Source organism: Pseudoduganella sp. GW821-FHT11H04 (assembly GCF_058807935.1).
Map to the genome: position 1 here is coordinate 65,153 of NZ_JBXARE010000007.1, position 54,342 is coordinate 119,494.

Annotated in this window: 55 protein-coding genes, 1 tRNA gene and 2 pseudogenes (1 of these 58 running past the window's edge); 32 read left to right on the forward strand and 26 right to left on the reverse strand. The window is 61.6% G+C overall.

Features of this window, described 5'->3' with window-relative positions:
* Positions 1 to 316 precede the first annotated feature (316 nt).
* Positions 317 to 1,021 (forward strand): annotated as a pseudogene (locus tag AC1RTP_RS16760) (cache domain-containing protein); the annotation flags it as partial.
* 309 nt (positions 1,022 to 1,330) lie between these two features.
* On the forward strand, positions 1,331 to 1,870 hold the full coding sequence (locus AC1RTP_RS16765) for a GGDEF domain-containing protein (protein WP_498609089.1): 540 nt from the start codon (positions 1,331 to 1,333) through the stop codon (positions 1,868 to 1,870).
* Between the two features lie 40 nt (positions 1,871 to 1,910).
* Here the strand turns inward: AC1RTP_RS16765 and AC1RTP_RS16770 are convergent, their stop codons facing one another.
* On the reverse strand, positions 1,911 to 2,915 hold the full coding sequence (locus tag AC1RTP_RS16770; protein WP_498608771.1) for a diguanylate cyclase domain-containing protein: 1,005 nt from the start codon (positions 2,913 to 2,915) through the stop codon (positions 1,911 to 1,913).
* Between the two features lie 20 nt (positions 2,916 to 2,935).
* Complete coding sequence (locus AC1RTP_RS16775) at positions 2,936 to 4,171, reverse strand: PepSY-associated TM helix domain-containing protein (RefSeq protein ID WP_498608772.1); 1,236 nt, start codon at positions 4,169 to 4,171, stop codon at positions 2,936 to 2,938.
* A 97-nt stretch (positions 4,172 to 4,268) separates the two neighbouring features.
* Here AC1RTP_RS16775 and AC1RTP_RS16780 point away from each other — a divergent pair, with 97 nt between their 5' ends.
* Positions 4,269 to 6,395: a TonB-dependent receptor gene (locus tag AC1RTP_RS16780; protein WP_498608773.1), complete on the forward strand. Its 2,127-nt coding sequence runs from the start codon at positions 4,269 to 4,271 to the stop codon at positions 6,393 to 6,395.
* Here the strand turns inward: AC1RTP_RS16780 and AC1RTP_RS16785 are convergent.
* On the reverse strand, positions 6,373 to 7,719 hold the full coding sequence (locus AC1RTP_RS16785) for an MFS transporter (protein WP_498608774.1): 1,347 nt from the start codon (positions 7,717 to 7,719) through the stop codon (positions 6,373 to 6,375). The two genes, AC1RTP_RS16780 and AC1RTP_RS16785, sit on opposite strands and share 23 nt — an antisense overlap.
* Before the next feature lie 133 nt (positions 7,720 to 7,852).
* On the opposite strand from AC1RTP_RS16785, the gene AC1RTP_RS16790 reads away from it, so the two are divergent.
* From AC1RTP_RS16790 to AC1RTP_RS16860, 15 genes are all read left to right on the forward strand, one after another.
* Positions 7,853 to 8,788, forward strand: a complete 936-nt coding sequence (locus AC1RTP_RS16790; RefSeq protein WP_498608775.1) for a chitosanase — start codon at positions 7,853 to 7,855, stop codon at positions 8,786 to 8,788.
* Between the two features lie 94 nt (positions 8,789 to 8,882).
* On the forward strand, positions 8,883 to 9,503 hold the full coding sequence (ccmA, locus tag AC1RTP_RS16795; protein ID WP_498608776.1) for a cytochrome c biogenesis heme-transporting ATPase CcmA: 621 nt from the start codon (positions 8,883 to 8,885) through the stop codon (positions 9,501 to 9,503).
* The gene (gene ccmB, locus AC1RTP_RS16800; protein WP_498608777.1) at positions 9,497 to 10,165 is read left to right on the forward strand and encodes a heme exporter protein CcmB; all 669 of its coding nucleotides are present in this window, start codon (positions 9,497 to 9,499) and stop codon (positions 10,163 to 10,165) included. Before ccmA ends, ccmB begins: the two co-directional genes overlap by 7 nt.
* A 15-nt stretch (positions 10,166 to 10,180) precedes the next feature.
* Positions 10,181 to 10,948 (forward strand): heme ABC transporter permease CcmC, encoded by a 768-nt coding sequence (ccmC, locus tag AC1RTP_RS16805; RefSeq protein ID WP_498608778.1) that lies wholly within the window; start codon positions 10,181 to 10,183, stop codon positions 10,946 to 10,948.
* Positions 10,945 to 11,118, forward strand: coding sequence for a heme exporter protein CcmD (gene ccmD, locus AC1RTP_RS16810; protein WP_498608779.1), 174 nt, complete (start codon positions 10,945 to 10,947; stop codon positions 11,116 to 11,118). The genes ccmC and ccmD overlap by 4 nt, the downstream gene beginning before the upstream one ends.
* Positions 11,115 to 11,564, forward strand: coding sequence for a cytochrome c maturation protein CcmE (gene ccmE, locus AC1RTP_RS16815; protein ID WP_498608780.1), 450 nt, complete (start codon positions 11,115 to 11,117; stop codon positions 11,562 to 11,564). The genes ccmD and ccmE overlap by 4 nt, the downstream gene beginning before the upstream one ends.
* Positions 11,561 to 13,522, forward strand: coding sequence for a heme lyase CcmF/NrfE family subunit (locus tag AC1RTP_RS16820; protein ID WP_498608781.1), 1,962 nt, complete (start codon positions 11,561 to 11,563; stop codon positions 13,520 to 13,522). Before ccmE ends, AC1RTP_RS16820 begins: the two co-directional genes overlap by 4 nt.
* Positions 13,519 to 14,046, forward strand: coding sequence for a DsbE family thiol:disulfide interchange protein (locus AC1RTP_RS16825; RefSeq protein WP_498608782.1), 528 nt, complete (start codon positions 13,519 to 13,521; stop codon positions 14,044 to 14,046). The genes AC1RTP_RS16820 and AC1RTP_RS16825 overlap by 4 nt, the downstream gene beginning before the upstream one ends.
* Positions 14,039 to 14,362, forward strand: a complete 324-nt coding sequence (locus tag AC1RTP_RS16830) for a cytochrome c-type biogenesis protein (protein ID WP_498608783.1) — start codon at positions 14,039 to 14,041, stop codon at positions 14,360 to 14,362. The genes AC1RTP_RS16825 and AC1RTP_RS16830 overlap by 8 nt, the downstream gene beginning before the upstream one ends.
* A complete protein-coding gene (locus AC1RTP_RS16835) occupies positions 14,359 to 15,432 on the forward strand; it encodes a tetratricopeptide repeat protein (protein WP_498608784.1) in 1,074 nt (357 codons plus the stop codon). Before AC1RTP_RS16830 ends, AC1RTP_RS16835 begins: the two co-directional genes overlap by 4 nt.
* 68 nt (positions 15,433 to 15,500) lie before the next feature.
* A complete protein-coding gene (locus tag AC1RTP_RS16840; protein WP_498608785.1) occupies positions 15,501 to 15,665 on the forward strand; it encodes a periplasmic nitrate reductase, NapE protein in 165 nt (54 codons plus the stop codon).
* Positions 15,662 to 15,937 (forward strand): chaperone NapD, encoded by a 276-nt coding sequence (locus tag AC1RTP_RS16845; protein ID WP_498608786.1) that lies wholly within the window; start codon positions 15,662 to 15,664, stop codon positions 15,935 to 15,937. Before AC1RTP_RS16840 ends, AC1RTP_RS16845 begins: the two co-directional genes overlap by 4 nt.
* The gene (gene napA / locus AC1RTP_RS16850) at positions 15,934 to 18,429 is read left to right on the forward strand and encodes a periplasmic nitrate reductase subunit alpha (protein ID WP_498608787.1); all 2,496 of its coding nucleotides are present in this window, start codon (positions 15,934 to 15,936) and stop codon (positions 18,427 to 18,429) included. Before AC1RTP_RS16845 ends, napA begins: the two co-directional genes overlap by 4 nt.
* Positions 18,430 to 18,440: 11 nt before the next feature.
* On the forward strand, positions 18,441 to 18,914 hold the full coding sequence (locus tag AC1RTP_RS16855) for a nitrate reductase cytochrome c-type subunit (protein WP_498608788.1): 474 nt from the start codon (positions 18,441 to 18,443) through the stop codon (positions 18,912 to 18,914).
* 10 nt (positions 18,915 to 18,924) lie between these two features.
* A complete protein-coding gene (locus tag AC1RTP_RS16860; protein WP_498608789.1) occupies positions 18,925 to 19,506 on the forward strand; it encodes a NapC/NirT family cytochrome c in 582 nt (193 codons plus the stop codon).
* Here the strand turns inward: AC1RTP_RS16860 and AC1RTP_RS16865 are convergent.
* Positions 19,492 to 20,433, reverse strand: a complete 942-nt coding sequence (locus AC1RTP_RS16865; protein WP_498608790.1) for a GlxA family transcriptional regulator — start codon at positions 20,431 to 20,433, stop codon at positions 19,492 to 19,494. The genes AC1RTP_RS16860 and AC1RTP_RS16865 overlap by 15 nt on opposite strands.
* Positions 20,434 to 20,531: 98 nt before the next feature.
* Between AC1RTP_RS16865 and AC1RTP_RS16870 the strand changes: the two genes are divergently transcribed.
* Complete coding sequence (locus tag AC1RTP_RS16870; protein WP_498608791.1) at positions 20,532 to 21,164, forward strand: cysteine hydrolase family protein; 633 nt, start codon at positions 20,532 to 20,534, stop codon at positions 21,162 to 21,164.
* A gap of 122 nt (positions 21,165 to 21,286) precedes the next feature.
* Here AC1RTP_RS16870 and AC1RTP_RS16875 read toward each other — a convergent pair whose 3' ends face one another.
* Both AC1RTP_RS16875 and AC1RTP_RS16880 read right to left on the reverse strand, forming a co-directional pair.
* Positions 21,287 to 22,213 (reverse strand): Gfo/Idh/MocA family protein, encoded by a 927-nt coding sequence (locus tag AC1RTP_RS16875; protein ID WP_498608792.1) that lies wholly within the window; start codon positions 22,211 to 22,213, stop codon positions 21,287 to 21,289.
* A 12-nt stretch (positions 22,214 to 22,225) separates the two neighbouring features.
* Positions 22,226 to 23,893 (reverse strand): sodium:solute symporter family transporter, encoded by a 1,668-nt coding sequence (locus AC1RTP_RS16880; RefSeq protein ID WP_498608793.1) that lies wholly within the window; start codon positions 23,891 to 23,893, stop codon positions 22,226 to 22,228.
* A 196-nt stretch (positions 23,894 to 24,089) separates the two neighbouring features.
* Here AC1RTP_RS16880 and AC1RTP_RS16885 point away from each other — a divergent pair, with 196 nt between their 5' ends.
* Together AC1RTP_RS16885 and AC1RTP_RS16890 are read left to right on the forward strand one after the other, a co-directional pair.
* Complete coding sequence (locus AC1RTP_RS16885) at positions 24,090 to 25,259, forward strand: MFS transporter (protein WP_498608794.1); 1,170 nt, start codon at positions 24,090 to 24,092, stop codon at positions 25,257 to 25,259.
* Between the two features lie 14 nt (positions 25,260 to 25,273).
* Positions 25,274 to 26,203, forward strand: coding sequence for a TIGR03571 family LLM class oxidoreductase (locus AC1RTP_RS16890; protein WP_498608795.1), 930 nt, complete (start codon positions 25,274 to 25,276; stop codon positions 26,201 to 26,203).
* Here the strand turns inward: AC1RTP_RS16890 and AC1RTP_RS16895 are convergent.
* Positions 26,200 to 26,691: a hypothetical protein gene (locus tag AC1RTP_RS16895; RefSeq protein WP_498608797.1), complete on the reverse strand. Its 492-nt coding sequence runs from the start codon at positions 26,689 to 26,691 to the stop codon at positions 26,200 to 26,202. The two genes, AC1RTP_RS16890 and AC1RTP_RS16895, sit on opposite strands and share 4 nt — an antisense overlap.
* 215 nt (positions 26,692 to 26,906) lie before the next feature.
* Here AC1RTP_RS16895 and AC1RTP_RS16900 point away from each other — a divergent pair, with 215 nt between their 5' ends.
* On the forward strand, positions 26,907 to 27,746 hold the full coding sequence (locus tag AC1RTP_RS16900; protein ID WP_498608799.1) for a transposase: 840 nt from the start codon (positions 26,907 to 26,909) through the stop codon (positions 27,744 to 27,746).
* Positions 27,747 to 27,827: 81 nt separating this feature from the next.
* Here the strand turns inward: AC1RTP_RS16900 and AC1RTP_RS16905 are convergent, their stop codons facing one another.
* From AC1RTP_RS16905 to AC1RTP_RS16925, 5 genes are all read right to left on the reverse strand, one after another.
* Positions 27,828 to 28,187 (reverse strand): hypothetical protein, encoded by a 360-nt coding sequence (locus tag AC1RTP_RS16905; protein WP_498608801.1) that lies wholly within the window; start codon positions 28,185 to 28,187, stop codon positions 27,828 to 27,830.
* 107 nt (positions 28,188 to 28,294) lie between these two features.
* Positions 28,295 to 28,804 carry a DUF2059 domain-containing protein gene (locus AC1RTP_RS16910; protein WP_498608802.1) on the reverse strand — a complete coding sequence of 170 codons (510 nt, stop codon included), beginning with the start codon at positions 28,802 to 28,804 and terminating at the stop codon, positions 28,295 to 28,297.
* Between the two features lie 193 nt (positions 28,805 to 28,997).
* Positions 28,998 to 30,017 (reverse strand): NADP-dependent oxidoreductase, encoded by a 1,020-nt coding sequence (locus AC1RTP_RS16915; protein ID WP_498608804.1) that lies wholly within the window; start codon positions 30,015 to 30,017, stop codon positions 28,998 to 29,000.
* Between the two features lie 11 nt (positions 30,018 to 30,028).
* Positions 30,029 to 30,832: an oxidoreductase gene (locus AC1RTP_RS16920; RefSeq protein WP_498608806.1), complete on the reverse strand. Its 804-nt coding sequence runs from the start codon at positions 30,830 to 30,832 to the stop codon at positions 30,029 to 30,031.
* 84 nt (positions 30,833 to 30,916) lie between these two features.
* Positions 30,917 to 31,525: a TetR/AcrR family transcriptional regulator gene (locus AC1RTP_RS16925; RefSeq protein ID WP_498608808.1), complete on the reverse strand. Its 609-nt coding sequence runs from the start codon at positions 31,523 to 31,525 to the stop codon at positions 30,917 to 30,919.
* Between the two features lie 51 nt (positions 31,526 to 31,576).
* On the opposite strand from AC1RTP_RS16925, the gene AC1RTP_RS16930 reads away from it, so the two are divergent.
* Entirely contained in the window at positions 31,577 to 32,329 is a 753-nt protein-coding gene (locus AC1RTP_RS16930) for a hypothetical protein (protein WP_498608809.1), read from the forward strand.
* Between the two features lie 76 nt (positions 32,330 to 32,405).
* On the opposite strand, the gene AC1RTP_RS16935 is transcribed toward AC1RTP_RS16930, so the two are convergent.
* The 6 genes from AC1RTP_RS16935 to cysS all read right to left on the reverse strand — a co-directional run bounded on the left by AC1RTP_RS16935 (position 32,406) and on the right by cysS (position 38,507).
* Positions 32,406 to 32,498, reverse strand: a tRNA-Ser gene (locus tag AC1RTP_RS16935).
* Between the two features lie 89 nt (positions 32,499 to 32,587).
* Positions 32,588 to 33,835, reverse strand: a complete 1,248-nt coding sequence (locus AC1RTP_RS16940; RefSeq protein WP_498608811.1) for an aspartate kinase — start codon at positions 33,833 to 33,835, stop codon at positions 32,588 to 32,590.
* Between the two features lie 136 nt (positions 33,836 to 33,971).
* A complete protein-coding gene (gene tilS / locus AC1RTP_RS16945; RefSeq protein WP_498608812.1) occupies positions 33,972 to 35,312 on the reverse strand; it encodes a tRNA lysidine(34) synthetase TilS in 1,341 nt (446 codons plus the stop codon).
* Between the two features lie 109 nt (positions 35,313 to 35,421).
* The gene (locus AC1RTP_RS16950) at positions 35,422 to 36,396 is read right to left on the reverse strand and encodes an acetyl-CoA carboxylase carboxyltransferase subunit alpha (RefSeq protein ID WP_498608814.1); all 975 of its coding nucleotides are present in this window, start codon (positions 36,394 to 36,396) and stop codon (positions 35,422 to 35,424) included.
* Between the two features lie 66 nt (positions 36,397 to 36,462).
* A complete protein-coding gene (locus AC1RTP_RS16955; protein ID WP_498608816.1) occupies positions 36,463 to 37,038 on the reverse strand; it encodes a DNA-3-methyladenine glycosylase family protein in 576 nt (191 codons plus the stop codon).
* A 71-nt stretch (positions 37,039 to 37,109) separates the two neighbouring features.
* On the reverse strand, positions 37,110 to 38,507 hold the full coding sequence (gene cysS / locus AC1RTP_RS16960; protein ID WP_498608817.1) for a cysteine--tRNA ligase: 1,398 nt from the start codon (positions 38,505 to 38,507) through the stop codon (positions 37,110 to 37,112).
* Between the two features lie 157 nt (positions 38,508 to 38,664).
* On the opposite strand from cysS, the gene AC1RTP_RS16965 reads away from it, so the two are divergent.
* From AC1RTP_RS16965 to AC1RTP_RS16975, 3 genes are read left to right on the forward strand one after another with little or no spacing between them, the layout of a single operon-like run.
* On the forward strand, positions 38,665 to 39,345 hold the full coding sequence (locus AC1RTP_RS16965) for a peptidylprolyl isomerase (RefSeq protein WP_498608819.1): 681 nt from the start codon (positions 38,665 to 38,667) through the stop codon (positions 39,343 to 39,345).
* 31 nt (positions 39,346 to 39,376) lie between these two features.
* Entirely contained in the window at positions 39,377 to 39,868 is a 492-nt protein-coding gene (locus tag AC1RTP_RS16970) for a peptidylprolyl isomerase (RefSeq protein WP_498608820.1), read from the forward strand.
* 1 nt (position 39,869) lies between these two features.
* Entirely contained in the window at positions 39,870 to 40,607 is a 738-nt protein-coding gene (locus AC1RTP_RS16975) for a UDP-2,3-diacylglucosamine diphosphatase (RefSeq protein ID WP_498608822.1), read from the forward strand.
* On the opposite strand, the gene AC1RTP_RS16980 is transcribed toward AC1RTP_RS16975, so the two are convergent.
* Together AC1RTP_RS16980 and AC1RTP_RS16985 are read right to left on the reverse strand one after the other, a co-directional pair.
* Positions 40,604 to 41,236, reverse strand: a complete 633-nt coding sequence (locus AC1RTP_RS16980; protein ID WP_498608824.1) for a DUF6928 family protein — start codon at positions 41,234 to 41,236, stop codon at positions 40,604 to 40,606. The genes AC1RTP_RS16975 and AC1RTP_RS16980 overlap by 4 nt on opposite strands.
* 39 nt (positions 41,237 to 41,275) lie before the next feature.
* Positions 41,276 to 42,223 carry a bifunctional helix-turn-helix transcriptional regulator/GNAT family N-acetyltransferase gene (locus tag AC1RTP_RS16985; protein WP_498608826.1) on the reverse strand — a complete coding sequence of 316 codons (948 nt, stop codon included), beginning with the start codon at positions 42,221 to 42,223 and terminating at the stop codon, positions 41,276 to 41,278.
* 107 nt (positions 42,224 to 42,330) lie between these two features.
* Here AC1RTP_RS16985 and AC1RTP_RS16990 point away from each other — a divergent pair, with 107 nt between their 5' ends.
* From AC1RTP_RS16990 to AC1RTP_RS17015, 6 genes and pseudogenes are all read left to right on the forward strand, one after another.
* Positions 42,331 to 42,711 carry a BlaI/MecI/CopY family transcriptional regulator gene (locus tag AC1RTP_RS16990; RefSeq protein WP_498608828.1) on the forward strand — a complete coding sequence of 127 codons (381 nt, stop codon included), beginning with the start codon at positions 42,331 to 42,333 and terminating at the stop codon, positions 42,709 to 42,711.
* A gap of 20 nt (positions 42,712 to 42,731) precedes the next feature.
* Positions 42,732 to 43,589 (forward strand): annotated as a pseudogene (locus tag AC1RTP_RS16995) (M56 family metallopeptidase); the annotation flags it as partial.
* Positions 43,590 to 43,628: 39 nt separating this feature from the next.
* Positions 43,629 to 44,477, forward strand: coding sequence for a class D beta-lactamase (blaOXA, locus tag AC1RTP_RS17000; protein ID WP_498609090.1), 849 nt, complete (start codon positions 43,629 to 43,631; stop codon positions 44,475 to 44,477).
* A 12-nt stretch (positions 44,478 to 44,489) separates the two neighbouring features.
* Positions 44,490 to 45,224, forward strand: coding sequence for a class D beta-lactamase (gene blaOXA, locus AC1RTP_RS17005; RefSeq protein ID WP_498608830.1), 735 nt, complete (start codon positions 44,490 to 44,492; stop codon positions 45,222 to 45,224).
* Between the two features lie 177 nt (positions 45,225 to 45,401).
* Complete coding sequence (gene nirK / locus AC1RTP_RS17010) at positions 45,402 to 46,802, forward strand: copper-containing nitrite reductase (protein WP_498608831.1); 1,401 nt, start codon at positions 45,402 to 45,404, stop codon at positions 46,800 to 46,802.
* A gap of 77 nt (positions 46,803 to 46,879) precedes the next feature.
* Entirely contained in the window at positions 46,880 to 47,560 is a 681-nt protein-coding gene (locus AC1RTP_RS17015) for a Crp/Fnr family transcriptional regulator (RefSeq protein WP_498608833.1), read from the forward strand.
* Here AC1RTP_RS17015 and AC1RTP_RS17020 read toward each other — a convergent pair.
* The 6 genes from AC1RTP_RS17020 to AC1RTP_RS17045 form a co-directional block, all read right to left on the reverse strand.
* Positions 47,517 to 48,776, reverse strand: a complete 1,260-nt coding sequence (locus AC1RTP_RS17020) for a permease (RefSeq protein ID WP_498608835.1) — start codon at positions 48,774 to 48,776, stop codon at positions 47,517 to 47,519. The genes AC1RTP_RS17015 and AC1RTP_RS17020 overlap by 44 nt on opposite strands.
* The gene (locus AC1RTP_RS17025; protein ID WP_498608836.1) at positions 48,776 to 49,003 is read right to left on the reverse strand and encodes a DUF2249 domain-containing protein; all 228 of its coding nucleotides are present in this window, start codon (positions 49,001 to 49,003) and stop codon (positions 48,776 to 48,778) included. The genes AC1RTP_RS17020 and AC1RTP_RS17025 overlap by 1 nt, the downstream gene beginning before the upstream one ends.
* A gap of 10 nt (positions 49,004 to 49,013) precedes the next feature.
* Positions 49,014 to 49,409, reverse strand: coding sequence for an RrF2 family transcriptional regulator (locus tag AC1RTP_RS17030; RefSeq protein WP_498608838.1), 396 nt, complete (start codon positions 49,407 to 49,409; stop codon positions 49,014 to 49,016).
* Between the two features lie 2 nt (positions 49,410 to 49,411).
* Positions 49,412 to 51,682 (reverse strand): nitric-oxide reductase large subunit, encoded by a 2,271-nt coding sequence (locus AC1RTP_RS17035; protein WP_498608840.1) that lies wholly within the window; start codon positions 51,680 to 51,682, stop codon positions 49,412 to 49,414.
* A 91-nt stretch (positions 51,683 to 51,773) separates the two neighbouring features.
* Complete coding sequence (locus AC1RTP_RS17040) at positions 51,774 to 52,019, reverse strand: hypothetical protein (RefSeq protein ID WP_498608841.1); 246 nt, start codon at positions 52,017 to 52,019, stop codon at positions 51,774 to 51,776.
* A gap of 264 nt (positions 52,020 to 52,283) precedes the next feature.
* Positions 52,284 to 54,342: the 3' portion of an adenosylcobalamin-dependent ribonucleoside-diphosphate reductase gene (locus AC1RTP_RS17045; RefSeq protein ID WP_498608843.1), read on the reverse strand. 398 nt of this gene lie beyond the right edge of the window; 2,059 of the gene's 2,457 nt are visible here — the last part of the coding sequence; its start codon lies off the right edge, out of view; its stop codon occupies positions 52,284 to 52,286.

Sequence of the window (54,342 nt, forward strand, 5' to 3'; positions counted from 1 at the left end):
ACAAATTGCGCAGCAATTTGTCCATTTGCTCGACCTGACCCCGACTTGCATTGTTGAGTTGCCATATGACAACGCGCGGTACGGGGCGATAGCTGTGGCGGCTTTATTGCTTTATACTTCGTTTGCGCCTTACACCCGCGCAACGTTTCCTACTGGCCAAACCCTCGCCTGGCATTCTCCTCTTCGGGAGATCGTCGTGCGCCGCATTCCTAAACTCCAGACTTTCAAGTTCAAGATTTCAGCCCTGCTGGTGCTGATGGTCATGCTCGCCACCGTTTTGGTCGGCGGTGCTTCTCTGCTGGTCGCAGAACATGAAATGCGCAAGGTCATTGCTGCGCAGGAAATGTCGATGCTGTCGAGCGCTGCGGCCTATCTTGACCGTGACCTCACTTCCAAGCAGCAAGTTTTGCGGGTGGTGGCCGAAAGTTTGCAGGCCGAGCCGGTCGCTGCGTCCAGGATCCAGGGCCAACTCGAATTGCGCGGCGCCTTGCGCGATGAGTTCTTCAACGTCACTGCTTATTCGGCGGACGGCAAGCTGGTCGCCAACCTGCAAGACCGCCGCCTGATCGGTAAGCTCAACAGTAAGAACCGCCAGTATTTCCGCGACACCCTGGCGGCGCAGGAGGGCATCGTGTCTGCCCCTTTCCGCAGCGTACTGTCGGGCCGCCCTGTGGTGGCGATCACCCAGCCGGTTCTGGGGCGCGACGGCAGTATCGATTACATTTTGGTCGGCACCATCGACTTGCAGCGGCCTGCGTTTGCCGGGCAACTGAACGCCTTGCGCGGCCATGCCGAAGGCTACCTGTTCATCGTCACCGCCGATGGCACAACGTTGTACCACCCGGACGCCAGCCGCGTACTGACCCAATCCAACCTTCCCGGCACCCTGGCGCATTCCGTGCTGTCCGAACCCGATGGCTGGCGCGATGACGCAGTCGACAATGGCGAGCCCGCGCTGCTGGCCCACAAGCGCCTGCAAAAGGCCGATTGGACGCTGGCCGTGTCCTTCCCAATCCGCGATGCCTTCGCGACCATGACCAAGCTGCGCTGGAGCGCCTTGGCCGCGGCTTCGCTGGTGGCACTGGTGGCCGGTGGCCTGGCCTGGCTGCTGATGCGCGCCCTCCTCGCTCCGCTCTACCGCCTGTATGGCCAGGTGCGTGCTTTCGGCCGGGATGAAATGGAGATCGAATTGTTCAACACCAGCAATCCCGATGAATTCGGCCACCTGAGCCGCGCCTTCTACCAGGTGGCGCGCCAGCAGCAGATGGCGGAGCGCAACCTGCAGCGCCTGGCCACCACCGATGCGCTGACGGGAGCCCACAACCGCCGCATGTTCGATGAATTCTTCCCGCAGGCTTTGAAGCGCGCCATCCGCGCCGGCCAGCAGATTGGCCTGGCGGTGCTGGACATCGACTACTTCAAAGGCATCAACGATAACTTCGGCCACCAGGCCGGCGACGCTGTGCTGGTGCAGTTTGCCGACCGCCTGCGCAATGCCGTGCGCAGCACCGATACCGTGGCGCGCATCGCGGGCGATGAATTCGTGATCGTGTTCGAGCACCTTGAAGCGGGCCAGGACATCAACCTGCTCGGCGAGAAAATCGTGGCCGCGATGCAGGCGCCATTCGAGGTGAATGGCCGTCCGCTGAACGTGACCGCCAGCATCGGCATCGCGCTCACCACCGAGCTGCCTGCCGATGTCGACAAGGTGATGCTGGCAGCCGACCAGGCGCTCTACTGCGTGAAGGCAGCCGGCCGCAACGGCTTTGCGGTGAATACCGTCGGTGCGGAGCGCATGCTGGCCGTGCGCGACTTCGCGCCATCCAAGCTGGAGAAGGAAAAGAAGACCTGGCCTTCCAGCCGCTTCTGATCAGTGAGGGGCCGGGATCGCCACGCGGGGCGCGCACCTCTTAAGCCGCGACAGCCTTGCGCGAATGCTTGACGCGGTACATGGCCTGGTCGGCCAGTTCGATCAATTGGTCCATGTCCTGACCATCGTCAGGGCTGATGGCGTAGCCGATGCTGGCGCCCAGCCGCAGTGCGCGGCCTTCGAATTCAAACGGTGCGCTGATGGCGTTGGTGATGCCGTTGCACTTGGTGCCGACCACTTCGCGGTCGCGCACTCCGCACAGGATGACGCCGAATTCATCGCCGCCCAGGCGGGCCGCAAGATCGTCCTGGCGCAGCTCGCGCGCGATACGTTCGGCTACCTGGCAGATGGCGGCATCGCCGGCACGGTGGCCGAGGTTGTCGTTGATCGCTTTCAGGCCATCCATGTCGATGTTGACCACAGCGATGCTGCTGGCTGCCCGGCAGGAGCGCGCCAACTGCTGGCGCAGGCGGTCGTAGAACAAGGCGCGGTTGGCCAGGCGGGTCAAAGCGTCATGGGTGGCGCGGTAATACAGGTCGCTCGATTCGTATTGCACGGCGTGGTAGATGGCGGCGCCGATCAGCTCCGACAGCAGGCCGAGGATCTGCGCGTGATAGGCGTCAAAGGCGTTGGTGTGCGGGGCGCCGACTTTCAGTACGCCGACAGTCTCCCCTTCGTGGCGCAGCGGCACCACCAGCATCGAGCGCAAGCCGACTTTGCGGCAGGCTTCGCGATCGACGCGCGGATCGGTTTCGGAATCGTCGCATTGAAGGATCTGGTCCTCGGCCACGCACAGGCCGGACAGGCTGCCGTCCCGTTTCAAGCGCAGGCCAAGCGCGCTTTCGGCCACGCCGGCGGCGGCGCGGTAGACCATCTCGCTGCCTTCGGCCAGTTCCACCACGGCTGCAGTAGCGCCGCACAGGGCGCCGGCACGCTGGCAGACCAGCTGCATGACACCGCCCAGGTCCAAGCCCTGACGAGCGATATCGGTTTGCAGCTTGATAATCTCCAGCAATACTGCTGGGTTAAGGTTCAGTGCATTCATGGTGCCGCTGTCGCAAAATCTCACACATTCTCACAGCTTTCAGTGTGGACCATTTGTGACCGTTTAGCAACTTTTTTAGCTTGTTTGATGCTAGCTTGACGATGCATTGTGCGCCTGCCCAGCCACAACAGCAGGCCGGTGATCATGAAGGCCAGCGGCGCCAGGCCGCTGAAGGAAACCAGCACCCGGCCCGCCAGCCCAAACGCTTCGCCGGTATGCAGCGGGAACTGCCAGTTAAAGAAGGTGTCGCCCGCCGCAGCCTTGAGCGGATCGCGCACGCGCAGCACGGCGCCGCTGAAGGCATCGACGCTCACGCGCGTCAGACCGTCGCCTTCGCGGATTTCGCCCGGCTGGCGCATGCGGATCTCGTACGGCGCCTTCGCCGAGCCGATGGCAACCCGTGTCAGCCGGCCTTGCGGGACTTGCTGCTGGGCGGCTTCCAGCGCGGCCGCTACGCTGACCGGCTTGCGTCCTTCAGCGGGGCCGTTGGCCAGCTTGCCGTTCGGCTCCATCGTCGCCACAGCGCCTACCGCCGGACGCACCCAGTCCGGCAGGTTCATCGCCATGCCGGTAAAGCCAAGTACCGCCAGCAAGGGCGTCATGAAGAAGCCGGCCGTGCGGTGGAAGCTGTATTGAAACTGGCGCGAGCTGACGGCGCCGCGCACGGTGAGCGCCTTGCGCAGGCCTGACAGCGTATGTTTGGGCCACCACAGCACGAGGCCAAGCAGCGAAGTCAGCGTCAGCAACAGGCCGCTGATGCCGGTCACAGTCTTGCCGACTTCGCCGGCAAACAGGTAGCGGTGCACATGGAACAAGGATGACATGATCAGCTCGCGCGACAGGCCGAATTCGCCGTAGTTGCGCTCACCGAGGATGGCCAGGGTATAGCGGTCCAGCATGACCTGGCGCGCCACGTCGGTATCGAAACTACCCTTTTCCTTGTTTGGCTTGCGGTACCAGGCGACGTACACGTCGTCGGCCTCATACGGCAGCATCAACTGTGTCGGCTTGCCGTAACCCGGCTCGGCGAGCAGGCGCTCATAGGCGGCCTGAACCTGGGCCGGTGTCGGCGCCACGTCGGGCGCGCCGCGTACCACGTGCGAATGCAGCAGCCCTGGATTCAGCGCCCCATCCAGTTCATGCGTCCACGCAATAGCCACGCCGGTCAGGCCGGCAACGACAAAGATCGCCCCGAAGACAAGGGACACGTACAAGTGAATATCGCGCAGCCGCGCACGCAGCAAACCAGTCAGCATTTCTTTTGCATCACAAATAAATTGTTTGAAATTATAAATGAGAATGATTATCATTGCCATTCCGTTTTTTTGTACCTTACCGTTTAGGAGTTAATGCATGACCACGCTGAATCCTCTCTCCCGCGCCGTAGCACTGGCCTGCCTCGCCCTTTCCACCGAGGCGGCAATGGCGCAAAGCCAGGAGGAGCCGATGAAGGAAGTCGTGGTTACCGCAACCCGCAACAGCAAGAGCGTGGACAAGATCCCCGGCGCCGTCAGCGTGATTTCGCAGAAGGAGCTCGAGGCCCAGTACCTGCTGGCGGATGATCCGAGCGCCGCCCTGGCAACCTACATCCCCGGCTACGCGCCAAGCCGCCAGAAAATGAGCTCCACCGGCGAATCCCTGCGCGGCCGCAATACCCTGATCCTGCTGGACGGCGTCCCGCAAACGAATCCCCTGCGCGGCGGCATGCGCGAAGGCTATGTGGCCGATACCGCCATCATCGAACGCGTGGAAGTGATCAACGGCGCCTCCGCCATGCAGGGCATGGGCGCCACCGGCGGCATCGTCAACTACATCACCAGGTCGCCTAAAACCGAAGGCACCACTCAGTCCATCAACGTGCGCCTGTCGTCCCAGCTGCGCCACGACAGCCTGGACTGGAAAACCGGCTACACGCTGCAACACAAGTCCGGCGGCTTCGACCTGCTGGCCTTTGGCAGCATCCAGCAGCGCGGCCTGGGCTACGACGGCCAGGGCCGCCCGCTCGGCATCGAGGCGGTGCAAGGCGACACCATGGATTCCCAGGGCACGGACCTGTTCTTCAAGATCGGCAAGAACTTCGGCGACCAGCGCCTGCAGCTGACGATCAATCGCTTCCGCATGGAAGGCGATGGAGACTACAAGCCGGTCAACGCCGACTTCACGAAAGGCATCCCGACCAGCTCCACGCCAGGCACGCCGCCTGGCGCGCCGCCGCGCAACAAGGTCGAAACCAGCAGCCTGGAATACCGCCACAATGACCTGCTGGGCGGCAGCTTCAACGCGCAAATCTTCAAGCAGGACTTCGCCTCGCTGTACGGCGCGACCAACACCTCGACCTTCCAGGATGTGGCGATTGCGCCGAAAGGCACGCTGTACGACCAGTCCGAAGTGGTGGCCGACAAATACGGCGCCAAGCTGACCTTCGTGCGCCCGAACACCGTGATCAACGGCCTGGAATTCACCGCCGGCCTGGATTACCTGCGCGACCGCACCAAGCAATGGCTGGCCGGCACCGGCCGCACCTGGGTGCCGACGCTGGACTTCACTTCGCTGGCGCCCTTTACCCAGCTTGAATACGAACTCGGCCCGCTGACCATCCGCGGCGGCATCCGCCATGAAGATGCAAAGCTGGACGTCGATTCCTACACCACCCTCGCCGCCTACGGCAGCCGCCTGGTGCAAGGCGGCCAGCGTTCGTTCACCAAGAACGTGAAGAATATCGGCGCCGTCTGGCGCTTTAACAAGAACTGGTCGGCCTTCGTTGCCAGCGCCGAAGGTTTTGGTTTGCCGGACGTCGGCCTGGTGCTGCGCGCCGTGAACAAGCCAGGCCAGTCGGTCGAAAAGCTGTTCGACATGGAGCCGGTCATCACCCGCAACAACGAGATCGGCGTGAACTGGCGCGGCGCCATGGGCAGCCTTGGCGCATCGTTCTACGATTCGCGCTCCAAGCTCGGCACCGCGCTGCGCGTGAATTCCGCCGGCATCGGCCAGCTCGATCGCGTGCCGACCACCGTGCGAGGCTGGGAAGTTTCAGGCGAGCTGCGCGCGTCGAAAGAACTGTCGGCCTTCGGCTCCTTCGCCCGCACCATGGGCAAGACCGCCACCGCAGCCGGCGCGCCAATGGACGTGGAACTGGGCGCGCGCTCGCAAGGCCCTGGCAAGCTGGTGGCAGGCGCCAACTGGCAGTTCATGCCGAAGGCGAACCTGCGACTGCAATCGACCACCCTGTTCGACCGCGACATCAATATCGGCCGAACCGTCGGCACCACCAATCTCGAAGAGCACTTCAACGGCTACACCCTGGTGGACCTGGCGGCCAGCTATGACTCCCCATGGGGCAAGATTGGCGTAGGCATCGAGAACCTGGCCGACCGCTACTACGTCGGCTACTACCCGCAGTCGGTCAGCTACAAGGACGCGACCGCGAACTTTGCGGGCCGCGGCCGCACCCTGTCGGTCAGCCTGACCCGTAGCTTCTAAGCGACCCCGCGCGGCGCTCGTGGGCGTTCATTGCTGTCGCCCACAGCACCACCGCACAGGTGGCGGTCAGTCCGGAGACCAGGAAGATCAGGCGGAAATCCTTGCCGCTCCAGTTCAGGACGAGCCCAGTGCCAGCCGCCAGGAACATTGCCAGGATGGCTGTCACCGAAGCGGAGAATGCCGCCAGTTCCGAGAAGCGCTCGCGCGGCAGCACCAATGGCAACAAGGAGGCCGTGCCGGTCAGGAAAACGCCTGCCAGCACACCGTGCACCACCAGCCAGAAAAGATAGGACTCGCGGCTGCTGACAAACATCCAGGCCAGCAACATGCCGATCGCATACAGGGCCAGGGTGACGAGCCCGATGCGCATTGGGTGCACCCGGTCCGCCAGCCACCCCAGCGGCCATGCCAGCAAGATCGAAATGCAATAAGTGAGCGCGATGGCCTGGCCGTAGCTGCCACGGTCCACATTGAATTGCCCCATCGCGTTATAGCCGTTGATGTTCACCGGCAGCACGCAGATCACCGCCATCCCCACGGCAGCAAACAACAGGATGAAAAACCAGGGAGCCCCCTCACGCTCGGCGCGCAGGCGCCCCAGCAGGCTGCGGCGTTCGGCCGATGGCGGCGGGTAGGAAGGCTCGCGCACGCCAGCGCAAAGCAGCAGGAACCCCGCCACGAAGATCGCCGCAATCACCAGCATCGCCTTGCTTGCCACCGCAGGCACGTCGTTGCGGAAGACGATGAAGAAGAAGGCCGCGCCCGCAGCCAGGCTGACAATGCGGAAGAAGGCAAAGAAACGCCCCAGTACCTCACGCGGCACCGTGTCGTTGACCAGCGCGATAAACAGCGCGTTGATCACGATGGAGAACAGGTCGAACAACACCCATAGCACGCCCATGCAGGCAATCACGTACTGGTCGTGCTGCGCCGGGTCGGCGCCGCTTGCGCGCCACAGATAGTTCGCCAGCGGCTGGCTCATGGCGAGCAAGACCAGGCTGCCTGTCAACAGCGGCGTAAGCGCCAGCAAGAATGGAATGCGCCGGCCAAACCGCGTGCGTGTGCGGTCGCTCCAGGCGCCCAACGCCGGTGCGGCAAACAAGGCAATCATGGCCGGAATGACGCCGAACAGGATGTTCAGAAGAAGAGGATCGCGGCTGTACTCGCGCAACTGCGCTTTCACCAGCTCCTGCACAGCACGTTCCTTGAGCGCCCAGGCCAGGTCGCCCACCAGGAGGAAGCAATACAAGGGCAAAAGGCTCAGCAGCCCAACGCCTACCAGCAGCGCGGCATTGTTGACCGGCGAGAGTGACGGCTTCGACATGGGCTAGCTCGTTGCGTTTTCGCAAATTGTGATTATTCGAGAGAATTTCCATTCTAACCGAGAGGAAAATTCTCACCGCCGGAACTCTTCGGCCACGCCCCGGTCTAACGCAATTTAGCCATGGGAGGATGATATGTTCAACATCGCCGAAGCCATCGTCAACATTTTCGAGACGGGCAGCGCACTGGGAGACTACAGCGCCGTCACCCTGATCCCGCAAGACAGCGGGCACCTGACCTACGGCCGCAGCCAGGCCACCCTGGGCTCGGGCCGGCTCTTTCAGCTGCTCGACGAATACTGCCAGAAACCCGGCGCCACTTTCATCAAGCAGCTCAGGCCCTACCTGCCCCGCCTTGAGGCGCGCGACATCGCGCTCGATGCCGACATCCGGCTGAAAAACCTGCTGCGGGCCAGCGCGGACAATCCTCTCATGCGCCGCACGCAGGATGAATTCTTCGACCACCACTATTGGCAGCCGGCCGCCGGCGAAGCGGCAAAAAACGGCATCCGCAGCCCGCTCGGCGTCGCCACGGTGTATGACAGTGCCGTGCACGGTTCCTGGCAGGCGATGCGCGACCGCACCAATAGCGAACGCGGAACACTGGCCGCCCTCGGCGAGCATGGGTGGATCAAAGCCTACCTGGAGACCCGCCGGACCTGGCTGGCCAACAACGCGCGCCCCGACATCCGGATGACAGTCTACCGGATGGATGCCCTGCTGGAGCTGGTCAGCCACGAAGCCTGGCAACTGGACATGCCTCTGGTGGTGCGCGGCGTCGAGATTTCAACCGCCACGCTGGCGGGCGATCCGCCAGGCTGCTTTAGCGGGCCTGAAGCAGGCAGCCGCGATTTATCCGTCACGACGCCCCTGTTGCGCGGCGCCGACGTCCGCTTGCTTCAGCTGGAAATAGGCACGCCCACGCTCCCGCTTACGGCCGACGGCATTTACGGCCCGGGTACGACCAACACCTTGCGCATGCACCAGAAACTGAAAGGCCTGCCGCAAACCGGCATCGCAAGCCGCAGCTTCCTGCGCGAACTGGCGCTTTCACTTGAAACGCAAAATTAAAGCAAAAGATGATCTAGATTATAGAAGTGACAAAAGGCACACTACACGTAAGGAGGCCGGTGCTACCATCATTTAACTTCCAATAGGGGATTCAATGGGATTGTCCTGCCACCAGCTTACATGCCGCCGCGGCCGCAGTACTTTGTTCGCGGGCGTCAGCTTTGCACTGCAGGCTGGCGAGGCGCTCTGGATCCAGGGCCGCAACGGCAGCGGCAAGACAACCCTCCTGCGGTCCCTGTGCGGCCTGGCCCTGCCCGACCGCGGCGCCGTGCACTGGGAAGGCAAACCTATTCTCGCAACGCGCGCCCACTACCACGCACACCTGCTGCACATCGGCCACGCCGACGGCTTGAAGCAGGACTTGCTGGCCTGGGAAAACCTGGCGCTGGGCGGCCTGTCCGGCACGCATAGCAGCCGCGAAAATGCCGAACACGCGCTTGCCGTATTTGGACTGAAGGCCGAGGCGCAGCGCCCGGTGCGCCTGCTTTCGCAAGGCCAGCGCAAACGCGTGGCCCTGGCGCGCATGCTGCTGGAGCCTGCGCGCCCGCTCTGGATCCTCGATGAACCCCTGGCAGCGCTGGACCAGGCCACGTCGGCGCAAGTCGGCGGCATCCTTCAAGCGCATTGCGCGCGCGGCGGCATGCTGGTCCTGACCACGCACCAGGACCCGTCCCTCCCTGGCGCGCGCCAATTGCAACTGGGCGCCGCATGCTGAAGGCGGCACGCCAACTGGTACAGCGCGACCTGCTGCTGGCCCTGCGCCGGCGCAGCGACGCCTTGCTGCCGCTGGCCTTCTTCCTGGTAACCACCACCCTGTTCCCGCTGGCGATCGGACCGGATTCGAAGCTGCTGCGCAGCGTCGCGCCCGGCATTGTTTGGGTGGCGGCCTTGCTGGCGTCCCTGCTTGGCCTGCAACGCCTGTTCGCCGACGACCATGCAGACGGCTCGCTTGAACAGATGCTGCTGGCGCCGCAGCCCCTCGAAATCCTGGTGCTGGCCAAAGTCCTGGCGCACTGGCTCACCTCCGGCCTGCCCTTGCTCTTGCTGGCGCCCCTGGTGGCCTTGCAGTATGGGCTCAATGCGCAGGCGTTGGGCGTTTTGTGGTTCGGCCTCCTGCTCGGGACGCCGGTTCTTAGCCTGCTAGGCAGCATTGGCGCCGCGCTTGCGCTGGGCGCCCGTGGCGGCAGCGTACTTGTTGCACTGATTTTGATGCCCCTGTATATTCCCTTATTAATTCTTGGTAGCTCCTCCGTTGTAGCCGCCGGTGATGGTACCGGCAGTGCGCCCCACCTGATGTTGCTGGGCGCCCTGCTGGCTGGATCGCTGGCTGCCGCACCCTGGGCTACCGCCGCGGCCCTGCGGATCGCGCACGAGTAGGACGGAGTTCAGCATATGGATCAACCGTATTATTCAGTCAGCAGCGGCACGCGCCGCCTCACGCTTTTCACCTTTGCGTCCCCGCGCAATTTCTACTATCTCGCAGGGCGGCTGATCCCCTGGTTTACCGCGCTCGGAGTCCTGACCGGTCTGGCCGGGTTGGCCATCGGACTGCTGGTCGCGCCAACTGACTTCCAGCAAGGCGACGCCTACCGTGTCATCTTTGTGCACGTGCCGGCGGCGTGGATGTCCATGCTGGTCTACATCGCCATGGCAGGATGGGCCGCGGTCGGCCTGGCCTGGCGCACCGGGGTTTCGTCCATCATGGCCAGCGCACTGGCGCCGACCGGCGCCCTGTTCACTTTCCTCGCGCTGTGGACCGGCGCCCTGTGGGGCAAGCCGACCTGGGGCGCCTGGTGGGTGTGGGATGCGCGCCTGACCTCGGAGCTGATCCTGCTCTTCCTCTATCTCGGCTACATGGGATTGCACGCCTCGTTCGCCGACCCGCGCCGCGCAGACCGCGCCGCCGCGGTGCTGGCCCTGGTCGGCGCCGTCAACATCCCGATCATCTACTTCTCGGTCTATTGGTGGAACACCCTGCACCAGGGTCCTTCCATCACTCTGGGCAATGCGCCCCGCATGGCGCCTGAGATGCTGGCGGCCATGCTCCTGATGGTGGCGGCATTCTGGTGCTACGGCATCGCAGTGGCGCTTCGGCGCGCACGCTGCATCGTGCTGGAACGGCACGGCAGCGCCGCGTGGCTGCGCCGGAGGATCAAATGAACTGGCATAGCGTGCAGGACTTTTTGGCCATGGGCGGCTACGGCGCCTATGTATGGGGCTCCTTCAGCGTGGTGTGCGCGCTGATGGCGCTGGAAGTGTGGACCCTGGCCCGGCGCGAGCGGCGGGCGCAGGCCGCCCTTGCCCATCAACATATCGACGGTGCAGCATGAAGCCGCGCCACCAACGCCTCGCGCTGATCGGCGCCAGCCTTGCCGCCTGCGGCATCGCAGCGACGCTGGTACTGTCAGCCTTCCGCGACAACATGGTCTTCTTCTTCACGCCCTCGCAAGTGGCGGCGGGCGCCGCGCCACAAAACGGCATCTTCCGCATCGGCGGCCTGGTTGAACAAGGCAGCTTGCGGCGGCTGGAAGACGGACTGACGGTCAGCTTCGTCATCACCGACAATGTGCAGAAAGTGCCGGTGCATTACCAGGGTACCCTGCCCGACCTGTTTAAGGAAGGCAAAGGCGCTGTGGCGCAAGGCCGCCTTGGCCATGGCGCGCTGTTCCTGGCGCAGGAAGTGCTGGCCAAGCACGACGAAAACTATATGCCGAAGGAAGCGGCGCATGCACTGGAACAGGGCCGCGCCCCAGCCTCGCTGAAAGGCATGCCATGATCGGAGAAGCAGGCAACTTCGCACTGATCCTTGCCCTGCTGCTGGCCGCCGTGCAGGCTTTCCTGCCGCTTGCAGGCGCCCAGCGCGGCGACGTGCGCTGGATGGCGCTGGCGCGGCCCGCCGCTACCGGCCAGTTCATCTTCAGCAGCGTGGCTTTCGGCTGCCTGTTCTATGCCCTGTACAACAACGACTTCACACTGCGCTATGTGGCGCAGCACTCCAACTCCCTGTTGCCTTGGCAGTACCGCCTGAGCGCCGCGTGGGGCGGGCATGAAGGTTCGCTCCTGCTGTGGACCTGGCTGCTGTCGGCATGGACCTTCGCCGCAGCCAGCCTGTCGCGGGAACTGCCGCGCGAAGTGCATGCGCGCCTGGTCGGCGTGCTGGGACTGGTGGCGGTCGGCTTCCTCTTGTTCCTGCTGCTCACCTCCAATCCCTTCATGCGCTTGCTGCCTGCCGCGCCGGATGGCAACGACCTGAATCCCCTGCTGCAGGATGCCGGCATGATCGCCCACCCGCCCTTGCTGTATATGGGCTACGTCGGCTTCTCGGTGACCTTTGCCTTCGCCATCGCCGCCCTGCTGGGCGGGCAGCTCGATGCTTCGTGGGCGCGCTGGTCGCGGCCCTGGGCGCTGGCGGCGTGGAGTTTCCTGACGCTGGGCATCGCCATGGGCAGCTTCTGGGCGTATTACGAATTGGGCTGGGGCGGCTGGTGGTTCTGGGATGCGGTGGAAAACGCCTCCTTCATGCCCTGGCTGGTAGGCACGGCGCTGCTGCATTCACTGATCGTGACGGAAAAGCGCGGCACTTTCCGCAGCTGGACGGCGCTGCTGGCGATCCTGGCGTTTTCGCTGTCGCTGCTTGGCACCTTCCTGGTCCGTTCGGGCGTGCTGACGTCGGTGCACGCTTTCGCCACCGATCCACGGCGCGGCGCCTTCATTCTGGCCTACCTTGCCGCGGTGGTAGGCGGCTCGCTGTTGCTGTACGCCTGGCGCGCACCGCGCCTGCGCCAGCGCACGAAGTTCTCGCCGTTCTCGCGCGAGTCGCTGCTCCTGCTTCAGAACGTAGTGATGCTGGCGGCTACCGGCACCGTGCTGCTTGGCACGCTTTACCCGCTGGTGCTTGACGCTCTCGGCGCCGGCAAGATTTCCGTCGGCCCGCCCTACTTCGAGAAAGTCTTCGCGCCGATGATGCTGCCGGTACTCCTCCTGCTCGCCGCCGGCCCCTTCGCCGGTTGGCGCAACGGCACGCCGGCGCAACTGGCACGCCGCCTGCGCTGGCCGGCAGCCATCGCGCTCGGCGTCGGCGCCGGCGCCGCACTACTGGCGCGCAGCTCCCCCATGTCGACCCTTGGCTTGCTGCTGGCCGCTTGGATCCTGTTCGGCACGGCTTGGCAATTGCTCCAGCAGCGCGGCAAGCTGGCAAGACAGCCGCGTGCATGGTGGGGCATGCTGGCGGCGCACGCGGGACTCGGCGTGTTCGTGATCGGCGTCACCATGGTTAAGGGACATGAGCTGGTGCAGGACGTCGTGCTGGCGCCGGGCCAGCAGGCAGTACTGGGCGACTATGCCTTCACGCTGCAAAAGCTGGAAGATGCGCGCGGACCGAATTACACAGCGCTGCGCGCCAGCGTGGCCGTGTCCCGCCAGGGCCAGGCCGTGGCGCAGCTGCAGCCGGAACAGCGCCGCTACACCGTGGCGCAGGACACCATGACCGAAGCCGCCATCGAACGTAGCCTCCTGCGCGACCTGTACGTGTCTTTGGGCGACGCGACCGGCGATGGCCGCTGGCTGCTGCGCGTCCAGGTCAAGCCTTTCGTCGGATGGATATGGGGCGGCTGCCTGATGTTCGCCATCGGCGGCTTGCTGGCGGCTTCGGACCGCCGCTACCGCGCCGCACGCCAGCAACATTCCGCCAGGCCTGCCCTGGCGACAGCTGCCTTGCTACAGGAGGCTACTTGAAACGCTTTATCCTCCCGATTGGCCTGTTCGCGGTACTGCTGGCCTTCCTCGCCATCGGCTTGAAGCGCGATCCCCGCGAACTGCCTTCGCCGCTGATCGGCAAGCCGGTTCCGCAGTTCGCTGCGCAAATGCTGGACGATCCCGCCGGCACCGTATCGCCTGCCAGCATGAAAGGCAAAGTCTGGGTGCTGAACGTCTGGGCCTCCTGGTGCGAAGGTTGCCGTATTGAGCACAAAGACCTGATCGACCTGTCGCGCGCCGTTGATGCCCCGGTGATCGGTTTGAACTACAAGGACGAGCGCGGCGACGCCCTGCGCTGGCTGCAGGCAAACGGCAATCCCTACCGCCTGGTCGCCTTCGACCACGACGGCCGCATCGGCATCGACTTCGGCGTATACGGCGTACCGGAGACCTTCGTGATCGACCGGCAAGGCATTATCCGCATGAAGCAGATAGGCCCCTTGTCGGCGCCGGACGCACGCGAGCGCATCGCCCGCAAGGTAAAGGAGCTCGCCAATGGCTGATGCAGTCACCGCCACCGCATTGGATGCGCGCACCATGACCCTGGCAGGGGAACTGCGCTGCCTGGTGTGCCAGAACCAGAGCCTGGCCGATTCCCATGCGCCTCTTGCCCTGGACCTGCGCCAGCAAATCCACCAGCAGTTGGCCCAGGGCCGCAGCGAACAACAAGTGGTGGACTTCATGGTGCAGCGCTACGGCGACTTTGTCTTGTACGAACCGCCGCTGAACGCCAGCACCGCCCTGCTCTGGTTCGGACCCTTGCTGTTGCTCACCGCCGGCGTCATTGCGCTGCGCGGATTCTGGAAGGCCAAGCCATGAGCACCTTCATCGTCATCATCGCCCTCATGTCGGCACTTGCACTGGCCTGCGTCGTGCCGCCGCTGCTGCGCCGCACGGCTGCACCTGCGGCGCCCGCTGCTGGACCCGGCGCCGCCCCGCGCACACGGCCGCAAATGCACCTGGCGCTGGCCCTCACGCTGCTGCTACCCGCCGCAGCGGTCGGCATCTACCTCCAGGTCGGCCGCCCGGACACATTGACCATGCCGCCGGAGCTGCTGGCCGCAGCCGCCACGCCAGGCGACCATGGCCCTTCGGAGGAAGACATTCCCGCCATGGTCGAACGCCTTGCCGCGCGCCTGCGCACCCAGCCGGACGACATCGAAGGCTGGCACATGCTGGCGCGCTCGTACGGCGCCATGAACCGTTACGACGACGCGGCCAAGGCGTTCGGCCACCTCGCCGCGCTGCTGCCGCAGGATGCCGGCGTGCTGGCAGATTACGCCGATGCCCTCGCCACCGCGCAGGACGGCAGGCTGGCCGGCGAACCGGAGCGCCTGATTGAGCGGACCCTCGCCATAGACCCGCAGCAGCCCAAGGCGCTTGCGCTGTCAGGCAGCGCAGCGTTTGCACGCGGAGATTTCGCCCTCGCTGAAAAGCAATGGACGGCCGTGCTGCCGCTGGTACCCGAAGATTCCGAATTCGCGCGTTCCACCCAGGCCGGCATCGCCGAAGCCCGCGCGCGCCAGGGCCTGGCTGCCGCCCCTCGCCTGAGCGGAACGATCCGCCTGGCCCCCGGCGCCGCCGTTCCGGCGCCCGGCCAGACGCTGTTCATCTACGCCCGCGCGGCCGATGGTTCGCCGATGCCGCTGGCTGCAATCAAGCGCAAGGCCGGCGAACTGCCGCTGCAATTTGTCCTTGACGACAGCAATGCACTGCAGCCGGGAACTCGCCTGTCTGACGCCGGAAAAATGATTGTCGGCGCCAGGATTTCCGCCAGCGGCAGCGCAACACCGCAATCGGGAGAGCTGGAAGGACAGGCCGGCCCGGTCGCCGCCGGCGCCGACGGCCTGCTGATTGAGCTGTCCATTCGCTCCCCGGCAAAGAAGTAGCTTGTAAGGCAAGGCGCTTAATCTGCGCCAATTTTTAGACGCACCTATATCCGTAGAATGGTGATCAAATGGAAAACAAAGAACCAATCGCCGCCACCAAGGCGCAAGAGCTGAAGGTCTTCCTGTTCATGACTGTGGTCCTCGCCCCGATCCTCGCGGTCGGTACGGTCGCTGGCTACGGTTTCGTGGTCTGGATATTTCAAATGATTACCGGCCGCCTGCCGGGAGCATGACGATGGCCGCCGAAATACACATTGCCGGCATCATCGTCCACACCCGCCGCGACCATGCTACGGATGTACGCGCCCAACTGGCCCTCCTGCCCCGCTGCATCGTGCACGCCGTTGAAGAAGACGGCCGCATGGTGGTCACGCTGGAGGCGGAAAGCGCCCCCCGAACACTCGACGCGATGGACGCCATCCGGGCCCTGCCCGGCGTCCTGAATGTCGCCCTGGTTTATCAACACGCCGAACCCGCCACCGCAATGGACGAGGAATTACCATGACACAAACTCGCCGTGACTTCATCACCCGGACTGCCGCAATGACGGCAGCCGCCACCGCCGGCATCCAGCTGCCCGCCGCCGCCTCCAATGTCGTTACCGACGCCGCCAGGACCCAGCTCAAATGGAGCAAGGCGCCCTGCCGCTTCTGCGGCGTGGGTTGCGGCGTCAACGTCGGCGTGAAGGACGGACGCGTCGTCGCGACGCATGGCGACATCAACGCCGAGGTCAATCGCGGCGTCAATTGCGTCAAGGGCTACTTCCTGTCGAAGATCATGTACGGTGCAGACCGCCTGACCCAGCCCCTGATGCGCATGAAGAACGGAAAATACGCCAAGGACGGCGAATTCCAGCCCGTGAGCTGGAACGTCGCCTTCGACGAAATGGCCAAACAGTTCAAGAAAGTGCTGAACGAAAAAGGCCCTAATTCCGTCGGCATGTTCGGCTCCGGCCAATGGACGATCTGGGAAGGCTATGCCGCCGCCAAGCTGATGAAAGCCGGCTTCCGCACCAACAACCTGGACCCGAACGCGCGCCACTGCATGGCGTCCGCCGTGGCAGGCTTCATGCGCACTTTCGGCATGGACGAACCAATGGGCTGCTACGACGACATTGAAGCGGCCGACGCCTTCGTGCTGTGGGGTTCCAATATGGCGGAAATGCACCCCATCCTGTGGACACGCGTGACCGACCGCCGCCTGTCCAACCCGCATGTGAAGGTGGCCGTGCTGTCGACCTACGAGCACCGCAGCTTCGAGCTGGCCGACCAGCCTATCGTGTTCACGCCGCAGACTGACCTGGCGATCCTCAACTACATCGCCAACTACATCATCAAGAACAACCGCGTGAACAAGGATTTCATCACCAAGCACACGCGCTTCGTCGTGGGGAATACCAATATCGGCTACGGCCTGCGCCCCGATAATCCGCTGCAGAAAGCGGCCGCCAATGCCGGCGATGCGGGCGGCAGCAAGCCAAGTACGTTCGAAGAATTCGCAAAATTCGTCAGCGCTTACGATGTTGAATCAGTATCGAAGCTGAGCGGCGTACCGCGCGACCGCCTTGAGCGCCTGGCCGAACTTTACGCCGATCCGAAGACCAAGGTGATGTCCTTCTTCACCATGGGCTTTAACCAGCACACGCGCGGCAGCTGGTGCAGCAACCTGCTGTACAACATCCATCTGCTGACGGGAAAAATCTCCTCGCCCGGCAACAGTCCGTTCTCGCTGACCGGCCAGCCATCGGCCTGCGGCACGGCGCGCGAGGTAGGCACATTCTCGCACCGCCTGCCGGCCGATATGCTGGTGGCCAATCCCAAGCACCGCGAAATCGCCGAAAAGATCTGGAAGCTGCCGCCGGGGACAATCCCCGACAAGCCAGGCTTGCACGCCGTGGCGCAAAGCCGCGCCCTGAAGGACGGCAAGCTGAATGCCTACTGGGTTATGTGCAACAACAATATGCAGGCCGGCCCCAACGTGATGGGCGAGATCCTGCCCGGCTGGCGCAACCCTGAAGCCTTTGTCGTCGTATCCGATCCCTACCCGACCGCCAGCACCACGGCGGCCGACGTGATCCTGCCGACCGCCATGTGGGTCGAGAAGGAAGGCGCCTACGGCAACGCGGAACGCCGCACCCAGTTCTGGCACCAACTGGTGAGCGCACCGGGCGACGCCAAGTCCGACCTGTGGCAACTGATGGAATTCTCCAAGCGCTTCAAGATGGAAGAAGTGTGGCCCGCACCGCTGCTGGCCGCCATGCCGGCCTACAAGGGCAAGACGCTGTTCGACGTCCTGTACCGCAACGGCCAGGTGGACAAGTTCCCTGTTACGCAGATCGAAGCGGGCTACCAGAACGATGAAGCCAAGGCATTTGGCTTCTATTTACAGAAAGGCTTGTTCGAGGAATACGCCAGCTTTGGCCGCGGCCACGGCCACGACCTGGCGCCCTTCGACATGTACCACGAAGCGCGCGGCTTACGCTGGCCTGTGGTGGACGGCAAGGAAACGCGCTGGCGCTACCGCGAAGGCCTGGACCCATACGTCAAGAAAGGCGAGGACGTGCGCTTCTACGGCCACCCCGACGGTAAGGCCGTGATCTTCGCCCTGCCTTACGAAAAGCCGGCCGAATCGCCAGACAAGGAATATCCGTTCTGGCTATCCACCGGCCGCATGCTGGAGCACTGGCACACCGGCACCATGACGCGCCGCGTGCCGGAGCTGTACCGCGCGGTGCCGAACGCAGTCTGCTTCATGCACCCGGACGACGCCAAGGAACTGGGTGCACGGCGCGGCGACCTGATCGAAGTCAAGTCGCGCCGGGGCATGATACAGACGCGTGTCGAGACGCGGGGGCGCAACCGGCCGCCGCGCGGCCTGGTGTTCATCCCCTTCTTCGACGCCAGCCAGCTGGTGAACAAGGTGACGCTGGACGCCACCTGCCCAATCTCCCTGCAGACTGACTACAAGAAGTGCGCAGTCAGCATCCGCAAGGTCTAGGAGCCAACGCCATGAAAAAATTCGCATTCCTCCTCGCACTCCTCATGCCGCTGGCTGCCTTCGCGCAAGGCCAGGCGCCGCGCGCCCTGGACAATATGCGCGGCCCGACGCCGCTGGCCGAAACCACCAAGCCGCCGGTGCTGGTCAATCCCGACAACAGCGATATCCGGCGCGTGCGCAACTACTCCATGCAGCCGCCCGTGATCCCGCACAAGATCGAGGGCTACCAGACCGACAAAAGCGCCAACCGCTGCATGATGTGCCATGCCCGCACCCGCACGCAGGAAAGCCAGGCGCCGATGATCAGCGTCACGCACTTCCAGAACAGGGACGGCAATTTCCTGGCCGAGCTGTCGCCAAGGCGCTATTTCTGCCTGCAATGCCACGTGCCGCAAGCGAACCTGGAGCCCCTGGTGCCTAACACGTTCAAGGACGTGGACACGATGCTGAACCCTGCCGCACCAGCGGCGGCAAAGAAGAAATAAAGGTGACGCCATGATCCGAATGATTCGAAACACCTGGAACGTGCTGCGCAGACCCAGCATGCACCTGAGCCTTGGCTTCCTGGTGATCGGCTCCTTTGTGGCCGGGGTGGTGTTCTGGGGCGGCTTCAACACCGCCATGGAAGCCACCAATACCGAGAAGTTCTGCACCGGCTGCCACGAGATGCGCGACAACGTCTACCCCGAACTGCAGCGCACCATCCACTTCTCCAACCGCACCGGGGTGCGCGCGAAGTGCTCCGACTGCCATGTGCCGCACGAGTGGACCAGCAAGATCGCCCGCAAGATGCAGGCTTCCAAGGAAGTGTGGGGCAAGGTGTTCGGCACCATCGACACCCGCGAGAAGTTCGAAGCCCACCGTCTCCAACTGGCCGGCAACGAATGGCGGCGCATGAAGGCCAACAACTCGCTGGAATGCCGCAATTGCCACCAGTTCGATTCCATGGACTTCACCCGCCAGAGCAAGCGCGCGGTGGACGCCCATTCCACCCAGCTGGCCAGCGGCGAAAAGACCTGCATCGACTGCCACAAAGGCATCGCACACACGCTGCCGGATATGTCAGGCGTCAAATAGCTTGCGGTAAGCCGACGGCGAGCTGTGAAAGGCGGCGCGAAAGTGCTGCCTGAGCGACAGCGCGCTGCCGAAACCCGCCGCCTGCGCCACCGCCTCGATCGGAGCGTCGCTCGCTTCCAGCAGGCGCTGGGCATGCGCCAGGCGCTGGTTCAACAGCCACTGCTTGAACGAGGTACCGGTCGCCTGCCGGAAGTGGCGCGTGAAATTACGGCGGCTCATGGCGGCGCGCTCCGCCAGAGCATCGAGGCTGTGCTCCTCGGCCAGGCGGTGCTGTACCCACTCCATTACTTGCGCCAGGCGCCCGTCGCTGGCCGTTACCGGAAGCGGACGGTCGATGAATTGAGCCTGCCCTCCTTCGCGGTGCGGCGCCACTAGCAGGCGGCGCGCCACCATATTCGCGTATTCTGCGCCCTGCAGCTTGCGCAGCAGGTAGAGCGAACAATCCAGGCTGGCCGCCGCGCCGGCCGACGTCAGCACATCCCCTTCATCGACGTACAGCACTTCTTCATCGACTCGCACATTGGGGCAGCGCGCAGCCAGCTTGTCCGCGAAGGCCCAGTGCGTGGTGACGGTGCGTCCGTCCAGCAGGCCCGCTTCCGCTACCGGAAACGCCCCCAGGCATAAGCCGACAATGGTCGCACCTCGCTTGTGGGCTGCCCGCAGCGCCTGCAGCAGTGCGGGCGGCGAAGGCCGGCAATCGTCGTGCCAGGTCGGCATGATCACGATATCCGCCCCGGCCAGCGCGCGCAGGCTCTTGCTTGTTGCGATCTCGAATCCCGCCGTAGTGCGCATTGGCCCGCGTTCGGCCGCACAGACCGTCACGTCATAGAGCGACTCTGCATGCGGGCCGCCAAATACCAGGCAAGGCACGGACAGGTGGAAGGGGGTAATGCCGTCGAAGGCAATAATGGCCACTTTTTTTCGCATGGCCCGATTGTATCGTAGATTGTCTCCTGGGCCACTGTTGCGATACCCAGGCGGACCGCACAATGGTGTCCATCAACAACCCAAACGGAGAACAAACCATGACACGCCGCGCCCTGATCGTCATCGACGTACAAAACGAATACTTCACCGGGAACCTGCCGATCGAATACCCGCCAGTCCAGCAATCGCTCCCAAATATCGTACAAGCCATGAAGGTGGCGCGTGAAAGCGGGATTCCCGTGGTGGTAGTGCAGCACGATACGCCTGCCAGCGCACCAATCTTCGCCATCGGCTCGGACGGCTGGCAACTGCACCCTGAAATTGCCGCACTGGGAGCGGACCTTGTCATCAACAAGAAATTGGCCAGCAGCTTTACCGGTACCGGACTGGCGCAATGGCTGGCCGACAACCAGGTCGACACACTGACGATCGTCGGCTATATGACGCACAACTGTAATGCCTCGACCATCATCGAAGCCGCGCATATGGGGTTTGCAGTGGAACACCTGTCCGATGCTTCCGGCGCGCCCTCTTACGAGAATGCGGCGGGCCGCGCCACGGCGGAAGAGATCCACCGCGTCTTCAACGTCGTGTTCCACTCCAACTTCGCCGCCGTGGCAACCACGCGAGAATGGGCCGACGCCGTCGGTAACGGCCGTGCGCTGGGCAAGGACAACATCTATCTGTCCGCCACCCGCGCCCGGGAAAGCTCGTCCGCTGCCGCAGGTTGAACTTTTTTCGCCGCGTCCTGTCCAAGCTCAATACCTCCCGCACTGCTTTGTCTCACAGTTGAGGCAAAAGTGCGGAGGAACTCATGGATTACGAGATACGAATTCTGCCCTCCCAAGCGCCACTATTCAACGTAAGGCTCGACGCTGGAAAGTTTGCCGACCAGGAACGCATCGGCCACTGCCTGCAGCGGCGAGAAGTCAACGTCGCTGCGCCCGCTGGCGACCAGGCGCCGGAAGTGCTCATACATCGCCGGATATTCGCGCTCTGGCTCGTCCAGCACCACTTTGCCGTTCACCTCCATAATTCGGCCGCCAAGGTGCAGAGCCATGGTGTCGCCGCCCGCCGCTTCGACAAAAATGCTCCAGGTCTGCTGGCCCAATTGCAGGAAGTCGAATTCAGCGTCGATCGGCACGCCGGCTTCACTCGACATCTCCAACTCCGCGCGAATCGGCGCGCTGCAATTGGAAGGCACATGCAAGGCAGCTTTACGCACCAGCGCGTGCCCGCCAAGCAGCTGCGTCAGGATCGACAATGCATTGATGCCCGGGTCGAACACCCCCATGCCGCCGGCCTCGAAAATCCATTTCTGGCCCGGATGCCACTGGCGCACATTTTCTTTCCAGCGAATGCTGATTGACTTGATGGCCCGCGCCTGCATCCAGCCGCGCGCACTCTCCACGCCGGGAGCGAAGCGCGAATGCCAGCCCGCCAGCGCAGTCACGCCGCGTTGCGCAGCCATAGCTGCGATGGAAGCCGCCTCGCCCAGCGTTGCAGCCGGCGGCTTCTCCAGGAACACGTGCTTGCCCGCAGCAATCGCCTCGCTCGCGAGCTTATGCCGCACCTGCGGCGGCGTGCAAATGGCCACCGCCTGAATTTCCGGATGGGCCGCCAGCATGGCGCCCATGTCCGGGTAGCGCAGCACACCTTCCGGCGCACTGGCAGGAGAACAGCCGGCTACAAGCTCCAGGCCCGCATTGCCGCGAATCGCAGGAACGTGCTGGTCAACCGCGATCTTGCCCAGGCCAACTAGCCCAATCTTCAAAGTCATCTTTCAATCCTTTTACCAGAGCACGCCGTAGACAACGGCCAGTATCACGCACACCACCAGCGAACCAATCGCAAATCCACGGTCAACGCGGAACAGCTCCCGGTCAACAATCATCGCCTTGGCTTCGCCATCACGCTTGCCCAGAAGGCTAATCAGCACCATACCCGCAGCGACAGCACAGAACACCAGGAACATGCGGTCGATAAACGGGATTTCGTAGACGCCACTGCCGTTATCAGCGGCAAAGCCAATCGGCACCAGGAAGGACAGGTCCATCATCGTCGGCAGGAATTTCAGGATGATGGAGAACACCAGGCCGCCCACGGTCGCAAACATCGCCGCCGCATTGGTCGCCTTCTTCCAGAAGAAACCAAGCAGGAACATGGCCAGGATGCCCGGCGACACAAAGCCGGTGTACTCCTGGATGTAAGCGAAGCCGCCCTTTTTGTCGATACCCAGCATCGGCGCGATCACCACGGCGATGGCCATTGCCGCCACCACGGTAAGACGTCCCACCCATACCATACGGTCTTCGCTCGCGGCTGGCGCAAACTTCTTGCGATAAATATCCAGCGTGAAGATGGTTGCGATACTGTTTGCCTTGCCGGCCAGCGAAGCCACCACCGCAGCGGTCAGCGCAGCGAAGGCCACGCCGCGCAAGCCATCCGGCAGCAATGCCAGCAGGGTCGGATAGGCGCGGTCAGGATTCAGTTCGCCGCCAACGCGCAGTGCACCGCCCAGCGCACCCGCCTGGTCCAGTGCGAAGGCCGCGATACCAGGCAGCACCACGATCACCGGCATCAGCAATTTCAGGAAGGCCGCGAACAGCAGGCCTTTACGCGCGGTCGGCAGGTCCGCGCCCAGTGCGCGCTGGGTGATGTACTGGTTGCAGCCCCAGTAGTTCAGGTTCGCGATCCAGATACCACCGAGCAGGATGCTCAGGCCCGGCAGGTCCATATAACTTGGATGGTCACGCGTCAGCACCATGTCGAAGTGGCCGCGTGCACGGGTGAACAGTTCGGACATGCCATGCAGCGCGCCTTTACCGCCGCCCAGGTTGGCCACCAGGTCCAGCGCAATCCAGGTTGTCACAAGGCCGCCGATCACCAGGCAGACCACTTGGATCACGTCGGTGTAGCCGATCACCTTCATGCCGCCCAGCGTAATCACCGTGGCGAACACCGCCAGGAACAGCATGCAGGCGCCTACGCTCAGTCCAGAGATGCTGCTGATGGCGATCGCGCCGAGGTAGAGGATGGACGTCAGGTTGACCACAATGTACAGGCCAAGCCAGAACAGCGCCATGGTCGTCGCCACGCCCTTGCCGTAGCGCTGCTCAAGGAACTGCGGCATGGTGTAGATGCGGTTCTTCAGGTAGACCGGCATGAAGTAGATGGCCACGATGATCAGCGTGGCCGCCGCCATCAGCTCATATACCGCAATCGCCATGCCGATCTTGAAGCCGGAGCCGCTCATGCCGATGAACTGTTCGGCCGAGATATTGGAGGCGATCAGCGAGGCGCCGATTGCCCACCACGTCAGCGACCCCTCAGCAAGGAAGTAGTCGCGCGAAGCCGAACCGGAACTGTGATTCTTGCGGCGGTAGACCCAGATGCCGTAGGCGGCAACGACCGCAAAGTAAATCAGGAAAACTATTGAGTCGAGTGAGGTGATTTTCATTGGTGTCTCTTATTTTTTAATACCCTTAGCTTAACGAATTCGCTATTCCTTAGTTATGAGGAATCATCGTCGAGCTATGATTTTATGGAATATCTCACGATTATTGATTTGAAATCAAAAGAGTTTGAACGATACAGGGCTTTATCCGCAAATATTGCCTAGCTACACTGCGATTCATTGAAAAGGAGAAGTTCCAATGAAATCGTCCAGAGCCCTGTTAGCCCTTGCCACCGGCGCTTTTGCCATCGGCACCACCGAATTCACCCCGATGGGCCTGCTGCCCGTGATCGCCGATGGCGTGAACGTCAGCATTCCCACTGCGGGCATGCTCGTTTCCGCCTATGCGGTCGGGGTCATGGCCGGCGCCCCGGTCATGACCTTGCTGTTCAGCCGCTTCGGCAAGCGCGCAGCCCTGATGTCCCTGATGCTCATCTTCACCATCGGTAATCTGCTGTCGGCATTCGCACCGAGCTACACCACCCTGCTGCTATCGCGCCTGATCACCAGCCTGAATCACGGAGCCTTCTTCGGTATTGGCGCCGTAGTTGCCGCCAGCGTCGTGCCAAAAGAAAAACAGGCCAGCGCCATCGCAGCCATGTTCATGGGCCTGACGGTCGCGAATATCGGCGGTGTGCCCGCCGCCACCTGGATCGGACAGCAAGTGGGCTGGCGCATCGCCTTCGGCGGCACCGCCATGCTTGGCCTGTTAACCATCGCCGCGCTGTGGTTTGCCCTGCCAAAGGGCGAAGCCGGCACGCCGCCAAACGTCCGCAAGGAATTGAAAGTGCTGACCCGCCCTGAAGTGCTGCTGGCGATGGGCACCACCGTGATGGGTTCCGGCGCCATGTTTGCGCTCTATACCTACGTCGCACCAATGCTGGCCGAAATCACCCACGCCAGCCCCGGCTTCGTCGCCCTGGCGCTGGTGTTGATCGGCATTGGCTTCACCATCGGTAACAGCCTCGGTGGCCGCCTGGCCGACTGGTCGCTGGATGGCGCGACCAAGCTGATTCTCGCGGTGCTTGCCGTCACCATGGCCGTACTGCCGCTGGTGATGAGCACCCAGATTGGCGCAGCGATTGGTCTCGTGGTATGGGGTGCGGCAGCTTTCGGCATGGTGCCGCCGGTGCAGATGCGTGTAATGCAAGCGGCATCGCAAGCGCCTGGCCTGGCCTCCTCCGTCAACGTGGGTGCGTTCAATCTCGGTAACGCGGTCGGCGCAGCGCTGGGCGGCGTGGTAATCAGCCAGGGCTTCGGCTACGGCGCAGTTCCAGTGGTTGGTGCAGCGCTGGCTGCCGGCGGTCTGGTGCTGGTCTGGCTTGGCAACTCAGGCCGTCGCGAAGCCTCTGCTTCCGCTGCTGTTTGAATCCGGAGCCTGCGATGAGCACTGCTTTGTCCCGACTCACCAGCGGCGGCTTCAGCATCGGCATTGAAGCCCCGCTGGATAACGACTGGACCCACGCCGGCGAGCAAGCGCGCCAACAGGCCCGCCGCCTGCCCGGCGAACCAGACCTGCAACGCCACGCCGAACTGGCGCAATTGGCCGACCGCCTTGGTTTCCGCGCGCTGTGGGTGCGCGATGTGCCGATGTACGATCCGTCCTTCGGCGATGCAGCGCAGGTGTTCGAAGTCTTTTCTTACCTGGGCTACCTGGCAGGCATCACCAAAGACATCCTGCTCGGCACGGCCGCTGTAGTGCAGCCGATCCGCGAGCCACTGCTAACGCTGAAATCCGCGGCCACGCTGCAGCGCCTGAGCGGCAACCGCCTGCTGCTGGGCGTTGCGAGCGGCGACCGGCCCGTAGAGTACCCGCTATTTGGCCGCGACTTCGAAGGCCGCGGCAATAACTTCCGCGAGCAGGTAGCGATGCTGCGCAATGGCGCGCAATCAAACCTGCCTCCAGGTCTGGATGTCCTGCCACGCATGGACGCTGGATTACCGCTCCTGGTAGCAGGCCTCGCGCAACAAAGCCCGGCCTGGGTCGGCGCCAATATGGACGGAACCCTCGCATACCCCGGTACACCCGAAGACCATGTCCGCCGCGTCGCAGCCTGGCGCGCTGTGGCCGGCGCCAAGCTTTACGCCACTTTCATCCATCTGGACTTGTCGGAACGCCCCGATGAACCGCTACAACGCTGGCGCTTCGGCTTCCGCGGCGGCCGCAACGCCTTGATCGCCGAACTGCAAGCGCTGCGCGCAGCAGGCGTCGACCACGTCGGCCTGCACTTCCGCCGCAACCGCCGCCCGCTCGACAAGACATTCCATGATATCGCCGAACACGTGCTACCGATATTCCACGGACTAGATTAGGCCGAAGGCTTGCGATATCCCGACTCCATCCAAGCTGTCGCGCTAGCGACACTCAGCTTGAAGTTCGGCGCAACACGCACCTGCGCCTGCTCTTCCCCGAATGGATCGAAAGCTGTCAAGGTCGCAAACGGATCATCCTCATCCGCCGTAATGTCCAGGTTCACGGTAACGTAGGCCGCACCGATCGTATGCACGCGCACGCTCTTGTGCAATTGCGCATGCAATTGCTGCTCATGGCGGCGAATCACCTCGCTGGCAGTCTTCACCAGGGTATTGAAAGCATTCACATCCAGCGGTTTCGGATTCTTTTTGTCGCGCCCCATGGTCCAGGGGCCAACCAGCGCAGGTTCCGCCTCGCCATCCTTGATCATCGCAACAGCCCAGCCTTCGTCGTCGTCATTCTTGATGACGCGCGCCGTCCAACCGTTGCCCTGCCAGAGGCGGTCTTCCTGCACCAGCACTTCTTCTTCCATGAATTCTTCGATCATTGCGGCTCCAGTGTTAGTTTGCTGAAATACTGTGATTATATACAGTTATTTTTCTACGGCAAGAGCCAGAAGTTAGAACCGGTGCCAGGTCTGTCATTTGGACAGCCAGCTCGCACCTTTGAGATTTATCAAATCAAATCCCAAAATTTCAAGCATTGCATCCTTGATTGAGTCATCGTAATGATGACCGAGTTCATCCTGAATATACTCGGTGCATGAACCGACCTCTGCGAATCGAATTGGACAACTCGCTCTTTCACATCACTGTCCGCGGTGATCGGCGAGATGAAATTTATCGCTCAGACAATGACCGCCTGGCTTGGCTTGCGCTCCTCGGAGAAACCTGCAAGCGATTCAATTTCTCGGTTCGGGCGTACTGCCTGATGACGAATCACTTTCACATTTTGCTCGAAACCGCAAACGGCGAACTTGCCCGTGGCATGTGCCATCTCAATGGCAAATACGCGCGTTATTTCAATCGTGCACATGGATTAGTCGGACACGTTTTCCAAGGGCGCTATAAAGCTATCCTTTGCCAAACTGAGTTGTATCAGCATGAGCTTTCGCGATACATCGAGCTAAACCCCGTACGCGCCAAAATCGTAGCGCACCCTCTCGATTGGCCGTGGAGTAGCTATGCCGCCAAGATGGGCTTGATCGACTCTCCTGCCTGGCTTCACACGGATGCAGTACTCGCACAATTTGGAAGCAATCGCATTCTGGCCAGGGATGCTTATCGCGAATTCGTTTTGGCAGGGATTGGAAGTACCAGTCCACTTGCGGCCGTCTCGAATCACCTTATTTTGGGCGATGCGCAATTTCAAGCGAGTGTTATCGGGCAGAAGATTGATGGGAATCCTTTTGAAATCAAAAGGGCGCAGCGGCGCGCTGTCGCTCGTCCGCTGAAGGACTACTTTGCCGAATATCGAAACCCTAAGGAAGCAATGGCTCGCGCCTATTTTTCCTTAGGATATTCGATGCCTGAAATTGCCGAGTTTGCTGGGGTATCAGTGAAGACGGTCAGCAGAGCCATAGCCCACTTCAAACAAATTTAAGTCTCGTGTTGAGGAAAATCAAAGGTGCGCGCTGCGTGTCCAAATGACAGACCTGGCACCGACTTTGGCACCGACTTTTATTTATTCCCGGCCCAGCGCCCACTGCCCTGCGCCACCCAGCGCCGTGGCCGACACCACCAGCAGCAGGAACAAGGCATGCAGGTCGCCCAGGACGGAGGCGCCGTGCATCCAGCCCATCACGATCGGAAAACCGATGATCAAGGTCAGTACCACGCTGGCGAATGGCATCAGGAAGCCGACCATGATGAGCGCACCGCACAGCATTTCGAGCAGATGCATGCCCCAATAACCGGCAGCGTGAATGGTCGATGGGAAGCCGGAATGCCGCATTGCTTGAAAGCCTAACAGGATCGCCAGGCCGCCAATGGCAAGGCGCAGGAAGAAACGGGACGCGTCGAGACGGGATTTGGAAACTGCCATGTGAATCTCACGAATGGTTAAAAAGAGCCGCTGCGGCGAACGGCCGGCAGCCAGCCTTTCGCGCCGGCTGATTGTCGCATTGCGCGGGCGCGCCAGCAAGGGCCGTTCTATTTCTTCTTCGGGTTGATGATCTGCTGCAGCAGCACGAAGGTTTCGTGGTGGATGGCCTGCTCGTTGGCTTTGAATTCGCGGTCAGCCTTAATATAAGCGGGCTTCTTCATCGCGGCCTGTTCGGCCGGTGTTGCTTTCGGCACGCTTGGATAAAGCTGGGCGCCGCTGTTGTAGATATTGTTCAACACCTTCTTGCCATAGCTGGATTGGTAAAACTGCGTCATTTCGGCCACGGTTTCGGGGCTCAGGAGACGGGCAACCGGTGTGGCGAGGCCGTTGTAAATGGTTTCCGCTGGCGTCGCCACGACTTTGTCCATTACCCGATCGCGTTCGGCCGGAGTGGCGTAGCGGCTCATGCCGGCGGTCATACGCATCATCTTTTCAGCCTGCATGGCCGCCAGCAGGTCGTGGGTGGCCTTCACCTGGCTGGCATCAGGGTTTGGATTAGCGGCTTGTGCGCTGCCTGCCAATGCGGCGGCCAGCAAAATTGCGGATACAGTCTTCATATCAATTCCTTTGTTTGAATCGGGCGGAGACGGTGGGATTCGAACACGGTTGCTAACCCTTTGATTTCACGTGCCGGCCAAACAGGCCAACCCCAAAACTTTAACGCATGGGGCGGCATTATAACTAAGCCTTCTGGCCATATGCAGTCCGCAATGCCTTGACCAGGAAACGGCTTTGCAGGCCCCAAGTAGGCTAACCCTCTAAGAGTGGCTTCACCAGTTGCACAACCACTTTACCTTTCGCTCTGCCTTGCTCAAGGTACGCGAGCCCGTCCTTTGCCTGGGCAAAAGGAAAGACCTGATCAACTACCGGGTGCAGGCGCGATGCAGCAAGGTGTGCACCGATCTTCGCCAATTGCTGTCCATCCGGATGGACGAACAGAAAAGAATAACTGGCCGCACGCTGCCTCGCCTTTCGAATGATTTTCCCGCTCAGCAGGCCGAACACAAACTTCATCAGGAAGTTCATTCCGCGCTGCCGTGCGAATGCCGCATCCGGAGGCCCGATCAACGAAACGATCTTGCTGCCAGGCTTGACGACCTGCAGCGACTTTTCCAGTTCGCCGCCGCGCAATGTGCCAAGCACGACATCGAAGTCGCGCAGTTGCTCTTCAAATTGCTGCTTTTTATAGTCGATCACTTCGTCCGCGCCGAGCTTACGCACAAATTCGACATTCGCGGTGCTGGTCGTCGTTGCGACCTTGGCTCCCAGTAGTTTCGCCAACTGGATGGCAAAGGTGCCGATACCACCAGCACCTGCCGGAATAAAGACCTTCTGGCCTGGCTGCAGTTGGGTTCGTTCGACGAACGCCTGCCACGAGGTCAGACCCACCATTGGAATTGAGGCGGCCTGCACAAAGTCCAGGTTCTCCGGTTTCAGCGCCGCCGCGTGTTCCGGCACTGCGGCATATTCGGCGAGCGTACCGACGCCAAGGTCAAAGGTGCTGGCAAATACCGCGTCACCGACTTTAAACCGGGTGACCCGGCTCCCAACTTCAACGACAACGCCGGCGAGGTCGCTACCCATGGTCGCTGGCAGTTGAAGTTTGATAATGGGTTTGAAGCTCCCGATGGGAATCATGTTATCGATGGGATTAAGTCCGGCCGCGTACACCTGGACCAGGATCTCATCCGGTTTAATCGTGGGTCGGGGAAGGTCAGCGAACTCGACATTCTTTGCGCCGCCGTAGCGCTTTAAAATTAGTGCTTTCATTGGAGTCTTTCCTAAACAAGGCTTAGATCTTTGCGCAAGCCGGCGTCCACCAGGCCGGCTGGCGCGAACGAGCGCAACAGGCGCAGGCGCTTTGCCAGGCCTCCAGCGGTATAGCGCAGCTTTGGCTTGCTTGCCAGCGCGGCTTTCAAAACGGTGTCCGCAACCACCGACGGCCCTTCGGCGCGGGCCATCGCTTCCTGCACCCGGCGGGCCACGGTGTCCCGCACTTCACCGTAAGCATCCAGCTTGGCGTCGGGCTCAAGCAGGTTGGCATCAAATGGTGTCTTGGTGTACGCCGGTTCGATCACGATTGAACGGATACCCCAGTTGCGCAATTCGTGGTCCAGCGATTCCGAGTAACCCTCGATGGCATGCTTGCTGGCCGCATACAACGCGCCATACGGCATCGGGAGGAAGCCCAGCACGGAACCGATATGAATGATGCGGCCCTGCCCCCTGGACCGCATATGCGGCAGCACGGCGCGCGTCATGCGGACCACGCCAAAGAAGTTCGTGTCGAAAATCGCCCGCGCCTGCTCGATCGAGCTTTCTTCGGCACCCGCTGGAGCGACGCCGAAACCCGCATTGTTGACGAGCAAATCAATGCGCCCTTCCATGGCGATCACCGCTGCGACTGTGGTTTGCACCGAGTCGTCGCTGGTTACGTCAAGGGGAAGCATCTCGAATGTCCTCTTCCCTTCGCGGGCGCCACGGCGACTGGTGCCATACACTTTGAATCCCGCCTCCGACAGGCGGGTTGCAGTCGCTTCGCCAATGCCAGACGAGGCGCCGGTAACCAATGCAATCTTTTTCATAACGACAGTTTCCTTTCAACTTGAAGATGCAATATGATACTCATCATATTGCGAAGCAAAAAAAGCGCGCCCATGACGCCCGCCTCACTCGACGGCCGGTGAAAATTGTTTTAGAGCTGCAGCACAAAGTGCCTGCGACAACTTGGGATCGTCAACAGCACGCGCCACCATCGTTGTGCCGATCAAACCGCATACCAGTGCCATTGCCTGCTCATGCGCCTGGGGCTGGCCCCAATCCGGCAATTGACGTGCAAACAAGTCGATCATTTCCTTGATGTGGATGGTCGCCGCGCGCCGCACCTCCGGCGCTTGCCGCGGCATTTCCGAGCCAAGTGCCGAGACCGGACAACCGGTTTCAATGGCCGCTATATGTTCCGGGGACAAGTAGGCCTGCATCATTGCCTGCAAGGCCTGCCCAGGTGGAGCCGCAGCCGCCACGCGTGCCGCCAGCGCTACCGATTCTGCGCCAGCGCGGTCCCCTGCTTCAGCGAGCAGCGCATCGCGCGAATCGAAGTGTGCATAGAAGCCGCCGTGCGTCAGGCCCGCCTCTTTCATGATGTCCGCTACGCCGGTACCGCTGTAGCCGGTGCGGCGAATCGCGCGCGCCGCCACTTCCACGATGCGCTCGTGGGTTTCTTCTTTCCGGCTTGGCAACTGTTGCCTGGTGATTTTCTTCGACATGATGACCATCATATACCAGTTTACCGAGATGTGCACAGAGACTGGACAGGCGCCGCAGATATAATGATCGGCTTGCAGCAGAAACTACAGAACAGCGAAATGAGCGATATCGACCTGCCTTTCCGGGCCACCACCAATGAAGCTTGCGCCTGGTTGGCACAACAGACCGGCTCCGCATGGACCCTGGCCCGCTTACTCGAAAACGGGCTGACCCCGGTCGTCTGGCTGGACTACGATGCGGCATATCCCGAGCTGTTCGGCGATGCCAATGGCGGTTATGCGGCGCCGATCTTCTTCCAGGACGATATTGCCCGGCTGGTGGCCGGCAGTGACGATGTCCTGATCACGTTCACGAAAGATGCCTACAAACTGCCGGCACGACTGCCTGCGCCGGGATTTCGTCGCTCGCTCGACGAATTACGCTTCCCAAAAAAGGACCTCGAGCGGCTGGCAGGAAAGCTTAAACACGAGGCGCGCCCAGCGCAACAAACGGTCCCAGTCGCGGGCGTAAGCGAATCGCCATTCGGGATTGGCAAGACCGAAGTCCTGGCTGCGTTTTCCGGTTTCGTGCGACTGGATCTGGCGCGCGAGCTGGATGCGGCAGTGGGCATTTTCGGCGACGACGGCGCCCGCGTCAAAGCAAGCGCCCGGAAGTCGAAGCGCAACGCAGTGTGGAATCCCGTCACCCTGGCGCTGGGCCTGCACGACGTCTACCGTGTTCCGCTCGGCCCGTTAAAGCGCGCATTCAAATCGCACGACTTTCTTTACGAATGGGAAAGTGACTGGGACGAATCCCTTCGCTTGCTGGGTAAATAAGTTCCTGTACCCCGGCTCCTCCGCACGCAGGCGAAAACAAAAAGCCCCGAACTAGTCGGGGCTTTTTGCTTGAATCTGGCGGAGACGGTGGGATTCGAACCCACGATACAGGTTTTGCCCGTATGCTTCCTTAGCAGGGAAGTGCCTTCGGCCACTCGGCCACGTCTCCTCGTTGATATTACTGCGTCAACGCGACCGCTATATTAATGACCGATCCTACCTTGGTCAAGGCAATCCAGCAGTTTTTTTAGGAAATATTTACTCTTTTTCCAGTTCGAATGCTTTGTGCAGCGCACGCACGGCCAGCTCCATGTATTTCTCGTCGATCAGGACGGAAATCTTGATCTCGGAGGTGGAGATCATCATGATGTTGATGCCTTCATTGGCCAGCGTTTCGAACATCTTCGATGCCACGCCCACGTGCGAGCGCATGCCCACGCCAACGACGGAGATCTTGGACACTTTGGCGTCGCCCACCAGGGTGTGGTGGCCGATCTCGCCCTTTTCGTTGTGCAGCACGTCCAGCGCCTTCTGGTAGTCGTTGCGCGACACGGTGAAGGTGAAGTCGGTCTTGCCGTCGACAGCCTGGTTCTGGATGATCATGTCGACTTCGACATTGGCTTCAGCCACTGGGCCCAGGATGTGGTAAGCGATGCCTGGGCGGTCTGGCACGCCCAGCACGGTGATTTTGGCTTCGTCGCGGTTGAAGGCGATGCCGGAGATGACTGCTTGTTCCATGTTTTGGTCTTCCTCAAACGAAATCAGGGTGCCCGAATTGGCTTCTTCGGCCAGATCCATCAGCGGATCGGTCAGCGAGGACAGCACGCGGGTCGGTACGCGGTAGTTGCCGGCGAATTCCACCGAGCGGGTTTGCAGGACTTTGGAGCCCAGCGAAGCCAGTTCCAGCATCTCTTCAAACGTAATCGCTTTCAGGCGGCGGGCTTCGGACACCACGCGCGGGTCGGTGGTATAGACGCCGTCCACGTCGGTGTAAATCAGGCATTCGGCCGCCTTCAGCGCGGCGGCGATCGCCACGGCCGAGGTGTCGGAACCGCCGCGGCCCAGGGTGGCGATATTGTCATTCTCGTCCACGCCCTGGAAGCCGGTAATGATCACAATGCGGCCCTTCTCCAGGTCTTCGCGCACGCGATCGTCGTCGATCGACTGGATGCGGGCTTTGGTGAAGGCGGAGTCGGTTTTAATCGCTACTTGCCAGCCGGTGTAGGAAATGGCGTCCTTGCCGATCGCTTGCAGCGCCATCGACAACAGAGCCACGGACACTTGCTCGCCGGTGGAGGCAAGCATGTCGAGTTCACGTGGGTCTGGCGGGTTCTGGATTTCCTTGGCCAGGGCAATCAGGCGGTTGGTTTCGCCGGACATTGCCGACGGAACCACAACCACCTGGTGTCCCGCATCGTGCCATTTGGCGACGCGACGCGCGACGTTCTTGATGCGTTCCGTCGAGCCCATCGACGTGCCGCCGTACTTGTGAACGATTAAAGCCATGCTGATTTTTCCGCATTGATGTGATAAAGGGAGCCCTTTACTCTACATGCTGCGATGCAAAATCTCAAGTCAAAAAGTTCATACCCTCATACCTAATTGGCATAAGTTCATACGTATATACAAGTGTTAGCAAAAATTATTTGGTTTCCCAGCGAAACACCAAACGATGCTCTGCACTCGTGCTCAGTTTATGGCAATCCATGCCGACACCGGCCGCATAAAGGATATGGCCGGGGATGGATACCATGGGCAGGTGCTCGCGCTCCCAGGCAGGGATGCCCAGGCTCTGATAGTGCTGTTTGAGCGTGCGTGTGGGCCGGTTGCGGGCTGGCTTAAGCTTGCCGCCGCCTTTGCGCATCTCGATGGTGAGCAATTGCTGGCGCAGCCAGTCGGGGTCGAGGCCTAGCGGAGCGAGTTCGAAATGCAGCGTGCCGCCCAATTCCGGGAAGTCGATACTGCCCTCCCCGTTCCAGCGGAAGCTCGTTTGCTGCTCTGCGTCGGCCTCGGGCTTGCGCGGCACGAGGAAGAGACGGTCGCGGTGGCGGCGCACGTCGCAGTCGGGGTGGGTGACTTTGAGGTTGGCGTCGTCGCGCGCGGTCAGTGCTTGTTCCTGCATTTCGGCCAGCCAGTTGGACGATGGCAGGCGGATGCCGCGCTCGGCGAACCAATGGCGCAGCAGGTTGGAGATGCGGTCGGCGCTGAGCGTGCGTACGCAGGCCATGTTCAGGCTTGCGGCTGCGTCGGCGCCCTCGCCGCCGGTCAGGCAGGCGTTCAGGTCTTCGGCGGCTTGCTCGGTCAGCAGGCGCTGTGCGGATTGCGCGTGACGCGCGCTGCGGGCGAAGCGTTCCTGGTAGCCGGGATAGGCTTGCGCCAGCTTGGGCATGATCTCGTGGCGCAGGGCGTTACGGGCGTAGCGCAGGTCTACGTTCGATTCGTCTTCGATGTGGCTGAGGGCGTGCTCGCTAACATATTCTTCCAGCTGCGCGCGGCTTGCTTGCAGCAGCGGGCGGGCGAGCAGCACGTCGGCGGTGCCGAGCAGGCCGGCGGCGCGGTTCGAGGCGTCCATGCCGGACAGGCCGGCAACGCCGGAGCCGCGCAGCAGTTGCAGCAGGATAGTTTCGGCCTGGTCGTCGAGGTGGTGGGCAGTCAGGAGCAGGTGTACGTTGTGCTCGACGCATAAGGCGCCGAGGGCGGCGTAGCGGGCTTTGCGGGCGGTGGCTTCGCTGCGGTCGTCAAGCGTGACGCGACGGGAGGCGAAGGTGATGCCCAAGCGTTCGCATTCACCGCGGCAGTGGGCTTCCCAGGCGTCGGCGTTGGGGCTTAGGCCGTGGTGGATGTGGAAGGCGTAGAGTTTGCGGCCTGTTTCGGCGGCGAGGTGCAGCAAGGCGGTGCTGTCCAGGCCTCCGCTGTAGGCGATGGCGATGGGGCCTTGGGGGAGCTGGGAAAGCGAGTGCTGGAGGATTTCTTGGGCGCGCATGATCTGAAACCGGTAAACCAGGGTCCGACCCACAGGGTCAGACCCTAGTCTGCGGCAGCCGCGTGAGGGGGGTGCCTGACCCTGCGGGTCAGGCACCGGGGTACCGGTTTTATTCGGAAGCAGTGGTCTCTTTGAACTTACCGTAGCTCATCAGCTTTTCGTGACGGGCTGCCAGCAGGTCCTTGGTCTTTACGCCTTGGAACTGGCGCAGGGAATCCGCCAGTGCGCGCTTCAGCATCTTGGCCATTTCCTTAGGATCGCGGTGTGCGCCGCCCAGTGGTTCGTTGATGATCTTGTCGACCAGGCCAATCGCCTTCAGGCGGTGCGCGGTCAGACCCAGTGCTTCAGCCGCATCGGATGCGCGCTCGGAAGTCTTCCACAGGATCGAGGCACAGCCTTCCGGCGAAATCACCGAGTATGTCGCGTACTGCAGCATCAGCACGGAATCGCCCACGGCAATCGCCAGCGCGCCGCCGGAGCCGCCTTCGCCGATGATGGTGGCGATCAGCGGCACTTTCAGTTCCGCCATCACGTACAGGTTGTGGCCGATCGCTTCCGACTGGCCGCGCTCTTCCGCGTCGATGCCTGGGAATGCGCCCGGGGTGTCAACGAAGGTGAAGATAGGCAGGTTGAATTTCTCGGCCAGCTTCATCAGGCGCATGGCCTTGCGATAGCCTTCCGGCTTCGGCATGCCGAAGTTGCGCATGGCGCGTTCTTTGGTGTCGCGGCCCTTCTGGTGGCCAATGATCATGCATGGCTGGCCATTGAAACGGGCGAAACCGCCAACGATGGACTGGTCGTCCGCATAAGTGCGGTCGCCGTGCAGTTCGTGGAAGTCGGTGAAGATTTCGTTCACGTAGTCCATGGTGTATGGACGTTGTGGGTGGCGGGCGATCTGGGAAACCTGCCAAGGGGTCAGCTTGGCGTAAATATCTTTGGTCAGCTGTTGGCTCTTCTTGGCCAGGCGGTCGATTTCTTCGGAAATGTCGACGGCCGAATCGTCTTGTACGAAACGCAGCTCTTCAATCTTGGAATCCAGTTCCGCGATCGGTTGCTCAAAATTGAGGAAAGTCGTTTTAATCATTGTACCTCCAAGGTTTTCTTTGCTTCTCCGACAACATTACATAACGGTTGCCGGGGAGAATTTGCGCTATTTTACCGGAACCGGATCCAGGCTACGCCATAAATACCAGGTGGCGACCGTCCGGAAGGGTTCCCAGTTGGCCGAAACCTCGCGCGCATCGCTGCGCGACACAGGTTCGCCGGAAAAATAATTCTGGCTGATTCCACTGATCAGCCGGCTGTCGTCGAGCGGCAGCACGTTGGGTCGGAGCAGATTAAATATCAAAAACATCTCTGCTGTCCAGCGTGTAATGCCGCGAATCTGAACCAGTTCAGAAATGACTGCTTCGTCGTCCATCTGCTCCCATTGAGAAGCGTGGACTTTCTTATTTTTGAAGTGGTCGGCCAAATCCAGGATGTATTCGGCCTTGCGTTTGGACAGGCCGCAGCCCGCCAACGCGGCCGCGCCGGCTTTTTGCACGGCGGCCGGGGTGAATTTGGGACAGGTCTCCAGCAGCTTGGTCCATGCCGAATTGGCGACCTGGGTCGTGACTTGCTGGTTGACGATGGCGCGCGCCAGGGTGATGAACGGGTCGTCATGGCCGACCAGGTGCAGGTCGCCGAATTGGGGAATCAGGCGGTTCATGATGCGGTCGCGCTTCATGAGCTCTGCCTTGGCTTCGTCCCAATACGGCGGCACCGGGGCCACTTCCCCGTTTTCCCTGGATAGAACCATTACGCGCGGCGCCAGTTCGTGGTGCCGTCAGGCTTGTCTTCGAGGACGATGCCCGCTGTCAGCAGGTCGGCGCGGACCTTGTCGGCGGTGGCGAAATCGCGCGATTTCTTGGCTGCTGCACGGGTGGCGATGGCGGTTTCGATTGCCGCTTCGTCCATGCCCTCGCCTGCAGCGCCTTGCGGAGCGGCTTTGCGGTATTCCTCCGGGCTGCGTTCCAGCAGGCCAAGAACTGCGGCCAGGCCTTTCAGCTGGCGCACGGCGACTGGCGACTTGGTCTTGTTAACTTCCGAGGCCAGGTCGAACAGGACCGACACCGCGATCGGGGTGTTGAAGTCGTCGTCCATCGCTTCAGCGAAGCGCTTGGCGTTGTCTTCGTTCCAGTCCAGCGGCTGGCCGTCGCCTTCCACGCCGTCCAGCGCGGTGTACAGGCGGTTCAGCGCGCCGCGCGCGTCGTCCAGGTGCACGTCCGAGTAATTCAGCGGGCTGCGGTAGTGGGCGCGCAGGATGAAGAAGCGCACCACTTCGGCGTCGAACATTTTCAGCACTTCACGGATGGTGAAGAAATTGCCCAGCGATTTGGACATCTTCTCGCCGTCCACGCGCACAAAGCCGTTGTGCACCCAGTAGTTGGCCAGTGTCTTGCCGGAAGCGCCTTCAGACTGCGCAATCTCGTTTTCGTGGTGCGGGAATTGCAGGTCCGCGCCGCCGCCGTGGATGTCGAAGGTTTCGCCCAGCAGCGCGCAGGACATGGCGGAGCATTCGATGTGCCAGCCCGGGCGGCCCTTGCCCCACTTGGAATCCCACTTCACTTCTTCCGGTTCGGATTCCTTGGCCGACTTCCACAGGACGAAGTCCAGCGGATCACGCTTGCCGGTGTTCACGTCCACACGCTCGCCGGCGCGCAGGTCGTCCAGCGACTTGCCCGACAGCTTGCCGTAGCCTTCGAACTGGCGCACAGCGTAGTTAACGTCGCCGTCGGCGGCCTTGTATGCCAGGTCCTTGGCTTCCAGCTTCTCAATAATGCCCAGCATTTGCGGCACGTACTGGGTCGCTTTCGGCACGTCGGTCGGATTCTGGATGCCCAGCGCCTCGCAGTCTTCATCCATATATTTGATGAAGCGGCCTGTCAGCTCGCCAATCGTTTCCTTGTTCTCGACCGCGCGCTTGATGATCTTGTCGTCGATGTCCGTAATATTGCGCGCGTAGCGCACGTCGTAGCCCGATGCCTTCAGCCAGCGATAGATGACGTCGAACGCCATCAGCATGCGGCCGTGGCCCACGTGGCAGTAGTCGTATACGGTCATGCCACAGACATACATCCGGACCTTACCCGCCTCAATTGGTTTGAACGACTGCTTTTCGCGCGCCAGCGTGTTGTAAATCTTTAAATTGCTCATCGGACTAGAAGTAAACGGGCCACGGGCGCGAAACACCTGGGGTGTCGCACCGGAAGCTCGACATAGTTACAGGGGAATTGTCTACCCTTTGTTATAGTTCTATTTTGTTAGAATGGAACGTCTGCCGAAGTATAGCACTGAAAAAAAGGAAACCAGAATGCAGAAGAAATGGATCGCCCTGCTCGCCGGCCTGCTGATCGCCGGAGCCGCGGCAGCCGCCGAGAACCCTCAAGTATCGATCAAGACCAACCTGGGCGAGATCATCGTAGAACTGAATCAGGAAAAAGCGCCGATTTCCACCGCCAACTTCCTGGCCTATGTAAAGAGCGATTTTTATAAGGACACGATTTTTCACCGCGTGATCAATGGCTTCATGGTGCAGGGCGGCGGCTATACGGTCGACCTGAAATCCAAGCAGGGCCTGCGCCCGACCATCAAGAGCGAGGAAAAGAACGGCCTGTCCAACGTGGCCTACTCCCTCTCCATGGCGCGTATGGACAATCCGGATTCCGCCCAGTCGCAATGGTTTATCAACGTGGTAGACAATAACGGCCTCGATTTCCCGAATGCCAAGGGCCATGGCTACACCGTTTTCGGTAAGGTCATCCAGGGCAAGGAAACCGTCGACAAGATCAAGGCGCTGCTGGTGGACGACAAGCCAGGCTTCCAGAACGTCCCAGTTCACCCGGTTGTGATCAAATCGGCCACGGTACTGAAGAAACGAATCATCGTGCCCGAACCTGTCGCCCCGGCCCCAGTGGTGGAACCTGCGCCAGCCGCCCAACCAGCCCCGGTACAGGAGCCCGCCCCTGCCCAGCAGCCGGAACCTGTAAAATAACGCTTTTTTAGAAACACAAAAGGACAACAAGATGACCACCATCACCATCACCACCAACAAAGGCACCATCGTTGCCGAGCTGGACGCAGAGAAGGCGCCTAAGACCGTCGAGAACTTCCTGCACTACGTGACCGCTGGCCACTACGACAACACCATCTTCCACCGCGTGATCGATGGTTTCATGATCCAGGGCGGCGGTTTTGAGCCAGGCATGAAGCAGAAACCAGCCGAGCAGACCGTGGAAAACGAAGCCAAGAACGGCCTGAAAAACGAGCCATACACCCTGGCCATGGCACGTACCTCCGCTCCTCACTCCGCATCGGCCCAGTTCTTCATCAACGTGAAGAACAACTCCTTCCTGGACTACCCAGGCCAGGACGGCTGGGGCTACGCCGTATTCGGCAAAGTCACCCAGGGCACCGAAGTCGTTGACGCGATCAAGGGCGTGAAAACCACCCGTTCCGGCATGTTCTCCGACGTGCCTGCGGAAGACGTCATCATCGAAAAGATCGTAGCGGCCTAAATTGATCCTCTTCGTATCAGACCTGCATTTGCAACCGGCGCGGCCGGTGCTGACGGAAGCGTTCCTGCGCTTCCTCGACGAATATGCGCTGGGTGCAAAGCAGCTCTACCTGCTGGGCGATATCTTTGAATATTGGTTGGGCGACGACGCCATGTCGGAACCCTTCAACCAGCAGATCCTGTCCGCCCTGCGCCGCGTAAGCGACGCGGGCGTGCAGTTGTTCTGGATCGCGGGCAACCGCGATTTCCTGGTCGGCGAACAATTCGCCGCCGCAGCGGGCCTGACCCTGCTGCCGGAAACCTGGGTGATCGACGCCTACGGCCAGCGCATCGTGCTGCTGCATGGCGATGCCCAATGTACGAACGATGTCAAATACATGGCCTTCCGCGCGCAAGCGCGCAATCCTGCGTGGCAGCAGCAACTCCTGTCCCTGCCGCTGGAGCAGCGCAAGCAAATCGCTGCGGGCATGCGCGAGCAGAGCAAGGCCGGCCACGCCGAGAAGTCCTACGAAATCATGGATGTGACGCCAGAGGCGATTGCCGAAGTGTTCACGCAAACCGGCACGTCGATCATGATCCACGGCCACACACATCGCCCTGCCCTGCATGAAGTAGCCGGCACCCGCCGCTACGTGCTGCCGGACTGGGAGCCGGAATCCACGCCCGCACGCGGCGGCTGGATCTCCATCGGCGAAGACGGCGCAATCGTCCGCCACGCGCTTGACGGCACGATGCTCTAAAAGAGCTTCCACCATGGCTTCTTCACGGGCGTGAAGGCCATGAGTGGGATTGAATCCGGGTTCAGCATTTCCCCGTCAATGTAGCCTTCGATCTGGTAGCCGAATAATTCATCCAATCCAGCGTCTCCCATTTCCAGCGGATGGAATGGCAGCGGATATTCGTCCTCCGGCTCACCCGCAGGATGCTCGCCGGCCCAGAATGGCGCCTCAAACGCGCGCCTCTCACCAATATCCTCAAGCACGCCATCAGGCGACACGCTCAGTGAGCGCAGCCACTGCCCATCCTTCCAGACTGCGTAGGCAAACCAGTCGACAACGCTGTGCATCAAGTGAATATAGATGGTGCGTCCCTGCGCCAGATCCAGAAAGCGCTTGTTGGTCCGTGTTGGATAATCCATCGCAAGCTCGCCAGCCGCAATGATCGTCAGCCCAGGAAAAACACCGACCAACACTTTCCTCCCACGCGGGTAGACCGTCAAGCTCTCGTCCTCCCCCGCCTCAAATTGCCTGGCCGGGAAGAGCCGCTTCAATAACGCCGCACTCGCCTCACGATCCAGCTTCGGCCCCGAACGCAGGATTTCAGCAGGATCGCCTTCCGCATACATCAACAAACAGGTCTTTGCACCCATATCGATTCATCGTTGCCATAAAGACATGATGTTAGCACTTCAAGGCGCAATTAAATCAAGCGTCCACGTCTCATTGACCATGTCTTTGCCAAATGCGTGGACTGGCTCGGTGGCCACCAGGGCGTAGCCTTTGCCCTGGTAGATCTTGCGCGCTTCGGTTTGCAGATTCGTGGTCCACAGCTGCATCTTGCGGTAGCCCGCCGCACGGGCGAAGCGATGGCATTCCTCGACCAGGCTGGAGCCAAGGCCGTAGCCTCGCGCTCCGTTTTCCACCAACAAGAGGCGGAGCTTGGCGACGCCATCTTCTCCACTTTTCGCGACTGCGATCGAACCAACGCGTTCGCCGCCAATCTCGGCGATCCAGCATCGCTCCATCGCGGGGTCGAAGTCACGCTCGAAATCGGCGCAAATTTGCGCAACCAATTCCTCGAAGCTTCGATCCCAGCCCAATTGTCCGCAATAGAAATCGCCGTGGCGGCGCGTAATCCACGCCATGTCGCCTTTTCCGTGCGTTCGCAAAACGAAGGGCTGCGCAAACTTCATCCCGGCCTGTTTGCCTATCAGCTCACGAATCGTCGCCATCGCGTCGAGCAAGCGCAGTTGGTCCGCTTCACCAAGACGCGAGAGCATTTCACCCACCTCTTCGCGCGAAGAACGGTCGAGCGGTTCGTACACTTCGCGCCCGTGCTCTGTCAGTTGCAGGCTTTTGGATCGGCCGTCGGTGGCGGACGGCACCTTCCTTAACAGCCCGTCCTGCTCGAATTTGGAGACGATGCGGCTAAGGTAGCCGCGGTCGAGCCCAAGATCCCGGCACAAAGCGCTCGAGGCTTGCTCTCCATGATGGGCCAGTTCGTAAAGCACGCGCGTCTCGGTCAACGTAAAAGCGCTATGCAGCAAGCCTTCGCGCAGCACGCCAATCTGGCGCGTGAAGAAGCGATTGAACGAGCGAACCGCGGCGATGCGGTCATTCAGGAATGGAGTATTCATGCGTCCAGTCTAGGATCATTTGCTGACTGAGTCGACAATCTAAAGCTTGACTCTTTTGCGACATTTGTCACATACTCTCACCATTCGTCACAAGACCGTTTTCCGCCATGACCATTCCATCGACTCCTGAACTCTGCGTATTGAAAGCACTCTGGCGCCTGTCGCCTTTAAGCGCGCGCGAAATCCATGAGGCGGTGGAGGAGGAACTGGCGTGGTCGTTTTCTTCGACACGCAAGACCGTCGAGCGGATGATGGAAAAGCAGATGGTGGCGCAGCACGTGCGTCACGGCGTGCAGGTGTATGAGGCGCTGCTCGACAAAGTTGAAACCCTGGCCGCTTACGCGCACGATTTCGGCACCCGCATCATGGAACTCGATACGCCGCTGCCGGTAAATATGTTCGCTGGCAGTAAGCTGGTCGATGCCAGCGAGCTCGCGCAGCTGGAACAGATGCTGTCCGATTGGCCCGATGAGGACGAAGCAAAATGAACGACTTCGATCTGTTGTTGATGCGTTTCCTGCTCGCGAGCCTGGGCTGTTGTGCGGCTGGCTTTAGCGTGTGGGCCTTGAGCGCCCTGTTGCGATGCTTCCTGCCTGCGCTGGCGGCACAGCGCTCGCTTTGGCTCTTCGGCCAGCTCACCGTGCTGGCGACGTTCACGCTGATGCTGCTGCCGCACAGCGAGCGTGTGCGCCTGATTCCACCGCTTGAAGCTGCAACCGAGACCGTTACGCATTACATCGCGCCGCCCAAGGCGCCTGCACTACCCATCACCACGGCCGATGAAGCCCGCAAGGCAGACAATTTACGCAGCACTCGCGAATGGCAGCTGCATGGCGCCCAATTGTGGCTATGCGTGTACCTGGCAGGCCTTGCATGGTCGGTCGCCAGCGTTTGGCGCGCGCAGCGCATGCTGAACCGACTGGCGCAAACCGGCGCGGCGGGCGATTCGGCACGCGGCGGGCCTGCCGCCGTCATCGAAGTCGACGCGCCGATCTCCCCGATGCTGCTTGGCCTGTTCCGCCCTCGCCTGCTGCTGCCGCGCCACCTGGGCGGCTTCGACAAGCTGCAGCGAGAAATGATCGTCGAACACGAGCTGACCCACCTGCGCCGCCACGACCTGCAATGGATGGCCGCCGGCATGCTGCTGCAAACGCTGTTGTGGTTCAACCCCTTCATGCGCCTGCTGCGCGCGAATCTGAGCTGGGCGCAGGAACTTGGCTGCGACCGCGACGTCCTGCGCGGCCGCCCCGCATCGCAGCGCAAGGCCTACGCCGCAGCCCTCATCGCGCAACTCAAGCTGCAACACCTTGCACCACAAGGCGCGCTGGCTTTCGGCAGCATCGATCCGAACACGCTGACCGAGCGCGTATCCCTGATCCGTACACCTGGCGACGTGCGCCGCGCCATGTGGGCGCGCGCTGCAACCGTCGCCGCGCTGGCGGCCATTGCGGTCGGAAATTTCGCGCTGCAGCCCGCGCTGGCGTGGAGCGTCTCGCCATCCGCCCAATCAAAGGCCGCATTGAACTGTACCGAATTCGTCGATGCCGCCACCGGCAAGGCGCTGATCCGCGAAGGCGATTGCGCCGCACGCATTACGCCCGTCTCGACCTTCAACATCGCCGTCAGCCTGATGGGCTTCGACAGTGGCTTCCTGAGGGACCAGCACGCCCCTGTGCTGCCTTACCGCGCCGAGTACAAGGCATGGAACAAGGCGTGGCGCCGCGACATGGACCCAAGCCAGTGGATCAGCTATTCAGCCGTCTGGTACGCCCAGCAGGTCACGCAACACATCGGCCGCGAGCAATTCGAACGCTACGTGCAGGGCTTCGGATACGGCAACCACGACACCAGCGGCGACAAGAGCAAGGAAAACGGGCTGACATGGTCCTGGGTCGGATCCTCGATGCAGATCTCGGCCGACGAGCAGGCCGACTTCCTGCGCAAGCTGGTGCGGCAAGAGCTGCCAGTGTCAAAATACGCTCACGAGCAAACCGCGAATCTGCTGAAAATAAAAGACCTGCCGAACGGCTGGAAAGTCTTCGGCAAGACTGGTACCGGCGCACCAGTTGGCCCGGACGGCAAGGACGACTACTCCCGCTCTTACGGCTGGTTCGTAGGCTGGGCCAGCAACGGCGACCGCACCATCGTGTTCGCCCGACTGGCGCAGGACGAGCGACTAATTGAAGGCGCAGCAGGTCCGCGCCTCAAGGAAGCCTTTCTGCGCGACCTCCCCGCGCAGCTCGCAAAACTCTAACCGAGGACAAAAATGAAACGCACAATCTTCTCCCTGCTTGCAGGGCTGGGCCTCGCTTTGCCCGCATATTCCGCAGAACACTGCCTGGCGATGGCCGATGCCGCCACCGGCAAGTGGCTGGTGCACGAAGGCGTGTGCGACAAGCGCTTGCCGCCGATGTCCACCTTCAAGCTGCCGATCGCCCTGATGGGTTACGACGCCGGCCTCCTGCAAGACGAGCATGCGCCCGTGCTGCCCTTCAAAGAAGGCTACGTGGACTGGCGCCCGCAATGGCGCCAGTCCCACGATCCAAGCTCGTGGATGAAAGAGTCCGTCGTCTGGTACTCGCAGCAAATCACCCTGCAAATGGGCGCGAAGCGCTTCGCCAGCTACACCAAGCGCTTCGATTACGGCAACGCGGACGTGAGCGGCGACAAAGGCAAACAAAACGGCCTGACCGCCTCCTGGCTCAATTCCTCATTGCGCATTTCGCCCGACGAACAAATCGGCTTCCTGCGCCGCGTGCTCAATCGCGAACTTGGCGTGACACCAAAGGCCTATGACATGTCCGCCGCCCTGCTTCGCCGCCCGGAAACAGTCGGCGGCTGGCAGGTCTACGGCAAAACCGGCAGCGGCAAGAACGTCGGCTGGTACATCGGCTGGCTGGAACGCGACGGCAAGCGCATCGTCTTCGCACAAGCCGGTGGCGCGAGCGGCATGGACGAACGCGATAACTTTTTGACACGCTTGCCGCAGCTCTCACTCTAAGCCGTTGCAAAGGGTCTCCTTCTCGCTTGATCTAAATCAAAAAAATCAAACATGCCTTGAGATTACGCAGTTCTTTCCAAATTTTTGACCTGCGTCAATTCAATAACATGCATGTGAAACATATGATTTAGCTGTCAAACGGCGCAATCCCGTGCCGGACAAACCTGTGAGAAGAAAATGAAACCGACCCTGATGTCCAAAGCCATCGCTGCACTGGTGATCGGCGCCGCAACCCTGGCGCCAGCTTATGCCCAGCATGGCCAGCATGGCGGCAGCACAGCCGTCCAATATCGTCCTGACGTGACCTTTACCCTGCACACCGATATCGCGGACGGTAAGCTGGTCTTCATCAGCGACGCCGGCGAATCCAAGGGCAAGGCTAACCCCACCCTTCGCGTGCCGGAAGGTGCTGTGGTGCAGATCAACCTGGTCAACGGCGACGGCGCAACCCACGATATCTCGGTGCCCGACTTCAAGGTCAAGTCGAACCAACTGAAGGACAAAGGCGCATCGACCGCCATCGTCTTCAAAGCTGACAAAAAAGGCGAATTCACCTACATCTGCTCCCTGCCAGGCCACGTGGCAGCGGGCATGATCGGCAAGATCATCGTTGGCGACGGCCCGGCAAAAGTCGCGCCACAAGGCGCCGACGTATCGCGCAGCCCACTGGAAGTAGGCGTCCCGGTCGGCAAGCGCGGCCCGCAAACCGTGAACGTCAAGCTGGACACCACTGAAGTGCTCGGCCAGATGATGGACGGCACCACCTACAAATACTGGACCTTCAACAGCAAAGTGCCAGGCCCGTTCATCCGCGTCCGCGTGGGCGACACCGTAAACGTGGACATGTCCAACGCCAAGGACAGCCACATGATCCACTCCGTCGACTTCCACGCCGTGACCGGCCCTGGCGGCGGTGCAGCTGTGACCCAGGCGGCTCCAGGCAGCACCAAGAGCTTCACCTTCAAGGCCCTGAATCCAGGCCTGTACGTGTACCACTGCGCGACCCCGATGGTGGCGCAGCACATCTCCAACGGCATGTACGGCATGATCCTGGTCGAACCGGAAGGCGGCCTGCCGAAAGTGGACCGTGAGTTCTACGTGATGCAGGGCGAGCTGTACACCGCGACCAAGCATGGCACCCCGGGCGAAGCTGAATTCTCGCTCGAGAAACTGCTGGCCGAACAACCGGAACACCTGATGTTCAACGGTACCCACGATGCGCTGACCAAGACCCACCGCATGGAAGCCAAGGTCGGCGAAACCGTGCGTATCTTCTTCGGTGTAGGCGGTCCTAACGCGACCTCCAGCTTCCACGTGATCGGCGAAGTGTTCGACCGCGTCTACAGCATGGGCGACCTGACCTCGCCACCGCTGCAGAACGTGCAGACCACTACCGTGGCTCCGGGCGGCGCAACGATGGTCGAATTCAAGACTGAAGTGCCGGGCCGCTTCATCCTGGTTGACCACGCACTGTCGCGGATGGAGAAAGGCTTGGTCGGCTTCCTCTACGTGACCGGCAAGGAAAATCCGGAGGTGTTCCGGACCAGCAGCAAGCCTGACGGCGATTCGGGCCACTAAGCAGGATTAGCCCCGACATTAACTAACCAGGACAGGACCCGCCGATGCGGGTCCTTTTGCCATTTCAGGAGAACCAAATGCCAAGCCCCAAAATCGACCCCCGCGAGTTCCTCAAGCGACTGCCCCTGTTTGCAGACCTGTCGCAGGAGGAGCTGTCGCTGGTGGCTGCAGGCACCACCGAGCATCACATCCCGCGCGGCAGCGCAGTCTTCCAGCGCGGCGACCCGTGCGTTGGCTTCCACATGGTCATCTTTGGCCAGGTCAAACTCAGCTTCCTGTCCGCGCAGGGCAACGAGAAGATCGTCGAGATCATCGGCCCCGGACACAGCTTCGGCGAAGCGCTGATGTTCATGGAAAAGCCCTACATCGTCACCGCCCACGCAGTCAGCGACTGCATGCTGCTGCACATTTCCAAGCACACCGTATTCGCCGAACTGGCGCGCAATCCGGTATTCGCCCGCCGCATGCTGGCCGGCATGAGCCGCCGCCTGCACGGCTTGATTTCAGACGTGGAAGCCTACTCGCTGCGCTCCGGCAGCCAGCGCATTATTGGCTATCTGTTGAAGGATGATGACGCGACAGACGGTTCTGAGATCACGCTGGCCGTCAGCAAGAAGCTGCTGGCCTCGCGCCTGAACCTGACGCCGGAATACTTCTCGCGCGTGCTGCACGAGCTGGCCGACCAGGGCATGATCGCCGTGAACGGCCGCCAGATCAGGATTCTGGATTCTGCTCGCTTGCGAGCGTACGAAGGCTGAAAGCGGCCAGCGCCAGGTCAAAACCCAGGCGCATGCAGGACACTGCCAATACCGCACCCGCAAGCTGGGCCAACCAGCCGGGTGCGATGGCAGCAGCAAGCAACAGCACCACACTGGCCGCATGCCAGGCGAACTGCACGCGCGGTACGCTGTCCGGCATCAGCTGGCGCACGCCCGGCACATTGCAGCCGGCGTGCTGCCCGTGGTACCAAAGCAGGAATGGCACGATCTTGTACAGCATGCCGTTCACCGCCGACATGGCGAAGCCTCCGATGAACAGCACCCCCAGCACCACAGATTTGTCGACGCCGCGCGGGCACATGAATACCGCCACGCAGGCCAGCAGCGAGCCAAGCGACAGCCACCAGTACCAGGTTGACACGTCCGCGGCGCGCTTGCGGCGCAGCAGTAGCACCAGGGTGTAGGCAGCGAACACCGCCAGGCAAATGCTCACAAGCCCTGCCCCCAGCCATTGCCATTGCCGGTCGAGCAGGTAGCCAGCAGTCCACAGTGCCAACCCGCCCAGGCAAAGCGGCGGCAGCACAAAAGCCAGTTGGCGCGGGAACAACTGGGTGGACTGGAACATCGGCACCACCTGAAAGACCACCGACACCACCAGCACGCCAACCCAGCCCACCAGGGCCCAGGCAGCATGCACATTGGTCCATTCCATCACGCGCAGCGGCAAGGCGCCCGTGAGAAAAGCCGCCAGCGCAACGCCGATCGTCACGGCGCAGGCCAGCGCAACGACGGCCTGGCGCATGCCCGCGACGACCGGCAGCGCATTTGGCGCCGAGCGCTGCGAGAGAGCGCGCGCCAGCACCCCAACAAGGAGAATGAAAGCGCCCGCCAGCAACACACCCGCAGCGCGCAGGCACCAGGGAAGTCCGTGCAGGAAGCCGCCGGCCAGCAGCAAAGCGCCGCCGGCGAGTGCCGCCCAGATGATAGGACCGAGGGTGCGCGCCCAGCGCAGCTCCACCCCGGCCACCACCGGCACCATCTGCAACAGCGAGCCGGCCATGGCCATGCCAAGAAATCCAAGCGTCAGCAAGTGAGTGACGGCCAGCGTGGCCGGCGCCCAGCGCGTGCTCATCGCTTCCGCACCCTGCCACACAAGCAGCATACCGGCCAAGGCGCCAAACCAAGGCGCCACCAGCAGGAAACGCAAAGGCAACGCCATCGCTGGCGTATGCTCGAAAGCCAGCTTGCGTTGCATCAGTCGGCGTGGGTAATCAGGATTTCGTAGATAAAGTCTTCGCGCATCGAAGTCGCGTGGCGGTAGCCATTTTTCTCGAGGATGCGGTACAGCGGGACCGGCTCGCGGTCGATCACCATGCGGATATGCTGGCCAGGCTGCAACAGGTCGAGCGCTTCCAGGACGCGCTCCATCGGTTCAGGCGGCACCATGCCGCACAGCTCTAACAAAATTTCTTGCGCACTCATGATGGCTCCTTCAAATAAGGTCCGCCAGGGTCTGGCGGTCGAGATGACCGAGGTAAGCCTCGGTCGCCCTGTGCAATCCCTCCTGCAGGCGGCAAGCGCCGGCCAGCTGGCAGGTATTGCGCGTGGCATTGAAACATTCAACGATCGTAAAGTCCGATTCGGCCAGGCGCACCACGGCGCCCACCGAAATCGAAGCCGGCGGCTGCGCCAGGCGCAGGCCACCGGCCCGTCCACGCCAGGTGGCCACCAGTCCGGCTTGTCCGAGCCGGTGAGCCACCTTGCGCAGGTGATGTTCGGAGATGCCGTGTGCCGTGGCGATCTCCTGCACGGTCACCAACCTGCCCTGCTGCCGGCCCAGGTACATCAGCAGGCGCAAGGCATAGTCGGTGTGGCCCGTGAGGCGCATTCTTAGTTCTCCAGCGCCACGCCTTGAGCTACGGTTTCTTCCTTCTTCGCCTTGCCGATCAGGCGCAGGGCGAACAGGGCCAGGAACAGGCAGCCGATTGCGAACACGATATCGCCAGGAACACGCATCCACACCGCGGTTTCCATGAAGCTCGAGTGAACAACTTCCGGCGAACGGGCGAACCACATGCCCTTGGTGATCGCAGCCACGGCCTGGTAGATACCGGCAGGGACCAGCGACATGAACACCATCATCGCCAGGCCGATGTTCATGAACCAGAACATCGAAGCAAGCAGCTTGTCCGACCATGCGAAGCGGTCAACCAGGCCGCGCAGGCAGAACAGCATCAGGCCGATACCCAGCATGCCGTACACGCCAAACAGCGCAGCGTGGCCGTGGGCAGCAGTCATGTTCATACCCTGCATGTAGTACAGCGCGATCGGGGTGTTGATCGAGAAGCCCAGCAGGCCAGCGCCCACGGTATTCCAGAAGCCCACGGCGATGAAGCACAGGATGGCCCACTTGTATGCACCGACCCATGGAGCGGCCTGCGAACGCTTGTAGTTGCGATAGGCTTCCATGCCGATCAGCGACAGCGGAACCACTTCCAGCGCGGAGAACATGGCGCCGATAGCGATGACCGAAGTTGGCGTGCCGGTGAAGTACAGGTGGTGCAAGGTACCCAGGATGCCGCCGAACAGGAAGACGATGGTTTCCAGGATGATGGCGCTATTAGCCGAAGCAGCACGGATCAGGCCCAGTTTGGTGAACAGCAGCGCGATAACTGCGGTTGCGAACACTTCGAAGAAGCCTTCCACCCACAGGTGGACCAGCCACCAGCGCCAGTACTCGATCATCGAATAGTGGGTGCCCTTGCCCCAGGTCAGGGAAGTCGCATAGAAGCCGCCGATGCACAGTGCAGCCAGGAAGACCATGGCGATGATGCCGCGGCTTTCCGATGGTTTCTTCAGCGCCGGCCACAGGCCGCGACCAAGCAGGAAGGCCCAGAAAAGCAGGCCAATGAACAGCAGGATTTGCCATACACGGCCCATCGAAGTGAATTCGAGGCCCTGGTTACCCAGCCAGAACGAGAAGTCAACGCCCCTGTGCTGCAAGGTGCCCAGCCAGCCGGTTGCGGTCGAACCTACGACGATGAACAGCAGCGCGTAGAACAGCACGTCGGCGCCCAGCTTCTGGAACTTCGGTTCAGCGCCCGAAATCGCGGGAGCGATATACAGGCCGGTAGCCAGCCACGCGGTAGCAATCCACAGCACGGCAAACTGGGTGTGGATGGTGCGGCTGACGGTGAACGGCAGGATGTTACCCAATTCGATACCGAAGAAGCTCGTACCTTCCACCGCAAAGTGCGCGGTGATTACGCCCATGCCGACTTGCGCCAGGATCAGGCCAATCACGACCAGAAAGTACTTCTTGGTAGCCTTCATCGAAGGCGTAGCTTTCAGCGAGAACAGCGGATCGTTCTTCGGTGGTACAGGATCGTCTTCTTCCTTATGGCGCGAATGGAAGAACAGCATGCCGGCGATAGCGCCGATCATCAGGATGACCGATGCGATGGACCAGATGCCGGCGCCGGCGGTCGGCGTATTGCCGATCAGGGGTTCATGCGGCCAGTTGCTGGTGTAGCTCAGACCCGTTTCGCCCGGACGATCAGCAGCGGCAGCCCACGACGACCAGAAGAAGAAACCGGTCAGCGCAGCGCGGTCGGTCGCTTCCGGCAGCGAGTTCTTAGGCATGGCGTACTGTTCGCGCAGCTTGTCGTATTGCGCAACCTCGCCGAACAGGCCAGCGTAGTGTGCCGCCACGGTGCGCACCGCTTCTGCACGGATAGCCGACAGCTTTACTTCATTGGATTCCGCAACGTAGGTATTGGTGCGCAGTTCAGTTTTCACGAGAGCGTCAACGTGAGCCTTCGCGCCGGTTTCCAGCTGGGCGTAGTCCCTGTTGAAGTTCTTGCGTGCGAACAGGTCTTGCAGCGCAACGGCCTCGCGGTGCAGCCAGTCGGCCGACCAGTCAGGCGCCAGGTAGGAGCCGTGGCCCCATACGGTGCCCAGTTGCTGGCCGCCGGCCGACAGCCAGGCGCTCTGGCCATATTTGACCTGCTCCGCCGTGTAGAGCACCGAACCGGTGTCGTCGACGACTTGCGCTATTGGAGGCGCTTTCAGGTAAATTTCGCGGCCCACCCAGCCCAGTACCGAGAACGATAGCAGGCAGATAATGGCGAGCCACGTCCATAACTTCTTAGTGGCGTGCATGATAGCTCCTTTTGTGGTGTTTCAAATGTATGTTTTTAGCCAGAATACAGCCGCCACTCGGGCAGCTCACATGATCCAGGTCAAGTCTTGCTTAATGACCGCCGCAACCGCCGCAGCAAGTACGTTGTTGTGGCGCGACTGGCGGGTAGCCATGTTCTTCCAGCAGCTTGCCCATTTGATGAATGCTGGTGAGGGAGTCGTCGAAGGCGACTTCGACGTGTGCCGCGCCGGCAGGGGCGTGCACGCCGCGGATGCCGGGGACAGTGCGCAGCAGGTCAAGCACGCGGGTGACGTTGGCGGCGTCCAGGGCGGAAGCTAATTGGAAAGAGTGATGCATTTGTAAGTCCTCCGAGGGGTTAGTGTGGGAGGAAGTTTATGGAGCTGCGTTTTTTTCGTCCTTGACGCAGCTTAAGCAAAACCTGGTAAACCGGGGTACGACCCGCAGGGTCGTACCCCGAACGGTCTCGAAGCCGGGGAGGTAATGGTTAAGGCCTTTGACTTTCTCAATAAGTCAAAGACCCAGAACCAACACCAACAGCGGCAGCGCAGACGGGGTCTGACCCTGCGGGTCAGACCCCGGTTTACCGGTTTACAGGGTTTTTCAGCCGCATCCCCCCATGTAATGACACTCCACACACCGCGTACACCCATCAACCTTCCTCAAAGCCCGCGCCCCACACTCCGGACACTTCCCCGTCGACTGCACCGGCGCCGCCATCGCCTCCGGCGCCACATACCCCTCAACCCCAAACTGCAGCGCCAACTGCGGCACCGGCACCTGATTCCCATACGCATCCAGGAACCCACGCCGTATCAAAATCCGCTGCAAAGTAAACGCAATCGCCGCCACCTCCGAATCGTGATAAACCGGCACCTGCACCCCATCCTCCCGCGTCAACAAGCCGCAGCGCACCGGCCCCTTCTCCCAAGTCACCTCCCGCATATCCGCCAAGGCCTTCGCAATCGAACTCCCCGCCCGCGCCGCCATGGACAGCAAGCGCATAGACGAAGTAATCCACTGCTGCCCATCGCTACGCTGGTTCGCCGGCATGAAGAACTCAAACGGCCGCTCAATCCGCACAGGCGCACCATCCACAACGCCATCCACCGTAATAAAGCTCACGGTCAGGTAAGCAGCCTTCTTCCCCTCCTGCGTCCAGTATTCAACCTTGGACGTCACCGACTCCAGCTCTCCCAACGGACGCCCATCAAACCGCTTACGCAAAGGATCATCATCCCGCAACGCGCTCGCAACCGCACTAACCGCAGCCGGCTCCGGCGCCACACTCAGCACACTCCCCGTCACCGTATTCGGCCGGAACGTAGCAAGCCCCTTCAGCCCCGCCACCCAAGCCTCGGTATAAAGGTCCTTGAAGTCCTCATACGGATAATCTTCCGGCACATTCACCGTCTTAGAAATCGCCGTATCAACGAAAGGCTGCACCGCCTCCATCATGCTCACATGATCCAGCGCCGCCATATCGAGCGCCGTAACGAACTGCGGCGGCAACTGCCCCATTTCAAAGCCCATGTGGCGATACAAGCGCCACGCATGGTCAGCCACCTCATACGAACGCGTCGAACCATCAGGCATCCGCTTGCGGCGCTGGTAGACCCACGAGAACGCCGGCTCAATGCCATTGGAAGCGTTATCCGCAAAGGCCAGCGTGATCGTGCCCGTCGGCGCAATCGACAGCAGGTGCGAATTACGAATACCGTACTTACCAATCGCCTCGCGCAAAGCAGCCGGCAGGCGCCGCACGAACGCCCCCTCCAGGTACAGCTCCTTGTCGAAGAACGGAAACGCGCCCTTCTCCTGCGCCAGCTCCACCGAAGCCGCGTAAGCCGCATCACGCAGCGCCTCCGCGATGCTGGCCGCCATTGCGCGCCCATTATCCGAGTCATAGCGCAGCCCCAACATGACCAGCGCACTTCCCAACCCCAGGAATCCGAGGCCAATACGCCGCTTGGCCGCCCCCTCATCCGCCTGCTGCGGCAACGGCCACTGGGTCGCATCGAGCGCCAGGTCCAGCATCCGCACGCCGATCCCGGCGACACGGCACATAGCCTCGTAATCGAATTCCGCACGCTCGCTGAACGCATGCCTCACAAAGCAAGTCAGGTTGAGCGAACCCAGATCGCAGCAGCCATACCCAGGCAAAGGCTGTTCCCCGCAAGGATTGGTAGCGCGCAGCGTCTCGCAGTAATATAGATTGTTTTCAGCGTTGATGCGGTCAACGAACAGCACGCCCGGCTCGGCATGGTCATAAGTGGAAGTCATCACCTTATCCCACAGCTCGCGCGCGGGCACTCGGCGATAGACCCACATTCCGTCATCGCGACGGTAAGCGCCGGCGGCCAGATCCTCATCACCCGGCTCCACCTTGTGCACCAGCTCGAACTCCGAGTCCGCAGCCAGCCCGCGCATAAAGGCATCAGTCACGCCAATCGAAAGGTTGAAATTGCGGAAGCCGCCATCATCCTTGGCAGCGATAAAGCGCTCGATATCCGGATGATCAATGCGCAGCACGCCCATTTGCGCACCACGCCGCGCGCCTGCCGACTCCACTGTCTTGCAGGACGCGTCAAACACCTCCATGTACGACACCGGCCCCGAAGCGCGCGACTGCGTACCCTTCACCTTGGCCCCGGCCGGACGG

Excerpts from the sequence above, each read along its gene's own strand:
- AC1RTP_RS16855 (WP_498608788.1), top strand. The coding sequence starts at position 18,441 with ATGAAAAAATTCGCATTCCTCCTCGCACTCCTCATGCCGCTGGCTGCC.
- cysS (WP_498608817.1), bottom strand. The coding sequence starts at position 38,507 with ATGAGCAATTTAAAGATTTACAACACGCTGGCGCGCGAAAAGCAGTCG.
- AC1RTP_RS16980 (WP_498608824.1), bottom strand. The coding sequence starts at position 41,236 with ATGGGTGCAAAGACCTGTTTGTTGATGTATGCGGAAGGCGATCCTGCT.
- AC1RTP_RS16990 (WP_498608828.1), top strand. The coding sequence starts at position 42,331 with ATGACCATTCCATCGACTCCTGAACTCTGCGTATTGAAAGCACTCTGG.
- AC1RTP_RS16920 (WP_498608806.1), bottom strand. The coding sequence starts at position 30,832 with ATGAAAAAGATTGCATTGGTTACCGGCGCCTCGTCTGGCATTGGCGAA.
- AC1RTP_RS17040 (WP_498608841.1), bottom strand. The coding sequence starts at position 52,019 with ATGCATCACTCTTTCCAATTAGCTTCCGCCCTGGACGCCGCCAACGTC.
- AC1RTP_RS17025 (WP_498608836.1), bottom strand. The coding sequence starts at position 49,003 with ATGAGTGCGCAAGAAATTTTGTTAGAGCTGTGCGGCATGGTGCCGCCT.
- AC1RTP_RS16915 (WP_498608804.1), bottom strand. The coding sequence starts at position 30,017 with ATGAAAGCACTAATTTTAAAGCGCTACGGCGGCGCAAAGAATGTCGAG.
- AC1RTP_RS16885 (WP_498608794.1), top strand. The coding sequence starts at position 24,090 with ATGAAATCGTCCAGAGCCCTGTTAGCCCTTGCCACCGGCGCTTTTGCC.
- tilS (WP_498608812.1), bottom strand. The coding sequence starts at position 35,312 with ATGCGCGCCCAAGAAATCCTCCAGCACTCGCTTTCCCAGCTCCCCCAA.
- AC1RTP_RS17035 (WP_498608840.1), bottom strand. The coding sequence starts at position 51,682 with ATGCACGCCACTAAGAAGTTATGGACGTGGCTCGCCATTATCTGCCTG.
- blaOXA (WP_498608830.1), top strand. The coding sequence starts at position 44,490 with ATGAAACGCACAATCTTCTCCCTGCTTGCAGGGCTGGGCCTCGCTTTG.
- AC1RTP_RS16940 (WP_498608811.1), bottom strand. The coding sequence starts at position 33,835 with ATGGCTTTAATCGTTCACAAGTACGGCGGCACGTCGATGGGCTCGACG.
- AC1RTP_RS16770 (WP_498608771.1), bottom strand. The coding sequence starts at position 2,915 with ATGAATGCACTGAACCTTAACCCAGCAGTATTGCTGGAGATTATCAAG.
- AC1RTP_RS16985 (WP_498608826.1), bottom strand. The coding sequence starts at position 42,223 with ATGAATACTCCATTCCTGAATGACCGCATCGCCGCGGTTCGCTCGTTC.
- AC1RTP_RS16790 (WP_498608775.1), top strand. The coding sequence starts at position 7,853 with ATGTTCAACATCGCCGAAGCCATCGTCAACATTTTCGAGACGGGCAGC.
- AC1RTP_RS16925 (WP_498608808.1), bottom strand. The coding sequence starts at position 31,525 with ATGATGGTCATCATGTCGAAGAAAATCACCAGGCAACAGTTGCCAAGC.
- AC1RTP_RS16950 (WP_498608814.1), bottom strand. The coding sequence starts at position 36,396 with ATGATTAAAACGACTTTCCTCAATTTTGAGCAACCGATCGCGGAACTG.
- AC1RTP_RS16870 (WP_498608791.1), top strand. The coding sequence starts at position 20,532 with ATGACACGCCGCGCCCTGATCGTCATCGACGTACAAAACGAATACTTC.
- AC1RTP_RS16765 (WP_498609089.1), top strand. The coding sequence starts at position 1,331 with ATGTTCGATGAATTCTTCCCGCAGGCTTTGAAGCGCGCCATCCGCGCC.
- AC1RTP_RS16880 (WP_498608793.1), bottom strand. The coding sequence starts at position 23,893 with ATGAAAATCACCTCACTCGACTCAATAGTTTTCCTGATTTACTTTGCG.
- nirK (WP_498608831.1), top strand. The coding sequence starts at position 45,402 with ATGAAACCGACCCTGATGTCCAAAGCCATCGCTGCACTGGTGATCGGC.
- ccmE (WP_498608780.1), top strand. The coding sequence starts at position 11,115 with ATGAAGCCGCGCCACCAACGCCTCGCGCTGATCGGCGCCAGCCTTGCC.
- AC1RTP_RS16900 (WP_498608799.1), top strand. The coding sequence starts at position 26,907 with ATGAACCGACCTCTGCGAATCGAATTGGACAACTCGCTCTTTCACATC.
- AC1RTP_RS16830 (WP_498608783.1), top strand. The coding sequence starts at position 14,039 with ATGGCTGATGCAGTCACCGCCACCGCATTGGATGCGCGCACCATGACC.
- AC1RTP_RS17020 (WP_498608835.1), bottom strand. The coding sequence starts at position 48,776 with ATGCAACGCAAGCTGGCTTTCGAGCATACGCCAGCGATGGCGTTGCCT.
- AC1RTP_RS16780 (WP_498608773.1), top strand. The coding sequence starts at position 4,269 with ATGACCACGCTGAATCCTCTCTCCCGCGCCGTAGCACTGGCCTGCCTC.
- AC1RTP_RS16860 (WP_498608789.1), top strand. The coding sequence starts at position 18,925 with ATGATCCGAATGATTCGAAACACCTGGAACGTGCTGCGCAGACCCAGC.
- AC1RTP_RS16785 (WP_498608774.1), bottom strand. The coding sequence starts at position 7,719 with ATGTCGAAGCCGTCACTCTCGCCGGTCAACAATGCCGCGCTGCTGGTA.
- AC1RTP_RS16835 (WP_498608784.1), top strand. The coding sequence starts at position 14,359 with ATGAGCACCTTCATCGTCATCATCGCCCTCATGTCGGCACTTGCACTG.
- ccmD (WP_498608779.1), top strand. The coding sequence starts at position 10,945 with ATGAACTGGCATAGCGTGCAGGACTTTTTGGCCATGGGCGGCTACGGC.
- AC1RTP_RS16895 (WP_498608797.1), bottom strand. The coding sequence starts at position 26,691 with ATGATCGAAGAATTCATGGAAGAAGAAGTGCTGGTGCAGGAAGACCGC.
- AC1RTP_RS16905 (WP_498608801.1), bottom strand. The coding sequence starts at position 28,187 with ATGGCAGTTTCCAAATCCCGTCTCGACGCGTCCCGTTTCTTCCTGCGC.
- AC1RTP_RS16840 (WP_498608785.1), top strand. The coding sequence starts at position 15,501 with ATGGAAAACAAAGAACCAATCGCCGCCACCAAGGCGCAAGAGCTGAAG.
- ccmB (WP_498608777.1), top strand. The coding sequence starts at position 9,497 with ATGCTGAAGGCGGCACGCCAACTGGTACAGCGCGACCTGCTGCTGGCC.
- AC1RTP_RS16820 (WP_498608781.1), top strand. The coding sequence starts at position 11,561 with ATGATCGGAGAAGCAGGCAACTTCGCACTGATCCTTGCCCTGCTGCTG.
- AC1RTP_RS17015 (WP_498608833.1), top strand. The coding sequence starts at position 46,880 with ATGCCAAGCCCCAAAATCGACCCCCGCGAGTTCCTCAAGCGACTGCCC.
- ccmC (WP_498608778.1), top strand. The coding sequence starts at position 10,181 with ATGGATCAACCGTATTATTCAGTCAGCAGCGGCACGCGCCGCCTCACG.
- AC1RTP_RS17030 (WP_498608838.1), bottom strand. The coding sequence starts at position 49,409 with ATGCGCCTCACGGGCCACACCGACTATGCCTTGCGCCTGCTGATGTAC.
- AC1RTP_RS16875 (WP_498608792.1), bottom strand. The coding sequence starts at position 22,213 with ATGACTTTGAAGATTGGGCTAGTTGGCCTGGGCAAGATCGCGGTTGAC.
- AC1RTP_RS16965 (WP_498608819.1), top strand. The coding sequence starts at position 38,665 with ATGCAGAAGAAATGGATCGCCCTGCTCGCCGGCCTGCTGATCGCCGGA.
- AC1RTP_RS16955 (WP_498608816.1), bottom strand. The coding sequence starts at position 37,038 with ATGAAGCGCGACCGCATCATGAACCGCCTGATTCCCCAATTCGGCGAC.
- napA (WP_498608787.1), top strand. The coding sequence starts at position 15,934 with ATGACACAAACTCGCCGTGACTTCATCACCCGGACTGCCGCAATGACG.
- blaOXA (WP_498609090.1), top strand. The coding sequence starts at position 43,629 with ATGTGGGCGCGCGCTGCAACCGTCGCCGCGCTGGCGGCCATTGCGGTC.
- AC1RTP_RS16775 (WP_498608772.1), bottom strand. The coding sequence starts at position 4,171 with ATGCTGACTGGTTTGCTGCGTGCGCGGCTGCGCGATATTCACTTGTAC.
- AC1RTP_RS16970 (WP_498608820.1), top strand. The coding sequence starts at position 39,377 with ATGACCACCATCACCATCACCACCAACAAAGGCACCATCGTTGCCGAG.
- AC1RTP_RS16890 (WP_498608795.1), top strand. The coding sequence starts at position 25,274 with ATGAGCACTGCTTTGTCCCGACTCACCAGCGGCGGCTTCAGCATCGGC.
- ccmA (WP_498608776.1), top strand. The coding sequence starts at position 8,883 with ATGGGATTGTCCTGCCACCAGCTTACATGCCGCCGCGGCCGCAGTACT.
- AC1RTP_RS16865 (WP_498608790.1), bottom strand. The coding sequence starts at position 20,433 with ATGCGAAAAAAAGTGGCCATTATTGCCTTCGACGGCATTACCCCCTTC.
- AC1RTP_RS16930 (WP_498608809.1), top strand. The coding sequence starts at position 31,577 with ATGATCGGCTTGCAGCAGAAACTACAGAACAGCGAAATGAGCGATATC.
- AC1RTP_RS16910 (WP_498608802.1), bottom strand. The coding sequence starts at position 28,804 with ATGAAGACTGTATCCGCAATTTTGCTGGCCGCCGCATTGGCAGGCAGC.
- AC1RTP_RS16845 (WP_498608786.1), top strand. The coding sequence starts at position 15,662 with ATGACGATGGCCGCCGAAATACACATTGCCGGCATCATCGTCCACACC.